The 54039-nt window shown below is 59.5% G+C and carries 59 protein-coding genes and 5 tRNA genes (1 of these 64 running past the window's edge); 50 read left to right on the top strand and 14 right to left on the bottom strand.

Going from position 1 to position 54039, the window contains the following annotated elements; genetic code table 11:
* The first annotated feature begins 6 nt into the window (after positions 1 to 6).
* The 23 genes from leuC to KVQ74_RS14255 all read left to right on the top strand — a co-directional run bounded on the left by leuC (position 7) and on the right by KVQ74_RS14255 (position 24932).
* Positions 7 to 1437 (top strand): 3-isopropylmalate dehydratase large subunit, encoded by a 1431-nt coding sequence (leuC, locus tag KVQ74_RS14145; protein WP_217831703.1) that lies wholly within the window; start codon positions 7 to 9, stop codon positions 1435 to 1437.
* A 2-nt stretch (positions 1438 to 1439) separates the two neighbouring features.
* Entirely contained in the window at positions 1440 to 2084 is a 645-nt protein-coding gene (leuD, locus tag KVQ74_RS14150) for a 3-isopropylmalate dehydratase small subunit (RefSeq protein ID WP_217831704.1), read from the top strand.
* A 103-nt stretch (positions 2085 to 2187) separates the two neighbouring features.
* Positions 2188 to 2955 carry a class I SAM-dependent methyltransferase gene (locus KVQ74_RS14155; protein ID WP_217831705.1) on the top strand — a complete coding sequence of 256 codons (768 nt, stop codon included), beginning with the start codon at positions 2188 to 2190 and terminating at the stop codon, positions 2953 to 2955.
* 57 nt (positions 2956 to 3012) lie between these two features.
* Positions 3013 to 4095 carry a 3-isopropylmalate dehydrogenase gene (gene leuB, locus KVQ74_RS14160; protein WP_217831706.1) on the top strand — a complete coding sequence of 361 codons (1083 nt, stop codon included), beginning with the start codon at positions 3013 to 3015 and terminating at the stop codon, positions 4093 to 4095.
* Positions 4096 to 4161: 66 nt separating this feature from the next.
* Positions 4162 to 5274 carry an aspartate-semialdehyde dehydrogenase gene (gene asd / locus KVQ74_RS14165; RefSeq protein WP_011333354.1) on the top strand — a complete coding sequence of 371 codons (1113 nt, stop codon included), beginning with the start codon at positions 4162 to 4164 and terminating at the stop codon, positions 5272 to 5274.
* Between the two features lie 159 nt (positions 5275 to 5433).
* The gene (locus tag KVQ74_RS14170) at positions 5434 to 6444 is read left to right on the top strand and encodes an aspartate-semialdehyde dehydrogenase (RefSeq protein WP_217831707.1); all 1011 of its coding nucleotides are present in this window, start codon (positions 5434 to 5436) and stop codon (positions 6442 to 6444) included.
* Positions 6445 to 6652: 208 nt separating this feature from the next.
* Complete coding sequence (locus KVQ74_RS14175) at positions 6653 to 9286, top strand: FimV/HubP family polar landmark protein (protein ID WP_217831708.1); 2634 nt, start codon at positions 6653 to 6655, stop codon at positions 9284 to 9286.
* 196 nt (positions 9287 to 9482) lie between these two features.
* A complete protein-coding gene (gene truA, locus KVQ74_RS14180) occupies positions 9483 to 10307 on the top strand; it encodes a tRNA pseudouridine(38-40) synthase TruA (protein ID WP_217831759.1) in 825 nt (274 codons plus the stop codon).
* Positions 10308 to 10370: 63 nt separating this feature from the next.
* A complete protein-coding gene (locus KVQ74_RS14185) occupies positions 10371 to 11003 on the top strand; it encodes a phosphoribosylanthranilate isomerase (protein WP_217831709.1) in 633 nt (210 codons plus the stop codon).
* Between the two features lie 200 nt (positions 11004 to 11203).
* The gene (gene accD / locus KVQ74_RS14190) at positions 11204 to 12124 is read left to right on the top strand and encodes an acetyl-CoA carboxylase, carboxyltransferase subunit beta (protein WP_217831710.1); all 921 of its coding nucleotides are present in this window, start codon (positions 11204 to 11206) and stop codon (positions 12122 to 12124) included.
* Positions 12121 to 13428 (top strand): bifunctional tetrahydrofolate synthase/dihydrofolate synthase, encoded by a 1308-nt coding sequence (gene folC, locus KVQ74_RS14195; RefSeq protein ID WP_217831711.1) that lies wholly within the window; start codon positions 12121 to 12123, stop codon positions 13426 to 13428. Before accD ends, folC begins: the two co-directional genes overlap by 4 nt.
* Positions 13412 to 14086 carry an SPOR domain-containing protein gene (locus KVQ74_RS14200; protein WP_217831712.1) on the top strand — a complete coding sequence of 225 codons (675 nt, stop codon included), beginning with the start codon at positions 13412 to 13414 and terminating at the stop codon, positions 14084 to 14086. Before folC ends, KVQ74_RS14200 begins: the two co-directional genes overlap by 17 nt.
* A 98-nt stretch (positions 14087 to 14184) precedes the next feature.
* A complete protein-coding gene (locus tag KVQ74_RS14205) occupies positions 14185 to 14745 on the top strand; it encodes a CvpA family protein (protein ID WP_186552365.1) in 561 nt (186 codons plus the stop codon).
* Positions 14746 to 14786: 41 nt separating this feature from the next.
* A complete protein-coding gene (gene purF / locus KVQ74_RS14210; RefSeq protein ID WP_217831713.1) occupies positions 14787 to 16292 on the top strand; it encodes an amidophosphoribosyltransferase in 1506 nt (501 codons plus the stop codon).
* An 81-nt stretch (positions 16293 to 16373) separates the two neighbouring features.
* Positions 16374 to 17585, top strand: a complete 1212-nt coding sequence (locus tag KVQ74_RS14215; RefSeq protein ID WP_217831714.1) for an O-succinylhomoserine sulfhydrylase — start codon at positions 16374 to 16376, stop codon at positions 17583 to 17585.
* On the top strand, positions 17582 to 18358 hold the full coding sequence (locus tag KVQ74_RS14220) for an SDR family oxidoreductase (protein WP_217831715.1): 777 nt from the start codon (positions 17582 to 17584) through the stop codon (positions 18356 to 18358). Before KVQ74_RS14215 ends, KVQ74_RS14220 begins: the two co-directional genes overlap by 4 nt.
* 252 nt (positions 18359 to 18610) lie before the next feature.
* Positions 18611 to 18686: transfer RNA gene (locus KVQ74_RS14225), tRNA-Val, on the top strand.
* Between the two features lie 54 nt (positions 18687 to 18740).
* Positions 18741 to 18817 (top strand) — tRNA-Asp (locus tag KVQ74_RS14230).
* A gap of 93 nt (positions 18818 to 18910) precedes the next feature.
* Positions 18911 to 18987, top strand: a tRNA-Asp gene (locus KVQ74_RS14235).
* 369 nt (positions 18988 to 19356) lie between these two features.
* Positions 19357 to 22188 carry a xanthine dehydrogenase family protein molybdopterin-binding subunit gene (locus KVQ74_RS14240; RefSeq protein ID WP_217831716.1) on the top strand — a complete coding sequence of 944 codons (2832 nt, stop codon included), beginning with the start codon at positions 19357 to 19359 and terminating at the stop codon, positions 22186 to 22188.
* Entirely contained in the window at positions 22181 to 22720 is a 540-nt protein-coding gene (locus tag KVQ74_RS14245; RefSeq protein ID WP_217831717.1) for a (2Fe-2S)-binding protein, read from the top strand. The genes KVQ74_RS14240 and KVQ74_RS14245 overlap by 8 nt, the downstream gene beginning before the upstream one ends.
* A 2-nt stretch (positions 22721 to 22722) precedes the next feature.
* Positions 22723 to 23958, top strand: a complete 1236-nt coding sequence (locus KVQ74_RS14250) for a c-type cytochrome (protein ID WP_217831718.1) — start codon at positions 22723 to 22725, stop codon at positions 23956 to 23958.
* Positions 23959 to 23960: 2 nt separating this feature from the next.
* On the top strand, positions 23961 to 24932 hold the full coding sequence (locus tag KVQ74_RS14255; protein WP_217831719.1) for an XdhC family protein: 972 nt from the start codon (positions 23961 to 23963) through the stop codon (positions 24930 to 24932).
* 56 nt (positions 24933 to 24988) lie between these two features.
* Here KVQ74_RS14255 and KVQ74_RS14260 read toward each other — a convergent pair whose 3' ends face one another.
* Positions 24989 to 26272, bottom strand: coding sequence for an NAD(P)/FAD-dependent oxidoreductase (locus KVQ74_RS14260; protein WP_217831720.1), 1284 nt, complete (start codon positions 26270 to 26272; stop codon positions 24989 to 24991).
* A 183-nt stretch (positions 26273 to 26455) separates the two neighbouring features.
* On the opposite strand from KVQ74_RS14260, the gene KVQ74_RS14265 reads away from it, so the two are divergent.
* From KVQ74_RS14265 to KVQ74_RS14275, 3 genes are all read left to right on the top strand, one after another.
* A tRNA-Val gene (locus tag KVQ74_RS14265) sits at positions 26456 to 26532 on the top strand.
* Between the two features lie 108 nt (positions 26533 to 26640).
* Positions 26641 to 26895 carry a hypothetical protein gene (locus KVQ74_RS14270; protein WP_217831721.1) on the top strand — a complete coding sequence of 85 codons (255 nt, stop codon included), beginning with the start codon at positions 26641 to 26643 and terminating at the stop codon, positions 26893 to 26895.
* A 116-nt stretch (positions 26896 to 27011) separates the two neighbouring features.
* Positions 27012 to 27467 (top strand): DUF2214 family protein, encoded by a 456-nt coding sequence (locus KVQ74_RS14275; RefSeq protein WP_217831722.1) that lies wholly within the window; start codon positions 27012 to 27014, stop codon positions 27465 to 27467.
* Between the two features lie 208 nt (positions 27468 to 27675).
* Here KVQ74_RS14275 and csrA read toward each other — a convergent pair whose 3' ends face one another.
* Complete coding sequence (gene csrA, locus KVQ74_RS14280) at positions 27676 to 27870, bottom strand: carbon storage regulator CsrA (protein ID WP_003179932.1); 195 nt, start codon at positions 27868 to 27870, stop codon at positions 27676 to 27678.
* Between the two features lie 249 nt (positions 27871 to 28119).
* Between csrA and KVQ74_RS14285 the strand changes: the two genes are divergently transcribed.
* Together KVQ74_RS14285 and KVQ74_RS14290 are read left to right on the top strand one after the other, a co-directional pair.
* Positions 28120 to 28488, top strand: coding sequence for an SPOR domain-containing protein (locus KVQ74_RS14285; protein ID WP_217831723.1), 369 nt, complete (start codon positions 28120 to 28122; stop codon positions 28486 to 28488).
* An 85-nt stretch (positions 28489 to 28573) separates the two neighbouring features.
* On the top strand, positions 28574 to 29485 hold the full coding sequence (locus KVQ74_RS14290; RefSeq protein WP_217831724.1) for a siderophore-interacting protein: 912 nt from the start codon (positions 28574 to 28576) through the stop codon (positions 29483 to 29485).
* A 53-nt stretch (positions 29486 to 29538) separates the two neighbouring features.
* Here KVQ74_RS14290 and KVQ74_RS14295 read toward each other — a convergent pair whose 3' ends face one another.
* The 3 genes from KVQ74_RS14295 to KVQ74_RS14305 form a co-directional block, all read right to left on the bottom strand.
* Complete coding sequence (locus KVQ74_RS14295; protein ID WP_217831725.1) at positions 29539 to 30228, bottom strand: endonuclease; 690 nt, start codon at positions 30226 to 30228, stop codon at positions 29539 to 29541.
* A gap of 4 nt (positions 30229 to 30232) precedes the next feature.
* Complete coding sequence (locus KVQ74_RS14300; RefSeq protein ID WP_404822680.1) at positions 30233 to 30502, bottom strand: DUF1654 domain-containing protein; 270 nt, start codon at positions 30500 to 30502, stop codon at positions 30233 to 30235.
* A gap of 201 nt (positions 30503 to 30703) precedes the next feature.
* Positions 30704 to 31792, bottom strand: coding sequence for an asparaginase (locus tag KVQ74_RS14305; RefSeq protein ID WP_217831727.1), 1089 nt, complete (start codon positions 31790 to 31792; stop codon positions 30704 to 30706).
* Between the two features lie 337 nt (positions 31793 to 32129).
* Between KVQ74_RS14305 and KVQ74_RS14310 the strand changes: the two genes are divergently transcribed.
* The 8 genes from KVQ74_RS14310 (at position 32130) to KVQ74_RS14345 (ending at position 39759) form a co-directional block, all read left to right on the top strand.
* Positions 32130 to 32582, top strand: coding sequence for a hypothetical protein (locus tag KVQ74_RS14310; RefSeq protein ID WP_217831728.1), 453 nt, complete (start codon positions 32130 to 32132; stop codon positions 32580 to 32582).
* Positions 32583 to 32780: 198 nt separating this feature from the next.
* Complete coding sequence (locus KVQ74_RS14315) at positions 32781 to 33737, top strand: sugar ABC transporter substrate-binding protein (protein ID WP_217831729.1); 957 nt, start codon at positions 32781 to 32783, stop codon at positions 33735 to 33737.
* Positions 33738 to 33793: 56 nt separating this feature from the next.
* A complete protein-coding gene (locus KVQ74_RS14320; protein WP_217831730.1) occupies positions 33794 to 35347 on the top strand; it encodes a sugar ABC transporter ATP-binding protein in 1554 nt (517 codons plus the stop codon).
* Positions 35344 to 36321 (top strand): ABC transporter permease, encoded by a 978-nt coding sequence (locus KVQ74_RS14325; protein WP_217831731.1) that lies wholly within the window; start codon positions 35344 to 35346, stop codon positions 36319 to 36321. Before KVQ74_RS14320 ends, KVQ74_RS14325 begins: the two co-directional genes overlap by 4 nt.
* Positions 36322 to 36324: 3 nt before the next feature.
* A complete protein-coding gene (locus KVQ74_RS14330) occupies positions 36325 to 37344 on the top strand; it encodes a LacI family DNA-binding transcriptional regulator (protein ID WP_217831732.1) in 1020 nt (339 codons plus the stop codon).
* Positions 37345 to 37368: 24 nt separating this feature from the next.
* Complete coding sequence (gene rbsK, locus KVQ74_RS14335) at positions 37369 to 38286, top strand: ribokinase (RefSeq protein WP_217831733.1); 918 nt, start codon at positions 37369 to 37371, stop codon at positions 38284 to 38286.
* Positions 38283 to 38687, top strand: coding sequence for a D-ribose pyranase (gene rbsD, locus KVQ74_RS14340; protein WP_217831734.1), 405 nt, complete (start codon positions 38283 to 38285; stop codon positions 38685 to 38687). The genes rbsK and rbsD overlap by 4 nt, the downstream gene beginning before the upstream one ends.
* Before the next feature lie 43 nt (positions 38688 to 38730).
* Positions 38731 to 39759: a nucleoside hydrolase gene (locus KVQ74_RS14345; protein WP_217831735.1), complete on the top strand. Its 1029-nt coding sequence runs from the start codon at positions 38731 to 38733 to the stop codon at positions 39757 to 39759.
* A gap of 35 nt (positions 39760 to 39794) precedes the next feature.
* Here KVQ74_RS14345 and KVQ74_RS14350 read toward each other — a convergent pair whose 3' ends face one another.
* Entirely contained in the window at positions 39795 to 40007 is a 213-nt protein-coding gene (locus KVQ74_RS14350) for a hypothetical protein (protein ID WP_217831736.1), read from the bottom strand.
* Between the two features lie 131 nt (positions 40008 to 40138).
* On the opposite strand from KVQ74_RS14350, the gene KVQ74_RS14355 reads away from it, so the two are divergent.
* Both KVQ74_RS14355 and KVQ74_RS14360 read left to right on the top strand, forming a co-directional pair.
* Positions 40139 to 40444 (top strand): hypothetical protein, encoded by a 306-nt coding sequence (locus KVQ74_RS14355; protein WP_217831737.1) that lies wholly within the window; start codon positions 40139 to 40141, stop codon positions 40442 to 40444.
* A 162-nt stretch (positions 40445 to 40606) separates the two neighbouring features.
* Positions 40607 to 40924, top strand: a complete 318-nt coding sequence (locus KVQ74_RS14360; protein WP_217831738.1) for an I78 family peptidase inhibitor — start codon at positions 40607 to 40609, stop codon at positions 40922 to 40924.
* A 70-nt stretch (positions 40925 to 40994) separates the two neighbouring features.
* Here KVQ74_RS14360 and KVQ74_RS14365 read toward each other — a convergent pair whose 3' ends face one another.
* Both KVQ74_RS14365 and KVQ74_RS14370 read right to left on the bottom strand, forming a co-directional pair.
* On the bottom strand, positions 40995 to 41207 hold the full coding sequence (locus tag KVQ74_RS14365) for a cold-shock protein (RefSeq protein WP_007956027.1): 213 nt from the start codon (positions 41205 to 41207) through the stop codon (positions 40995 to 40997).
* Positions 41208 to 41499: 292 nt separating this feature from the next.
* A complete protein-coding gene (locus KVQ74_RS14370; RefSeq protein WP_217831739.1) occupies positions 41500 to 41799 on the bottom strand; it encodes a hypothetical protein in 300 nt (99 codons plus the stop codon).
* Positions 41800 to 42179: 380 nt separating this feature from the next.
* On the opposite strand from KVQ74_RS14370, the gene thrS reads away from it, so the two are divergent.
* From thrS to KVQ74_RS14415, 9 genes are all read left to right on the top strand, one after another.
* Positions 42180 to 44102, top strand: a complete 1923-nt coding sequence (gene thrS, locus KVQ74_RS14375; protein WP_217831740.1) for a threonine--tRNA ligase — start codon at positions 42180 to 42182, stop codon at positions 44100 to 44102.
* Entirely contained in the window at positions 44102 to 44653 is a 552-nt protein-coding gene (infC, locus tag KVQ74_RS14380) for a translation initiation factor IF-3 (RefSeq protein WP_217831760.1), read from the top strand. Before thrS ends, infC begins: the two co-directional genes overlap by 1 nt.
* A gap of 60 nt (positions 44654 to 44713) precedes the next feature.
* Positions 44714 to 44908 (top strand): 50S ribosomal protein L35, encoded by a 195-nt coding sequence (gene rpmI / locus KVQ74_RS14385; RefSeq protein ID WP_002553160.1) that lies wholly within the window; start codon positions 44714 to 44716, stop codon positions 44906 to 44908.
* Between the two features lie 30 nt (positions 44909 to 44938).
* The gene (gene rplT / locus KVQ74_RS14390; protein ID WP_007905879.1) at positions 44939 to 45295 is read left to right on the top strand and encodes a 50S ribosomal protein L20; all 357 of its coding nucleotides are present in this window, start codon (positions 44939 to 44941) and stop codon (positions 45293 to 45295) included.
* A 109-nt stretch (positions 45296 to 45404) separates the two neighbouring features.
* Positions 45405 to 46421 (top strand): phenylalanine--tRNA ligase subunit alpha, encoded by a 1017-nt coding sequence (gene pheS / locus KVQ74_RS14395; RefSeq protein ID WP_077044525.1) that lies wholly within the window; start codon positions 45405 to 45407, stop codon positions 46419 to 46421.
* A gap of 26 nt (positions 46422 to 46447) precedes the next feature.
* Complete coding sequence (gene pheT / locus KVQ74_RS14400) at positions 46448 to 48826, top strand: phenylalanine--tRNA ligase subunit beta (protein WP_217831741.1); 2379 nt, start codon at positions 46448 to 46450, stop codon at positions 48824 to 48826.
* 3 nt (positions 48827 to 48829) lie between these two features.
* Positions 48830 to 49132 carry an integration host factor subunit alpha gene (gene ihfA / locus KVQ74_RS14405; RefSeq protein WP_002553164.1) on the top strand — a complete coding sequence of 101 codons (303 nt, stop codon included), beginning with the start codon at positions 48830 to 48832 and terminating at the stop codon, positions 49130 to 49132.
* Positions 49113 to 49469 carry a MerR family transcriptional regulator gene (locus tag KVQ74_RS14410; protein WP_003179985.1) on the top strand — a complete coding sequence of 119 codons (357 nt, stop codon included), beginning with the start codon at positions 49113 to 49115 and terminating at the stop codon, positions 49467 to 49469. Before ihfA ends, KVQ74_RS14410 begins: the two co-directional genes overlap by 20 nt.
* Before the next feature lie 90 nt (positions 49470 to 49559).
* Positions 49560 to 49636: transfer RNA gene (locus KVQ74_RS14415), tRNA-Pro, on the top strand.
* An 89-nt stretch (positions 49637 to 49725) separates the two neighbouring features.
* On the opposite strand, the gene KVQ74_RS14420 is transcribed toward KVQ74_RS14415, so the two are convergent.
* From KVQ74_RS14420 to KVQ74_RS14435, 4 genes are read right to left on the bottom strand one after another with little or no spacing between them, the layout of a single operon-like run.
* A complete protein-coding gene (locus KVQ74_RS14420; RefSeq protein WP_217831761.1) occupies positions 49726 to 50838 on the bottom strand; it encodes a tyrosine-type recombinase/integrase in 1113 nt (370 codons plus the stop codon).
* Entirely contained in the window at positions 50838 to 51050 is a 213-nt protein-coding gene (locus KVQ74_RS14425) for a hypothetical protein (RefSeq protein WP_197869543.1), read from the bottom strand. The genes KVQ74_RS14420 and KVQ74_RS14425 overlap by 1 nt, the downstream gene beginning before the upstream one ends.
* 35 nt (positions 51051 to 51085) lie before the next feature.
* A complete protein-coding gene (locus KVQ74_RS14430) occupies positions 51086 to 51241 on the bottom strand; it encodes a hypothetical protein (protein WP_217831742.1) in 156 nt (51 codons plus the stop codon).
* A gap of 59 nt (positions 51242 to 51300) precedes the next feature.
* Entirely contained in the window at positions 51301 to 51948 is a 648-nt protein-coding gene (locus tag KVQ74_RS14435) for a DUF1281 family ferredoxin-like fold protein (RefSeq protein ID WP_217831743.1), read from the bottom strand.
* A gap of 96 nt (positions 51949 to 52044) precedes the next feature.
* Between KVQ74_RS14435 and KVQ74_RS14440 the strand changes: the two genes are divergently transcribed.
* The gene (locus KVQ74_RS14440) at positions 52045 to 52239 is read left to right on the top strand and encodes a hypothetical protein (RefSeq protein WP_217831744.1); all 195 of its coding nucleotides are present in this window, start codon (positions 52045 to 52047) and stop codon (positions 52237 to 52239) included.
* 7 nt (positions 52240 to 52246) lie between these two features.
* On the opposite strand, the gene KVQ74_RS14445 is transcribed toward KVQ74_RS14440, so the two are convergent.
* Together KVQ74_RS14445 and KVQ74_RS14450 are read right to left on the bottom strand one after the other, a co-directional pair.
* Complete coding sequence (locus tag KVQ74_RS14445) at positions 52247 to 52564, bottom strand: hypothetical protein (protein ID WP_217831745.1); 318 nt, start codon at positions 52562 to 52564, stop codon at positions 52247 to 52249.
* Positions 52565 to 52762: 198 nt separating this feature from the next.
* A complete protein-coding gene (locus KVQ74_RS14450) occupies positions 52763 to 53086 on the bottom strand; it encodes a hypothetical protein (protein ID WP_217831746.1) in 324 nt (107 codons plus the stop codon).
* Positions 53087 to 53302: 216 nt separating this feature from the next.
* Here KVQ74_RS14450 and KVQ74_RS14455 point away from each other — a divergent pair, with 216 nt between their 5' ends.
* Both KVQ74_RS14455 and KVQ74_RS14460 read left to right on the top strand, forming a co-directional pair.
* Positions 53303 to 53734 (top strand): YbjN domain-containing protein, encoded by a 432-nt coding sequence (locus tag KVQ74_RS14455; RefSeq protein WP_217831747.1) that lies wholly within the window; start codon positions 53303 to 53305, stop codon positions 53732 to 53734.
* A gap of 9 nt (positions 53735 to 53743) precedes the next feature.
* A protein-coding gene (locus tag KVQ74_RS14460) for a hypothetical protein (RefSeq protein ID WP_217831748.1) crosses the window boundary here: on the top strand, positions 53744 to 54039 show its 5' portion. Its footprint extends 121 nt past the window's final position; only the first 296 of its 417 coding nucleotides appear in the window; it begins with the start codon at positions 53744 to 53746; its stop codon lies beyond the right edge, outside the window.

The raw sequence follows: 54039 nt of genomic DNA on the forward strand, positions 1-54039 counted from the left end.
CGTCTGATGGCCGGCAAAACGCTCTACGACAAGCTCTGGGATTCGCATTTGGTCAAACAGCGCGACGATGGCTCCGCGCTGATCTACATCGACCGTCACATCATCCATGAAGTGACCTCGCCGCAAGCCTTCGAAGGCCTGCGTCTGGCCGGGCGCAAGCCATGGCGCATCGATGCCAACATCGCGACCCCGGACCACAACGTACCGACCACCCCGGAGCGCAAGGGCGGCATCGAAGCCATTGCCGACCAGGTCTCGCGTTTGCAGGTTCAGACCCTCGATGACAACTGTGATGAGTACGGCATCGTCGAGTTCAAGATGAACGACGTCCGCCAGGGCATCGTCCACGTCATCAGCCCGGAGCAGGGCGCGACCTTGCCGGGCATGACCGTGGTCTGCGGCGACTCCCACACCTCGACCCACGGCGCCTTCGGTGCCCTGGCGCACGGTATCGGCACTTCCGAGGTCGAGCATGTGCTCGCCACCCAGTGCCTGGTCGCCAAGAAAATGAAGAACATGCTTGTGCGTGTCGAAGGCCAGTTGCCGTTCGGCGTGACCGCCAAGGACATCGTCCTCGCCGTAATCGGCAAGATCGGCACCGCCGGCGGTAACGGCCATGCCATCGAATTCGCTGGCAGCGCGATCCGCGACCTGTCCGTCGAAGGCCGCATGACCATCTGCAACATGTCCATCGAAGCCGGCGCCCGTGTGGGTCTTGTAGCGGCAGACGAAAAGACTGTGGAATACGTCAAGGGTCGTCCATTCGCCCCGAAAGGCGCGCAATGGGACGCAGCGGTCGAGTCCTGGAAAGACCTGGTGTCCGACGCCGACGCCAAATTCGACACCGTGATCGAGCTCGACGCCGCGCAGATCAAGCCGCAAGTCAGCTGGGGCACGTCGCCGGAAATGGTTCTGGCCGTTGACCAGAATGTGCCGGATCCGGCCAGGGAAATGGATCTGGTCAAGCGCGATTCGATCGTCCGCGCCTTGAAGTACATGGGGTTGAGCGCCAATCAGGCGATCACCGACATTCAGCTCGACCGCGTGTTCATCGGTTCCTGCACCAACTCGCGGATCGAAGACTTGCGCGCGGCGGCGGAGATTGCCAAGGGCCGCAAGGTCGCCTCGACCATCAAGCAGGCGATTGTGGTGCCGGGTTCGGGTCTGGTGAAGGCTCAGGCTGAAGCCGAAGGTCTGGACAAGATTTTCCTCGAGGCCGGTTTCGAATGGCGCGAGCCGGGCTGCTCGATGTGCCTGGCGATGAACCCGGACCGCCTGGAGTCCGGCGAGCATTGCGCCTCGACCTCCAACCGTAACTTCGAAGGCCGTCAGGGCGCCGGTGGCCGTACCCATCTCGTCAGCCCGGCCATGGCCGCCGCAGCGGCAGTGAACGGTCGTTTCATCGACGTTCGTGAATTGATTCAGGGAGCACAGTAACCATGAAGGCTTTCACTCAGCACACCGGTCTTGTGGCGCCGCTGGATCGTGCCAACGTCGACACCGATCAGATCATTCCGAAGCAGTTCCTGAAGTCGATCAAACGCACCGGCTTCGGCCCGAACCTGTTCGACGAATGGCGCTACCTCGATGTGGGGCAGCCGTATCAAGACAACTCCAAGCGTCCGCTGAACAAGGACTTCGTGCTCAACGCCGAGCGTTATCAAGGCGCCAGCGTATTGCTGGCCCGGGAGAACTTCGGTTGCGGCTCCAGCCGTGAACACGCACCGTGGGCGCTGGAAGAGTACGGTTTCCGCAGCATCATCGCGCCGAGCTACGCCGACATCTTCTTCAACAACAGCTTCAAGAACGGCTTGCTGCCGATCATCCTCACCGATGAAGAAGTCGACGAGTTGTTCAAGCAGGTCGAAGCCGAACCTGGCTATCAGTTGAAGGTTGATCTGCAGGCGCAGACCGTGACCCGTCCGGACGGCAAGTCCTACAGCTTCGAAATCGACGAGTTCCGCAAGCACTGCCTGCTCAACGGCCTGGACGATATCGGCCTGACCTTGCAGGACGGCGATGCGATTGCTTCGTTCGAAGCGGCGCATCGCAAGAGCCAGCCATGGTTGTTCCGCGACGCATAAGCAAGATTTGAGATTGATGTCGTCAAGGCCGGGTTCTTCGTGGGCGTGCTCGCGAAGAACCCGGCCAGGCACCCAAAGCTTTGCCCTCAAAAGGATGTCCCCCATGACCAGCACCGCCCAGCACAGTCAGGTTGTACAAAAGCAATTCGGTGAACAGGCCGCCGCCTACCTGAGCAGCGCCGTTCACGCTCAAGGCACCGAATTCGCGCTGCTACAGGCTGAGGTGGCGGGGCAGGGCGAGGCTCGGGTACTGGACTTGGGTTGCGGCGCCGGCCACGTGAGTTTTCATGTGGCGCCACTGGTGAAGGAAGTCGTGGCCTACGACCTGTCGCAGCAGATGCTCGACGTGGTTGCGGCGGCTGCCGTGGATCGCGGCCTGGGCAATGTGACCACGGTCAACGGTGCCGCCGAGCGCCTGCCGTTCGCCGATGGCGAATTCGACTTCGTATTCAGCCGTTATTCGGCGCACCATTGGAGCGACCTCGGCCTGGCCTTGCGCGAAGTGCGTCGGGTACTGAAGCCGGGCGGTGTGGCGGCGTTCGTTGACGTGATGTCGCCGGGCAGCCCGTTGTTCGACACCTATCTGCAAAGCGTTGAAGTGCTGCGCGATACCAGCCATGTGCGCGATTATTGCGCCGGCGAGTGGCTGCGTCAGGTCAGCGAGGCGGGTCTGCATACCCGCAGCACCAGCCGTCAGCGCCTGCGTCTGGAGTACAGCAGTTGGGTCGAGCGCATGCGTACCCCCGAGGTGATGCGCGCGGCAATCCGCCAGTTGCAGCAGTCGATGGGCAACGAAGTGCGCGAATATTTTGAGATTGAGGCCGATGGTTCGTTCAGTACAGATGTACTGGTTCTGATGGCCGAACGCTAAAAGCATTTTTCCGGGCGCGCCGGTCAGCGGCGCACCGACTGAAGACATGAGGAAAGCATGAGCAAGCAGATTCTGATTCTCCCAGGTGACGGTATTGGCCCGGAAATCATGGCCGAAGCGGTCAAGGTTCTGGAGCTGGCCAATGACAAGTACCGCCTGGGCTTCGAGCTGAGCCATGACGTGATCGGTGGCGCGGCCATCGACAAGCACGGCGTGCCGCTGGCCGACGAAACCCTCGACCGTGCCCGCGCCGCTGACGCGGTGCTGTTGGGCGCCGTCGGTGGCCCGAAATGGGACACTATCGAGCGTGACATCCGCCCTGAGCGCGGCCTGCTGAAAATCCGTGCGCAACTGGGCCTGTTCGGCAACCTGCGTCCGGCGATCCTGTACCCGCAACTGGCTGACGCCTCGAGCCTGAAGCCGGAAATCGTTGCCGGCCTGGACATCCTGATCGTCCGCGAGCTGACCGGCGGTATCTACTTCGGCGCGCCGCGCGGCACCCGCACCCTGGAAAACGGCGAGCGCCAGTCCTACGACACCCTGCCGTACAGCGAAAGCGAAATCCGCCGCATCGCCCGTGTCGGTTTCGACATGGCCCGCGTGCGTGGCAAGAAACTGTGCTCGGTGGACAAGGCCAACGTGCTGGCCTCCAGTCAGCTGTGGCGTGAAGTGGTCGAGCAGGTCGCCAAGGATTACCCGGACGTCGAGCTGAGCCACATGTACGTCGACAACGCCGCCATGCAACTGGTGCGTGCACCGAAGCAGTTCGACGTGATCGTCACCGACAACATGTTCGGCGACATCCTGTCCGACGAAGCGTCGATGCTCACCGGTTCCATCGGTATGCTGCCGTCGGCCTCGCTGGACGCCAACAACAAGGGCATGTACGAGCCTTGCCACGGTTCGGCGCCGGACATCGCCGGCAAAGGCATCGCCAACCCGCTGGCGACCATTCTGTCGGTGTCGATGATGCTGCGTTACAGCTTCAACCTGAACGATGCGGCCGATGCCATCGAGCAAGCCGTCAGCGTGGTTCTGGATCAGGGCCTGCGTACCGGTGACATCTATTCGGCCGGTTGCACTAAAGTCGGAACGCAGGAAATGGGCGACGCAGTAGTCGCCGCGCTGCGGAATCTGTAATCTCTGCGGCCCGCTGCGAAATTCAATACGAAGCAGCGGCCCACTTTTCAAGAAGGTGTAGTTGCGATGAAACGTGTAGGTCTGATCGGTTGGCGCGGCATGGTCGGTTCCGTGCTCATGCAGCGGATGCTGGAAGAGCAGGATTTCGATCTTATCGAGCCGGTGTTTTTCACCACTTCCAATGTCGGTGGCCAAGGCCCGTCCGTGGGCAAGGACATTGCTCCGCTCAAGGACGCTTACAGCATTGAAGAGCTGAAGACCCTCGACGTGATCCTGACCTGCCAGGGCGGCGACTACACCAGCGAAGTGTTCCCCAAGCTGCGCGAAGCCGGCTGGCAGGGTTACTGGATCGACGCGGCCTCGAGCCTGCGGATGAACGATGACGCGGTCATCATTCTCGATCCGGTGAACCGCAAGGTCATCGACCAACAGCTCGACGCGGGCACCAAGAACTATATCGGCGGCAACTGCACCGTCAGCCTGATGCTGATGGGCCTGGGTGGTCTGTTCGAGGCTGGCCTGGTCGAGTGGATGAGCGCCATGACCTATCAGGCGGCCTCCGGTGCCGGCGCGCAGAACATGCGTGAACTGATCAAGCAGATGGGCGCGACCCACGCCGCTGTCGCCGATCAACTGGCCGACCCTGCCAGCGCGATCCTCGACATCGACCGTCGTGTGGCCGAAGCCATGCGCAGCGACGCCTATCCAACCGAAAACTTCGGTGTGCCCCTGGCCGGCAGCCTGATCCCGTGGATCGACAAGGAACTGCCGAACGGTCAGAGCCGTGAAGAGTGGAAGGCCCAGGCCGAAACCAACAAGATCCTCGGTCGCTTCAAGAGCCCGATCCCGGTCGACGGCATCTGCGTGCGCATCGGCGCCATGCGCTGCCACAGCCAGGCGCTGACCATCAAGCTGAACAAAGACGTGCCGATCGCCGATATCGAAGGGCTGATCAGCCAACACAACCCTTGGGTCAAGCTGGTGCCGAACAACCGCGAAATCAGCATGCAGGAGCTGAGTCCGACCAAGGTCACCGGCACCCTGAATGTTCCGGTGGGCCGTCTGCGCAAGCTGAACATGGGCTCGCAATTCGTCGGCGCGTTCACTGTCGGCGACCAACTGCTGTGGGGCGCGGCCGAGCCGCTGCGCCGCATGCTGCGGATCCTGCTCGAGCGTTGATCGCCTGAAGCAATCAAAGAACCCGCGCCTTGAAAGAGGTGCGGGTTTTTTTATGTCCGCGAAGGAGCCGGTGCAGCCCGTGCAAAACCCGGCAGAAATTGCCTGCATCCCCCTCAGCCGGTAAAGTGCCGCTCCCCCCGTTTCGCCAGAGGCCGCACCATGACCCAGACCCTTGATATTGCCGTGATCGGCGCCACCGGTACGGTCGGCGAAACCCTCGTCCAGATTCTCGAAGAGCGCGACTTTCCGGTCGGCAATCTGCACCTGTTGGCCAGCAGCGAGTCCGCTGGCAGCTCGGTGATGTTTCGCAACAAGAGCGTGCGAGTACGTGAGGTCGACGAGTTCGACTTCAGCAAGGTCAAACTGGCGTTTTTCGCCGCCGGTCCGGCCGTCACCCTGAGTTACGCGGCTCGTGCCCATGCCGCCGGTTGCTCGCTGGTCGATCTGTCCGGTGCGTTGCCGGCGGATCAGGCGCCGCAAGTGGTGCCGGAAGCCAACGCTCAGGTGCTGGATGGACTGAACGTGCCATTCCAGGTCAGCAGCCCAAGCCCGTCGGCGACCACCCTGGCCGTGGTGCTGGCGCCGCTGCTCGAACTGATCGACCTGCAATACGTGCATGTCACGGCGAATCTGGCGGTTTCCGCCCAGGGGCGTGAGGGGGTGACCGAGCTGGCGCGCCAGACCGCCGAATTGCTGAATATGCGTCCGCTGGAGCCGAAATTCTTCGACCGGCAGATGGCCTTCAACCTGCTGGCCCAGGTCGGCACTCCGGATGCCCAGGGCCACACGCTGCTGGAAAAACGTCTGGTGCGCGAGTTGCGCCAGGTGCTGGCCCGACCTTTATTAAAGATTTCCGTGACTTGCATTCAAGCCCCGGTGTTTTTTGGCGATAGCTTTAGCGTGACCTTGCAGTCAGCGAACGCGGTCGACCTGGAAAAGGTCAACGCCGCCCTCGAGGACGCGCCGGGCATCGAGCTGGTCGAGGCTGGCGATTATCCGACAGCGGTCGGTGACGCGGTGGGGCAGGACGTGGTCTATGTCGGGCGGGTGCGCGGCGGTGTCGACGAACCGGCGGAACTTAATCTGTGGCTGACGTCAGATAACGTACGCAAAGGTGCGGCCCTCAACGCGGTGCAAGTGGCCGAGTTGTTGATAAAAGGCCTGCTGTAAAAGATACTTGGCAACAATTTGTCGACTGATTCTAGGCGGGCGCTATGCTTGCCCGGAACACTCGATAACGTAATACCCTCCGGGACTTTCCGGGGCATCAAAGAAATGATCGCGCGCGACATCTGTCGTCGTCGCGCGCAATGCCTTACGGCAGCGGTAATCAACATCTTCTCGCTGGCCGAGGAACGTTCAAACAAAGGATGAGGCTATGGTTCAAGTTCGCAAACTGGTGTTAGCAATAGCGGCCGCCTCGGCGCTGTCCTCCGGTATGGCGCATGCCCTCGGGCTCGGGGAGCTGACCCTGAAGTCGACCCTGAACCAGCCGCTGGTGGCGGAAATCGAGCTGCTCGACGTCAAGGACCTCACCGCTGCCGAAGTGGTGCCGAGCCTGGCCTCGCCGGAAGACTTCGCCAAGGCCGGCGTCGATCGCCAGGCCTTTCTCAATGACCTGACCTTTACCCCGGTGCTCAACGCCAGCGGTAAAAGCGTGCTGCGCGTGACATCGAGCAAGCCGCTGTCCGAACCGATGGTGAAATTCCTCGTGCAGGTCATGTGGCCCAATGGTCGCCTGCTGCGCGACTACAGCGTGCTGCTCGATCCGTCCAAGTTCTCGCCGCAGACCGCCGATGCCGCCGCCCAGCCTGCGCCGTCGCAAACCATTACCGCGCCGACCACCGGTGCCACCCATCCTGCCCAGCACACCACCACCCCGCGCGACACCCTCTGGGAAATCGCGGCGAAGGCGCGTACTGGCGGTTCGATTCAGCAAACCATGCTGGCGATCCAGGCGTTGAACCCGGATGCGTTCATCGACGGCAACATCAACCGTCTGAAGACCGGTCAGGTGCTGCGGATGCCGGACGCCGTGCAAAGCACCGCGTTGCCGCAGTCCAAAGCGATTGCCGAAGTGGCGGCGCAGAACGAAGCCTGGCGTTCCGGGCGCCGTTATGCGGCCAAACCGGGCACTGGGCAGCAACAACTGGACGCTACCAAGCGTGGCCGTGGCAACACCGGTGCCGCGCAAAACACCAAGGACAACCTGAGTCTGGTTTCCGCTGAAAGCGCCAAGGGCCGTGGCAAAGGCCCGGCCGGCGATGCCAAGGCGTTGAGTAATAAACTCGCGGTCACCCAGGAAAGCCTCGACACGACCCGTCGTGACAACGAGGAACTGAAAAGCCGCATGGCCGATCTGCAAAGCCAGCTGGACAAGCTGCAGCGTCTGATCGAGCTGAAAAACAATCAATTGGCGAAGATGCAGGCCGAGGGTTCGGGCACCGCCCCGGCCGCTGCTGCGCCAGCCGTGCCGACGGTTCCGGCGATCACTGCCGAACTGGCCGCCACTCCACCCGCCACGCCGGCTGAAACGGCCCCGGCAGTGCCGGCACCTGAGGCGGCTGCTCCGGCCCCGGTCGAGCCGGTGGTCGAGACAAAACCTGCCGCCGATGACGACAAAGCCTTCAACGAACTGCTGACCAACCCGATTCTGCTGGGTCTGGTTGGCGGTGGCGCGGTGGTGCTGTTGCTGCTGTTGTTGCTGCTGGCACGTCGCCGCAAGGCTCAGCAGGAAGCCGAGAAGCATCTGCGCATGGCTCGTGCCCTGGAGGAGCAATCCTTCTCGCCTGAGCTGGACCTGCCGGAAGACAGCTTCGATGGTCTGGAAGTGCCGGCGGCCAGCGTCAAGCTTGCACCTGCACCTGCACCTGCACCTGCACCTGCACCGGTGGTGGCTCCGGTAGTTGCCCCGGTGGTGATGGCCGAGCCGATCGCCGCGCCGCTGGTCGCACCGGCCGCCGAGCGTTCCGACGACGTGCTGGCCAAGGCGCAATCGCACATCGATGGTGGTCGTCTGAACCAGGCGGCGGCGTTGCTGGAGGAGGGCGTCAGCCTTGAGCCGCAGCGCAGCGATCTGCGTCTGAAGCTGATGGAAGTCTACGGTCGCCAGGGTGATCGCGACGCGTTCGTCGGTCAAGAGCGTCAACTGGTTGCCAATGGCGACAACTTCGCCAAGGTCGAAGAGCTGAAAACCCGCTTCCCGGCCATGGCGGTCGTCGCGGCGAGCGGTCTGGCGGCCGCTGCCATCGCGGCCGAACTGGACGCGGAGTACGTCAAGGAGCTGCTGCTCGACGAGCCTGAAGCGCCTGCGCCTCTGGACAACGAGCTGGACAGCGCCTTCGACCTGAGTCTCGACGATCTCGACAAGATCACTCCGGTGGAGCCGGCAGCGGTCGAGCCGCAAGCACCGGTCGAGCTGGACGAATTCCCGTCCGACGATGATCTGAGCTTCGAATCGGTGCTGCAACAGCAGACCGAGATCAAGGAAAACCTCGACGACCTGTCGGAGTTCGACCTGGATCTGGACCTCGGCGCCGAACCGTCGCCAGCCTTGACAGCCGAAGACGACTTCCTGCTGGATCTGGACGAAGGCGTGAAGGATCTGCCACCGGTCGAGGCGCCAGTCGTGGCCGAAGTGCCGCTGGATGACCTGGAACTGCCAGCCGATTTCGATCTGTCCCTGGCGGACGAAATGGACGCCACCCCGGCCGAACCGGACGCGTTCGCGGCGGAGCTGGATGACGTCAACGCCGAGCTGGATCGCCTGTCGAGCAGCATTGCCGAGCCAAGCTTCACTGAAGCCGACGCTGCGCTGGGTGGTGATCTGAACGACGAGGACTTCGACTTCCTGTCCGGTACTGACGAGGCCGCCACCAAGCTCGATCTGGCCCAGGCCTACATCGACATGGGCGACAACGATGGCGCGCGCGACATCCTCAACGAAGTGCTGACCGAGGGTGACGACAAGCAGCGCGGCGAAGCCAAGGAAATGCTTTCGCACCTGGCTTGAGTCTGCGTTCGGCAGTAAACAAAACGGCAGCCCCTCGAGGCTGCCGTTTTTTGTTGGGGGCGGGTTTGCGCACAAAGAGGCCGGGACGTCCGGCGGAGAACTTTCTAGCATCCACAGGCCGCGGCCTTATAATGCCCGCCTTTGTACATCAGCAGGCTGTCCCACCTTGGCAAACATAGATAACCCCGCCGCCGAAATGGCGCCCGAAGGCTTTTTCCGCGTCGCGCTGGGCGTTGAATACAAGGGTTCGCGCTACAGCGGCTGGCAGCGTCAGTCCACGGGTGTGGCCACGGTGCAGGAAACCCTGGAAAAAGCCTTGTCGAAAGTCGCCAACACGCCGATTTCGATCCAGTGCGCCGGGCGTACCGATGCCGGCGTGCATGCCTGCGGGCAGGTGGTGCATTTCGATACCCAGGTCGAGCGTTCGCTGAAGGCCTGGGTCATGGGCGCCAATATCAATCTGCCCCACGACATCAGCGTCAGCTGGGCCAAAGTGATGCCGGCGCATTTTCACGCGCGTTTCAAGGCGATCGCGCGGCGCTATCGCTATGTGATCTACAACGATCAGATCCGCCCGGCGCATCTCAATGAAGAAATCACCTGGAATCACCGTCCGCTGGATGTCGAGCGCATGGCCGAGGCCGCGCAGTATCTGGTGGGCACCCATGATTTCAGCGCGTTCCGTGCCGGTCAGTGCCAGGCCAAATCGCCGATCAAGCAACTGCATCACCTGCGCGTGACCCGTCACGGCAAAATGATCGTGCTCGACATCCGTGCCAGTGCGTTCCTGCATCATATGGTGCGCAATATTGCCGGGGTGCTGATGACCATCGGTGCCGGTGAGCGCCCGGTGGAGTGGATGAAAGAGGTGCTTGAAAGCCGCGAGCGGCGCTCCGGCGGGGTCACGGCCCATCCTTTCGGTCTGTATCTTGTGCAGGTCGAGTATCACGACGAGTTCCCGTTGCCCGAGCGTTTCATCGGGCCACATTTCCTTACCGGATTCTCGGAACTTGACGGCTGACGCCCTCCAATCCATTTGTTACCATCCGGGACTTTCTCGGATTTGCCTTGGGGTTTTATCGACATGTCAGCCGTTCGCAGCAAGATTTGCGGGATTACCCGCATAGAAGATGCGTTGGCCGCCGTCGAAGCCGGAGCCGACGCCATCGGTTTCGTGTTTTACGCCAAGAGCCCACGAGCCGTGACCGTGCAGCAGGCGCGAGCGATCATCAAGGCATTGCCGCCGTTTGTGACCACGGTCGGGCTGTTCGTCAACGCCAGTCGCTGCGAGCTGGGGGAAATCCTCGATGCCGTGCCGCTGGATCTGCTGCAATTTCACGGCGACGAAACCGCCGCTGAGTGCGAAGGCTGGCATCGGCCGTACATCAAGGCCCTGCGGGTCAAGGCGGGCGATGACATCGCCGCCGCCTGCAATGCCTACCCGAGCGCCAGTGGCGTATTGCTCGACACCTATGTCGAAGGCGTGCCCGGCGGAACCGGTGAGGCATTCGACTGGTCATTGATTCCGCAAGGCTTGAGCAAGCCGCTGATCCTGGCCGGCGGCCTCACGCCGGACAACGTGGCCGAGGCGGTCGCCCGTGTGCGGCCTTACGCGGTGGACGTCAGCGGCGGGGTAGAGGCGAGCAAGGGCATCAAGGATCACGCAAAGATTCAAGCGTTCATCAACGCCGTGCGCGGTAACGCGTCGTCGATGTGACGGCTGGCAGACTGCCGCCGTCCATAACAGCACTTGCACAAAGCAGGCATGGCTGAGGGTTTTTGGGGTTGCACGCAGGTCATGTCTCGCGCTGACCGTGGCGTTCCATCGATCATCGCCACACACATGAATTTAGCTGAAGGGCATACGCGGGGCCGCGAACCAGAGCGTTCGGGCCGCCGGTACTGGAGAAAGAAAGCATGAGCAACTGGTTGGTAGACAAACTGATCCCTTCGATCATGCGTTCGGAGGTCAAGAAGAGCTCGGTGCCTGAAGGTCTGTGGCACAAATGCCCGTCCTGCGAGGCTGTGCTGTATCGTCCGGAGCTGGAAAAGACCCTGGACGTTTGCCCCAAGTGCAGCCACCACATGCGCATCGGCGCACGTGCGCGGATTGACATTTTCCTTGATGCCGAAGGTCGCGCCGAGCTGGGTGCCGATCTGGAGCCGGTTGACCGTCTGAAATTCCGCGACGGCAAGAAGTACAAGGATCGCCTGACCGCTGCACAGAAGCAGACCGGCGAAAAAGACGCGCTGATCTCCATGAGCGGCACCCTGCTGGGCATGCCGGTGGTGGTTTCGGCGTTCGAGTTCAGCTTCATGGGCGGTTCCATGGGCGCCATCGTCGGTGAGCGCTTCGTGCGCGCCGCCAACTACGCGCTGGAAAAACGCTGCCCGATGATCTGCTTCGCTGCCTCCGGTGGTGCGCGCATGCAGGAAGCGCTGATCTCGCTGATGCAGATGGCCAAGACCTCGGCGGTGCTGGCGCGTCTGCGCGAAGAAGGCATTCCGTTCATTTCGGTACTGACCGACCCGGTCTACGGTGGCGTTTCCGCCAGTCTGGCGATGCTCGGCGACGTGATCGTCGGCGAGCCGAAAGCCCTGATCGGTTTCGCCGGTCCGCGCGTGATCGAGCAGACCGTGCGTGAAAAACTGCCGGAAGGCTTCCAGCGCAGCGAGTTCCTGCTGGAGCACGGTGCAATCGACCTGATCATCGACCGTCGCGAACTGCGTCCGCGCCTGGGCAACCTGCTGGCACAAATGACCGGTCAGCCGACACCGAAGTTCGTTGCCGCTCCGGTTGAGCCGATTGTCGTTCCGCCGGTGCCTGCCAACGTATGACCGAGCGCACCCTTGGCGAGTGGCTCGCCTACCTTGAGCAGTTGCATCCCTCGGCCATCGACATGGGGCTGGAGCGTTCGCAACAGGTAGCGTCCCGCATGGGGCTGGGCCAGCCGGCGCCAAGGGTGATTACGGTCACCGGCACCAACGGCAAGGGTTCGACCTGCGCTTTCGTGGCTTCGTTGCTGCGGGCGCAGGGCCTGAGCGTTGGTGTCTACAATTCTCCGCATCTGCTGCGTTACAACGAGCGGGTGCAGCTCAATGGCGTCGAAGCGACCGATGCCCAGCTGTGTGAAGCCTTCGCAGCGGTCGAGGCCGGGCGCGGCGACACCTCCCTGACTTACTTCGAAATGGGCACCCTGGCGGCGTTCTGGCTGTTTCAACAGTCCGCGCTCGATGCCGTGGTGCTGGAAGTCGGCCTGGGCGGGCGTCTGGATACGGTCAACGTGGTTGACGCCGATATCGCATTGGTCACCAGCATTGGCGTCGATCATGCCGATTACCTGGGCGATACCCGTGAGTCCGTGGCGTTCGAGAAAGCCGGGATTTTCCGCCAGGGCAAGCCTGCGCTGTGCGGCGATCTGAATCCTCCGCAACCGTTGCTCGACAAGGCGCGCGAACTCGCCTGCCCGTTCTTCCTGCGTGGACGTGATTTCGACCTGGGGATTACCGACCAGCATTGGCAATGGCGTGGTACGGATGCTGACGGCCACGTAGTCGAATTGCGCGATTTGCCGCTGCTCGACCTGCCAATGGAAAACGCCGCACTGGCGTTGCAGGCTTATCTGCTGCTCGGGTTGCCTTGGGAGGCGGGGCAGATTGCTGCGGCTCTGCAAGCCACTCGCGTGGTCGGTCGCCTCGATCGGCGTTCGTTCGAGTGGAACGGCAAGCGCCTGAGCCTGCTGCTCGATGTCGGTCATAACCCCCATGCGGCGGAGTATCTGGCCCGGCGTCTGGCGGCCAGACCTCCGGTCGGCAAGCGTCTGGCGGTATTCGGCCTGCTGGCGGACAAGGATCTGCCAGGCGTCGTTGGCGAACTGAATGCCAGCGTCCAGCACTGGGCCGTGGCGCCGCTGGATTCGCCGCGCGCTCGTCCGGTGGCCGAATTGCATGAAGCATTGCAGAACCTTGGGGCTTCGGTGACGTCTTACGACAGCGTCGCGGCCGCCCTGGAAGGGCAGTGCGCGGTGGCGACCAGTGACGACGAGATTCTGTTGTTCGGATCATTTTATTGTGTCGCCGAGGCCCTCGAATGGCTGGCCCGGCACTCCACGGAGGAAGCGGCAAATGGCTTTGCTGGATAAAGCGTACAAGCAGCGCATGGTCGGTGCCCTGGTGCTGGTGGCGCTGGCGGTGATTTTTCTGCCGATGCTGTTTACCCGTGAAGACGAACAGCGTCAGGTGACGGTCGAAGCGCCGGCAGCTCCGCAGGCGCCGGCTGTTGCGCAGATCCAGATGGAAACGGTGGCTGTGCCGGAACCGCAAGTGTTGCCGCAAGAGCCTATGCCGACTGATGACGAGGTTGCGGAGCAGGTTGCGCCGTCCAAGCCGATTGCCGCTGCGCCGGCTCCGGCACCTGCGGCGCCTGTTGCGGCCGCAAAACCGGTGGCTCCGGCACCGGCGCCCGCCGCCAAACCTGCGCCGATCCCGGCGCCGGCTCAGCCGATTGCTGCGGCTCCCGCCAAGCCTGATACCACCCAGAGTCGGGTTGACGCCAATGGCCTGTCGGTGAGCTGGTCGGTGCAGCTTGCCAGTCTGTCGAGTCGCGCCAGCGCCGAGAGTCTGCAAAAAAGCCTGCGCAGCCAGGGCTACAACGCCTATATCCGTTCCGCCGAGGGCAAGAATCGGGTGTTTGTCGGGCCGCTGATCGAGCGCGCCGAAGCCGATCGTCTGCGCGATCTTTTGAGCCGTCAGCAGAATCTCAAGGGTTTTGTCGTGCGCTTCCAGCCTGAGCGCGGCTAAAAACTATCGCCCGGATTGAAATGCACTGACAATCGCAGCTTACCGACGGCCCTGCGCTCTGCTAAAATGCGCCGCCTTATCCGTCTGTAGGCTGCACTGTGCCATTTACCTGGGTTGACTGGGCGATCGTTGCAATCGTCGCCATCTCCGCTTTGATCAGTTTGAGCCGCGGCTTCGTCAAAGAAGCGTTATCGCTGGTGACCTGGATCATCGCAGGAGCGGTTGCCTGGATGTTTGGTGGCTCACTGTCCGAGTACCTCGCCGGATACATCGAAACGCCATCGGCTCGCGTGATCGCGGGCTGTGCCATCATGTTTGTCGCCACACTGATCGTGGGCGCAATGATCAATTATCTTATCGGCGAACTGGTTCGCGTCACCGGATTATCCGGCACCGACCGGTTCCTGGGCATGGCCTTCGGCGCTGCGCGTGGCGTGTTGCTGGTGGTCGTGGCAGTCGGGCTGTTGAGCCTGGGGCCGGTACAGCAGGACGGGTGGTGGAAAGAATCCCAGCTCGTGCCAAAGTTTCTATTGGTCGCAGACTGGTCCAAAAACCTGATACTGGGTTGGAGCAGTCAGTGGCTTGCCAGCGGAATCAGCGTACCCGCTGATATTCCGTTCAAGGAGCAACTCTTGCCGTCGGCCAAAACGCCTCAGTGAGTGTTGTTCAGTTCAGATCCATTAAGTAGGGGTTGCGTCGCATGTGTGGCATCGTCGGTATCGTCGGTAAGTCGAACGTCAATCAGGCGCTGTATGACGCGCTAACCGTGCTCCAGCACCGCGGCCAGGACGCTGCCGGTATCGTGACCAGCCATGATGGCCGGTTGTTCCTGCGCAAGGACAATGGCCTGGTGCGTGACGTGTTTCAACAACGTCACATGCAGCGCCTGGTCGGCCACATGGGTATCGGCCACGTCCGTTACCCGACTGCCGGCAGCTCGACTTCGGCCGAGGCCCAGCCGTTCTACGTCAACTCGCCGTACGGCATCACCCTGGCGCACAACGGCAACCTGACCAACGTCGAGCAGTTGGCCAAAGAGATCTACGAATCCGATCTGCGTCACGTCAACACCAGTTCCGATTCGGAAGTGCTGCTCAACGTGTTCGCTCACGAGCTGGCCCAGCGCGGCAAGCTGCAGCCGACCGAAGAAGACGTGTTCGCTGCCGTGACCGACGTACACAACCGTTGCGTTGGCGGTTATGCGGTGGTGGCGATGGTGACCGGTTACGGCATCGTCGGTTTCCGTGACCCGCACGGCATCCGTCCGATCGTGTTCGGCCAGCGTCACACCGACGAAGGCGTCGAGTACATGATCGCTTCCGAAAGCGTCTCCCTGGACGTACTCGGCTTCACCCTGATCCGCGACCTGGCACCGGGCGAAGCGGTCTACATCACCGAAGACGGCAAGCTGCACACCCGTCAGTGCGCGACCAACCCGTCCCTGACCCCATGCATCTTCGAACACGTCTATCTGGCGCGTCCGGACTCGATCATCGATGGCGTGTCGGTCTACAAGGCCCGTCTGCGCATGGGTGAGAAACTGGCCGAGAAGATCCTGCGCGAGCGTCCAGAGCACGATATCGACGTGGTCATCCCGATCCCGGACACCAGCCGCACCGCCGCGCTGGAGCTGGCTAACCACCTCGGTGTGAAATTCCGCGAAGGTTTCGTCAAGAATCGTTACATCGGTCGTACCTTCATCATGCCGGGCCAGGCCGCGCGCAAGAAATCGGTACGCCAGAAGCTCAACGCCATCGAGCTGGAGTTCCGTGGCAAGAACGTGATGCTGGTGGACGACTCCATCGTGCGTGGCACCACGTGCAAGCAGATCATCCAGATGGCCCGCGAAGCCGGCGCGAAAAACGTCTACTTCTGCTCCGCAGCCCCGGCTGTGCGCTTCCCGAACGTGTACGGCATCGACATGCCGAGCGCCCACGAGCTGATCGCGCACAACCGTTCGACCCAGGACGTGGCTGATCTGATCGGCGCGGACTGGCTGATCTATCAGGATCTGCCTGACTTGATCGAAGCGGTCGGCGGCGGCAAGATCAAGATCGAGCAGTTCGATTGCGCGGTGTTTGACGGCAAGTACGTCACCGGTGATGTCGACGAGGCCTACCTGAACAAGATCGAGCAGGCGCGTAACGATGCCTCCAAGGTCAAGACGCAGGCGGTCAGCGCGATCATCGACCTGTACAACAACTGAGTGACTACCGGCCCTGAGGGGCCGGTTTTGTATCTGGCAAAAAGACTTTCAATTTTCGAGAACAGGGCAAGGAGTGACAGCATGAGTCAGGAATGGGATGCCGGTCGGCTGGACAGCGACCTCGAAGGCGTAGCGTTCGATACCCTGGCCGTACGTGCCGGTCAGCACCGTACGCCGGAAGGCGAGCACGGTGATCCGATGTTTTTCACTTCCAGCTACGTGTTCCGTACCGCCGCCGACGCTGCCGCGCGGTTTGCCGGTGAAGTGCCGGGCAACGTCTATTCGCGTTACACCAACCCGACCGTGCGTGCATTCGAAGAACGCATCGCCGCGCTGGAAAGCGCTGAACAAGCTGTCGCCACCGCGACTGGCATGGCCGCGATCATGGCGGTGGTGATGAGCCTGTGCAGCGCCGGCGATCATGTGCTGGTGTCGCGCAGCGTATTCGGCTCGACCATCAGTCTGTTCGAGAAGTACTTCAAGCGTTTCGGCGTGGAAGTCGACTACGTGCCGCTGGCGGACCTGTCGGCCTGGGATGTGGCGATCAAGTCCAATACCAAACTGCTTTTCGTCGAGTCGCCATCCAATCCGCTGGCCGAGCTGGTGGACATCACCGCACTGGCGGAAATCGCTCACGGCAAAGGCGCGATGCTGGTGGTCGACAACTGCTTCTGCACCCCGGCGTTGCAGCAACCGCTGAAACTCGGCGCGGACATCGTTGTGCATTCGGCGACCAAGTTCATCGACGGCCAGGGCCGTTGCATGGGTGGTGTGGTTGCCGGTCGCAGCGAGCAGATGAAAGAAGTCGTCGGCTTCCTGCGTACCGCCGGGCCGACTTTGAGCCCGTTCAATGCCTGGATTTTCCTCAAAGGCCTGGAAACCCTGAACCTGCGGATGAAGGCGCACTGTGCCAACGCCCAGCAACTGGCCGAATGGCTGGAGCAGCAGGACGGCATCGAGAAGGTGCATTACGCGGGTCTCAAGAGCCATCCGCAGCACGAACTGGCCCAGCGCCAGCAGAAGGGCTTCGGCGCCGTGGTGAGTTTCGAAGTCAAGGGCGGCAAAGAGGGCGCCTGGCGCTTTATCGATGCGACCCGACTGATTTCGATCACCGCCAACCTCGGTGACAGCAAAACCACCATCACGCACCCGAGCACCACCTCCCACGGTCGCCTGGCGCCGCAGGAGCGGGAAGCGGCGGGTATCCGTGACAGCCTGATCCGCATTGCGGTCGGTCTGGAAGACGTGGCAGACCTGCAAGCGGACCTGTCGCGCGGTCTGGCGGCGTTGTGATCGAGTTGTCTTCTCCCAATGCGAGCACCCATGGCCGCGTTGCGCTGGTCACGGGGGCCGCTCGCGGTATCGGTCTGGGGATCGCAGCCTGGCTGATCAGTGAAGGCTGGCAGGTGGTGCTGAGTGACCTGGATCGTGCGCGTGGCTCGAAAGTGGCGAAGCTACTGGGCGAAAACGCCTGGTTTGTCGCGATGGACGTGGCTGACGAGAATCAGGTGAAAGTGGGCGTGGCCGAAGTGCTGGGGCAGTTTGGTCGTCTGGATGCCTTGGTGTGCAACGCGGCGGTGGCCGATCCGCACAACATCACGCTGGAGAGCCTTGATCTGGCTTACTGGAATCGAGTGCTGGCGGTGAATCTCACCGGGCCGATGCTGTTGGCCAAGCATTGTGCGCCTTATCTGCGGGCGCACAGCGGGGCGATCGTCAATCTGGCGTCGACCCGCGCGGCGCAGTCTGAACCCGATACCGAGGCTTATGCGGCGAGCAAGGGTGGCCTGTTGGCGCTGACCCATGCATTGGCGATCAGCCTGGGGCCGGAGATTCGCGTCAATGCCGTCAGTCCGGGCTGGATCGATGCGCGGGATCCTTCGGCGCGTCGCGCTGAACCGCTGACCGAGATCGATCATGCCCAGCATCCCGCGGGCAGGGTAGGGACGGTCGAAGATGTGGCGGCGATGGTCGCCTGGTTGCTGTCGAAGAATGCCGGTTTCGTCACGGGCCAGGAGTTCGTGGTGGACGGCGGCATGACCAAGAAGATGATTTACAGCGAGTAGATCGCGCTTTAACCCGGGCGTCGGTGGCGGATGTGCCGATGTCTTCGCGAGCAGGCCCGCTCCCGTATTTGGAATGCATTCCTCTTGCGGGAGCGGGCCTGCCCGCGAAAGTGGTCTGGTTGCGCAGGGGAGGGCGGTTGGCGCTGATTCCCGGCGCAGCGACATGATTTTGTCTTTTTCAGAAAAACTTCAATCCTGCTATTGACTTAGGTTCGCTACCTGCGTAAATTTCGCGGCCTCGGAGATGCAAACGGGTGATTAGCTCAGCTGGGAGAGCGTCTGCCTTACAAGCAGAATGTCGGCGGTTCGATCCCGTCATCACCCACCACTCCCGAGAGTCTTGCGAAAGCAAGATGGAAGGCTGAAATGCCTCCACCGACGCGCAGCGGTAGTTCAGTCGGTTAGAATACCGGCCTGTCACGCCGGGGGTCGCGGGTTCGAGTCCCGTCCGCTGCGCCATATTTTACGAGTCAGGCGATGTCTGGTTCGCGATTGCAAAGCACCGAAGCTTTCAATCAAACGAGTTACTTGAGCGCAAGCTCAAAGCGATACGCAGCGGTAGTTCAGTCGGTTAGAATACCGGCCTGTCACGCCGGGGGTCGCGGGTTCGAGTCCCGTCCGCTGCGCCATATCTGCTTCGAGGACCACTGAACGCCTTGAAGCGCCGAAACCAGCAGCTGGCTGATTCGGATCGATAGCAAAGACCCTGGTCGAAAGACCGGGGTTTTTTGTGTCTGAAATTTGACCTTTCCTCCTTTGCCCCCTCCCAAGCTCCGGCTCCCTCATCAGCACAAATCCCACAGTATTTTTTTGATTCTTTAGTCAGATTTTTGTTTCCAGTTGTTTTCCGCAGGCGCAGAAACCTATAAAGTTAACCTTTCGGTCAGCTTTGCACTGTCATCACAGCCCTTTGTTTCGCCAGAAAGGGCTTCTGCAAGACTCGAGATTCCCAGTACATAACCAGAAGGGTGGATCCATAACCACCCAGAGGATGATCCATGTCCAACCGTGAAATATCCCGGCGCTCGTTCCTTCAGGGCGGGCTGGTGGCGGGGGTGAGCGTCACGCTCACGCCGCTCAGCAGCCAGGCGCTGGCTGCCTTGATGGAAAACAGCGTGACCGTGCCGTCCGAGCAATGGCTCGGCAATAACGGCAAGGCACGCCAGCGTAACGATGCCTTGTCCAAGGTCTGCGGCAGCAAAGTGTTTGCTCGCGATATCCGTTCCAGGGACATGCCGGGCTGGCCTCAGCAGCAAGGCCATGCCATGTTGCTGAAAACCATCAAGGCCGACCGCGTCTACGACGGCTATGACCTGTCGTGGCTCGGCGCTGATTTGCAGCCTGATCGCATCGTCACCGCTGCCGATCTGGACCAGGACGGCATCGTATTCCCGGAAGAGCACGCCCCGGACCCGTTGCTGCCGCCAGGCAAGGTGCCGATGTTCATCGGTCATCCGGTGGCGATCCTGATCTGGAACGATTTCGAGCGCTTCCGCCAGGCCAAGAACAAACTCAAATTCAATGACAAAGCGATTCGTTACGGCGCCCAGGTGCCGTTCTACGAAGGCGATCCCTATGGCAGTTTCCGTTACGTGCGCGTCGGCGGTGCGACTTCGGCGGACGAAGATGAGTTCGCCAGCCTCAAGGACTCGATCCTGTTCCCGATGCTCAAGAACCGTCGCCCGGTATGGAATTCCCAGCCGAACCTGCACGGCAACCTGACCGAGCGCGGCCTGTTCTACGCCGACCGCATGAAAAAAGAGATCGACACGCCGCCGGACAACTGGCTGGTGTTCGACGAGCGCTACAAGACCCCATCGATCGAACCGGCCGCCATGGAGCCGGACAACGGCAACGGCTGGTACGACCCGGCGACCAAGACCCTGCATTTCGTCGTCGCCACCCAATGCCCGCTGGAAACCGCGACCGAGACCGCGAAAATGATCGCGCCGTCGCGCTATGGCCTGGCCAATCTGAACATGCACCCTGGCTACACCGTGGGGTACGGTTCGAAAGACCACAACATTTTCGTTTACTACGCAGCCCTTGCCGCGTTGTACGGCGCCGGTGTGCCGGTGCGTCTGGCGAACGACCGCTACGAGCAGTTCCAGAGCGGTATCAAGCGTCACCCGTTCGACATCCGTTATCAATTGGCGGTGGACAAGACCGATCACAGCTTCAAGATTTTCCGCGCGCAAATGAGCGTCGACGGCGGTGGCCGGATCAACTACAGCCCGTCAGTGGCGGCGGTTGGCGCCACGGCGGCGCAGTCGATCTACTACATGCCGCAAAACGATCTGCAGGTCACCGCGTACCACTCCCGCGCGGTTGAAGCGGGTTCGATGCGCGGCTACGGCACCCTGCAAAGCATGGCTTCGACCGAAATGATGGTCGACGAAATCGCCGGTCGCCTCGGTGTCGATGCGATCGACCTGCGTCGCAAGAATGCGTTGCGCTCGGGGATGAAAAACACCCAGGGCGCGATTCCGGCCGGTGCGTTGCGCCTGCACGAGATTCTCGACAAGGCGTCGCTGCACGAAGTCTGGAAAAACCGTGACGCGATCAAGAAGCAGCGCGAAGCGGCGGATCCGGATAACTGGTACGGCGTCGGTTTCGCCATCTGCCAGAAAGACTTCGGCACCGGCTCCGAAGCGCCGATGGCCAGCATCGAGTTCAGCGCCGACGGGCGTATTTCCCTGCGTCATATCGGCATCGAGATCGGCACCGGCATGTCCACTTCGCAAGCGCTGGTCGTCGCCGATTTCCTCGGCAGTCCGGCCCACGATGTGAAGACTGGCGAAACCGAATGGAAGGAAATGCAGCTGGTCACCGCCGGCAACCCTTACATCATGAGCCAGGCCGAGCAGGACAACTTCCTGCGCAATCCACGCTGGGTTGGCAAACTGGCGTCGGCCTCGTCGGCGACCAACTCGGCCTACTACTTCAGCCACGCCACCCGTGAAGCGGCGCGTGTGCTGTTCAACCACGGTTTGTGGCCGGCAGCGCTGGAAATCTGGCGACAAGGCCCGTACGGCGGCCAGGCCAACCCTTATGTGGTGCGGCGTGAAGACGCGCATTGGGTCGACGGCAAGCTGACTGCCAACGGCATGCAGCCACTGAGCTTCGAAGAGCTGGCCAAGCGTGCCCATGAACGCGGTCTGGTGACCGGTGCCACGGTACACGGCTTCAACCGCTGGAGCTGGGCCGAGGCCGAGTACAGCATCGACGGCGTGCGCGAACGTCTGCCGCTGGATGGTCTGGCCGTGAAGTACGGCGATGGCGCTCCAAATGCGAAAAAGGCGCAGATGAACAGCGCCGGTTTCCACTTGCTGGATCGGCAGAACGTCGCCTATCCGGTGGTTCAACTGAACAATGCCGCCGTGACGTACTACAGCCCGGTCGCGACGCTGGTGGAACTGAAGGTCAACAAAGGTTCGGCAGAAGTGGAAGTGCTCAACCATCACTCGTGGCTGGAGTGCGGCCGGGTGCTGGTCGAAGAACTGGTCAAGGGCCAGCTCGAAGGCGGAATCGCCATGGGGATCGGTCACGCGCTGATGGAAGAGATGCCGTTGTACGAGGGCGGGCCGGGGGAGGGTGACTGGAACTTCAACCGTTATCGCCTGCCGATGGCGCGTCACGTTGCGGTGTGGAAACAGACGGCGGAGATCCTGCCGCCCCTGTCGCCAAGCGACCCGTCCAAAGGCATCGCCGAGGTGGTGATGATTCCGGTGGTCGGCGCCATCGGCAACGCCGTGGCTCACGCCATCGGTAAACGTGTTCGCGATCTGCCAATCACTGCTGCGCGCATCAAGGAGGCCCTCAATGGCTAACCGTCCGCTTCAACTGACTCTCAACGGTCAATCCGTCGGCCCGGTGGACATCCCTGATGACCTGCCGATGATCGATTATCTGCATGAATACAAGAACCTCACCGGTTCGCGCCTCGGCTGCGGCCAGGGTATCTGCCACGCCTGCGTAGTGATCGTCGACAACCCGGACGGCACCAGCGAAGAAGTGCGCACCTGTATCACCGGTGCACATTATTTCGAGGGCAAGAAAGTGCGCACCATCGAAGGCCACGCCAAGCGTGACGAGCAGGGCCAGGTCACCGAACTGAACCCGATCCAGCAGCGTTTCGTCGACGAATTCGCTTTCCAGTGCAGCTATTGCGCGCCAGGTTTCGTCAATGCCGCCACCGTGCTGGTGGAGAAACTGCAACGCCAGCCGATCGTCAAAAGCCAGCTGGAGCAGGTCATCGAGGACAGCCTCGGCCATCACGTCTGCCGTTGCACCGGGTACGTGCGTTACTACAACGCCACCCGCAACGTGCTGACCGATCTCGGCCTGGTCAAGGAGGGTTAAGCATGAAGCGTTTATTGACCCGCCTGACCCTGGCGGTCGGGCTGGCTGCGCCGGTGTTTCTGGCGCACGCGGATGATGCGGTCAAGCGCGGCGAGTACCTCGCCCGCGCCGCCGACTGCATGGCCTGCCACACCGCGCCGGGTGGCGCGCCCTATGCCGGCGGGCTGCCGATCGTGTCACCGTTCGGCACGATCTACGGCACCAACATCACCCCGAGCAAGGAGCACGGGATCGGCCTTTATACCGATGAAGAGTTCTTCGCCGCGCTGACCAAGGGCAAGCGTCGTGATGGCGCCAATCTGTACCCGGCAATGCCTTACACCTCGTATCACTTGATGCCGCGAGAGGACTCGGACGCGATTCACGCGTATCTGAAAACCGTCGAGCCTATCGAGCGCGCTGCGCCGGTAACCAGCCTGAGCTTTCCGTTCAACGTGCGCCTGGGCCTGACGGGTTGGAACATGCTCTACGGCAAAGACGTGAAGCTGGAGTCCGCCGAGGGCAAAAGCGAAGCCTGGAAGCGCGGCCAATACATGGTCGACGTGCTCGGCCATTGCGGCGAATGCCACACCCCGCGCGGTTTGCCGGGAGCGATGCAGCAAGACAAACGCATGACCGGCGGCATCCTCAACGGCTATCTGGCGCCGAGCCTGCTGGCGACAGACCTGACGGCACGGGGCTGGAATCATCAGGATCTGAGCACGTTCCTCAAGCACGGGATGAGCGCCCAGGGCACGATGTTCAACGAGATGTTTCCGGTGTTCCACAACAGCACTCAGGGCCTGAACGATCCTGACCTGGCGGCGATGGCCACCTTCCTGCTCGGCGACAAGCCGCCAGCGGCAAAAGAGTTGACCGAAGTGTCTCTGGACAAGCTCAGTGCCAGTGCCCAGCGTGGTCGTCAGGAATATTTGAACGTCTGCGCCGGGTGTCACGCGGCCGGTGGTGAGGGCAAGCCGCACATCGCCGTCGCCATGCGCGGCAACACCACGCTGCGCCTGGAAGATCCGCGCAACTTGCTGCGGGTCATCGAGGATGGCATCGGCGAGCAGAAATTCGCCGGGTTCGAACACATGCAACCGATGCCGGGCTTCGCCGACAAGCTGAGTGCCGAGCAACTGACCGATCTGCTGAATTACCTGCGTCAGGGTTGGGGTGGTCAGGCGGGCGAACTGGCGGTTGGCGATGTGCAGAAGCTCCAGGCTGACGCACCGTCCGTCGAGCATAAGGCGCACTGACCATGCAGCATCTCGATCTGCAAGTGGTGCGCCGAGCGCTGGAGTGGTCGACCGCCGGACAGCGCATCTGGCTCTGTACCGTGCTGACGACCTACGGCTCGGCGCCGCGCGCGCCGGGTTCGCTGCTGGCGGTGAACGATGGCGGGCAGTGGATCGGGTCGCTGTCCGGCGGCTGTGTCGAGGAAGACTTTCTCGAGCGCGTCGCGGAAGGTGCGTTTTTCGATCCGGTCAACGTCGTGCGTTACGGGGAAGGCGACGATCCGCGTTCGCGGGTCAGCCTGCCCTGTGGCGGTATTCTCGATGTGCTGGTAGAGAAATTTGACGCCGGCTGCGAGGTGCAGGCGCATCTGCGTGAACTCGAATCGGCGCTGCTGGGGCAGCGTCGGTTGATCCGCGAGGTCGATCTGGCGACAGGTGCGCGCGGTCTGTTTGCCGATCGCGAGCAAGGTGCGCGGATCGAGCGCGAGATTGATCGGGTAAGGATTCGTGTCGGCGCGGCCCAGCGATTGTTGCTGGCGGGGTATTCCAGCGTGGCGCAGGCATGTGCCGATTTTGCGGTCGGTCTCGGGTTCGAGGTGATTCTCTGTGATCCCCGCGATGAGGTGCTGGAAGGTGTGGTGCTTGATGGCGTGGAGATTCGTCGGCAATTGCCGTCGGTGTTCATTGCCGATGGCGGCTGTCACCGTGATACGGCGGTGGTGGCGTTGACTCACGATCCGCGTATCGACGACCTGGCGATGATGGAGGCGGTGCGCACTGAGGCTTTTTATATTGGTGTGATGGGTTCGCTGCAGACGTCGCAGAAGCGCTTCGAGCGGTTGCGCCGGATTGGCGGGCTGGGGGAGAGCGAGCTGGCGCGGATTCACGCACCGATCGGCCTGAACCTCGGCAGCAAGACCCCGGCGGAAATTGCTCTGGCGGTGCTGGCGGATATCTTGCGGATCCGTAGCGGGATTGCTCGGGAGCAGCTCTGATTCCCGGGCAAAAAAAAGGGCCGCTGTCCTAGCGGCCCTTTTCTATTTGCGGCTCATCAAACGCCCAGTTTGTCCCGCAGCCCGTAATACCATGCGCCCAGCGCGGCAAACGGTGTGCGCAGCATTTGCCCGCCAGGGAAGGGGTAATGCGGCAGATCGGCAAACGCATCAAAACGCTCGGCCTGACCGCGCAGGGCTTCGGCCAATACCTTGCCGGCCAGATGCGTGTAGGTGACGCCGTGGCCGCTGCAACCCTGGGAGTAATAGATGTTGTCGCCCAGGCGTCCGACCTGCGGCAAGCGCGACAGAGTCAGCAGGAAATTTCCGGTCCAGGCGTAGTCAATCTTCACATCCTTGAGTTGCGGGAACGCCTTGAGCATTTTCGGGCGGATGATCGCCTCGATGTTCGCCGGATCCCGCGCGCCATAGACCACGCCGCCGCCGAAGATCAGACGTTTGTCACCTGTAAGGCGGTAGTAGTCGAGCAGGTAATTGCAGTCTTCAACGCAGTAATCCTGCGGGAGCAGGGTTTTCGCCAGTTCATCACCGAGGGGCTCGGTCGTGATGACCTGCGTACCGCACGGCATTGATTTGGCCGCCAGTTCCGGCACCAGATTGCCGAGATAGGCGTTGCCGGCCACGATGATGAACTTGGCCCTGACCTTGCCTTGCGGTGTATGCACCACCGGATTGGCGCCGCGCTCGATGCGCATGGCTGGCGATTGTTCGTAGATCGTGCCGCCCAGGGATTCCACGGCGGCGGCTTCACCCAGCGCCAGGTTCAATGGATGAATATGGCCGCCGCTCATGTCGAGCATGCCGCCCACGTATTGATCACAGGCCACCACTTCGCGGATGCGGCGCTGGTCGAGCAGCTCCAGTTGTGTGTGACCGAAGCGCTCCCACAGGCGCTTCTGTGATTCCAGGTGACCCATCTGCCTGGCCGAGAGGGCGGCGAACACGCCGCCGTCCTTCAGGTCGCACTGGATGTTGTATTTGCTGACCCGCTCACGAATGATCCGGCCGCCTTCGAACGCCATCTGCCCAAGCAATTGCGCCTGTTTCGGGCCGACCGTGCGCTCGATCACATCAATATCACGGCTGTAGCTGTTGACGATTTGCCCGCCATTGCGACCCGAGGCGCCGAAACCGACCTTGGCCGCCTCCAGTACAGTCACGCGAAAACCGTTCTCCAGCAGAAACAGGGCCGAGGAAAGCCCCGTATAACCAGCGCCAATCACACAGACATCCGTCTCCACATCATCCTGCAAGGCCGGACGTGGCGGTACGGCATTGGCCGATGCCGCGTAATAAGACTCTGGGTAAGGGGTGTTCGCCATCCTGCAGCCTCTGTTTAATATATTTTACGAGTGCGTCGATCCTACCCGAGTTGAAAATCCTCCGCCAGCCACCGGAAAATCTTCTTTGCCGGGGCGAAATTAAATATTTTGCATATTCATAGGGTTAGGTGAAAAAAAGGTGTTGACACCCCTCCGGAATTCCGTAGAATGCCGCCTCACAGCAGGCACGTAGCTCAGTTGGTTAGAGCACCACCTTGACATGGTGGGGGTCGTTGGTTCGAGTCCAATCGCGCCTACCAAACAAAATCCGCTCTGCTGGGCGGTCTAGAGGGGTCACCGGAAACGGTGACCCCTTTTTGCTTTCTGCGATTTGCAAAACTTTTGCAGAACCCATCTTGAGCGTTTCTGTGTCGGACTGGATTTTTCGGTTGTGGCTCAATTGCCGTCTATCAGCAATTTTTGTTATCAGCCATGAAAATAGTGTGGATATTGAAAGGCTTACGATTCTATTTAACCAACCGGTTATCGAAAATAGCTTGTTACAAGTACGTTGGTTCAGTAATATCCGTCCCGCGTTCACCACCACGGTTTATGCATTTTTAAATCCCAAGCTTCCATCAGCTGCTTGGGATTTTTTTTGCCTGCGATTTGCCTTCCTCTGATATCCCTTCCTGTCCTTTCGACAAGTATTGCGCTCGACGCTCTGTCGGGCAGAGTCACGCTTTATCGACTACTACTGTCTGGCCGATTTCCTACTCTGCCTGGCGGGAGTTCATCAATGCTAGTTCATTGGTTTCTTGCAGCGATTCATCTATTGGCGTTTGCCTTGGGCTTCTGGGCCGTGTTGACTCGTGGAACGGCATTCAGTCGTCTGGCGGCCGGGGCGGGTGAAGTTCGACGGGTATTGCTGGCGGACAATCTGTGGGGGATTTCGGCGCTGGTGCTGCTCGTCACCGGCGGCATGCGCGCCTTTGGTGGTTACGAGAAGGGTTCTGATTATTACCTGCACCAACCGCTGTTCCATCTGAAGATGACGCTGTTTGTGCTGATCCTGCTGTTGGAGCTCGCACCGATGGTCACGCTGATCAAATGGCGTATTGCCCAGGCGCGGGGCGCGACCCTCGATATCGGACGTGCAAAGGTATTTGCCCGCATCAGTCATGTCGAAGCGTTGTTGTTGATTCTGATGGTTGTGGCGGCCACCGGCATGGCGCGTGGCGTGACGTTCGGCTAGACGGACGGATTCCCTGCTCTTCTTCGGAAACGTCCGACAGCCAACCATTGAAATGATGGTTAGTATCGGTTGCGAAAAAAGGAGGCACGCGCAGGAGGGAGAGGCGTTGCGGGTTTCGTGGCCCATGAGGCAGGGGCGGTACGACGCTTGAATCTTTAGCCAGCCATTACACGAAGGCAAACGAACTGGCTACTGACTGCGATAGGGCTCAGGGAGTCTGCGGCTTGTCCGGGGCGGTCAGGCCAGCCTGAATGCGTTGGTAGATCTCTTCGCGGTGTACGGCAACGTTCTTCGGAGCGTTGATGCCGATGCGAACCTGTTGGCCGCTGACGCCGAGAATGGTGATCGTTATGTCGTCACCAATGTTTATGCTTTCACCGACTTTGCGGGTGAGTATCAGCATGGTCTTCTCCTTGATTGCTTGTGGGGCACCTGATGCAGGCAGTGCAGAGGTCGGTGGTACGTATAGATTAGTGCGAAGTCTCACATTTTGGGTGCATCTTTCTGACGCGCAGATGCGGCATTAATTCCCAGCGCGTAACTATACAGGTGCTGTAATCATCAATCTCGTTGTTTTGTGCCCATTTTGTTGGACTCGGAAAGCATTCGCGAATGTTAAGATCGCCGCTTTCGGAATTCAGAGGGACGCGTTGTGCGCAAATTGGTCTGGGTAGTCGCGGCTCTGGTCCTGGCAGGATGTGGTGAAGGCAAGAGTGTGGATGCGCAAAAGCCGAAGTCGGAGGCCGTTGCGGCGTCTGCCGTAGCCTCGGCACCACAGTGGGATCTTGAGGTGCGTGGTGAAACCACTCAGGCGGTCAGCGACCTGAGCGGCTGGTTGATCGAGCACGCTTTTGTGCCCAGCGTGATCAAGGACAGCAGTGGCAATACCCGGATTCTGGTTGGCCCGTTCAACTCGAAAGCCGATGCCGAAGCGCGTCAGGTTGAGTTGAATGCTGCCCTGGTTCGGGCGAAAAAGCAGAACATCGAATCGCTGGTGATCGAGCGCACAGCCGCTCAGTAAGGGATCCATTCGGCGGGGAAGGCTAAAGGGCGTCTGGTGTGGCTCGTTTCAATGGAGTTACCGACGAATCCAGAAGGAGCTCCCGATGGCCTCCGCCACACCCTACAAATTGTTCGATGTAGTGCTGCGTCAAAAGCAACAGTTAAGCCCTCATCTGATGCGGGTAACGCTTTCCGGTCCGCCAGTGAGCGAGATGGCAACCTGGGCGCCGGATCAGCGGGTCAAACTGTTTTTCCCTGCCCAGAATGGGTCGCCTTCAAGACTGGCTCAAAGTGAAGGCTGGTATAACCGTTTCCGTTCAATGCTGGCGGATCGGCGTCCGGCAATGCGCACCTATACCATCCGTCATTTGCGTGCAGAGCAGGGCGAGGTGGACATCGATTTTGTCTTGCACGGTGAGACCGGTCCCGCCTCGCGATGGGCGTTGCATGCGCAGCCGGGAGAGTCGATGCAGATTCTGGCGCCCGACAGCCGTTTCTCGGGCAAAGAAGCAGGTGGCTACGAGTGGAAGCCTCCACAGAACCTGAAGCAGGTTTTGCTGGTGGCCGATTCGACTGCGTTGCCGGCCGCGATGGGAATCCTGGACGAACTGGCGGCACTTGCCGAGCCGCCACAGACCCAGGCGTTTTTCGAGGTGGAGAGTACGCAGGACATGCTGCCGGTCCCGGATTGGCCGGGTCTGTGCGTGGAGTGGCTGATTCGGGAACAGGCGGGGGCGGCAGTGGCTGGCACGCTGATGGTGGAGGCGGTGCGTCAGGCCGTATTGCCAGTGGATGCATCGTCAGTCGGCCAAGCGATCGAGTTGGCGGATGTCGACATAGACAAGGACATTCTCTGGGAGGTTGCCGACCTGGCTGCCGAGGGATTCTATGGCTGGGTCGCCGGCGAGTCCGCTGCGGTGATGAGTCTGCGCAAACATCTGATCAAGGAGCGTGGCATTCCTCGTGACTCGCTCAATCTGATGGGCTACTGGCGTTACAACAAGCCCGGCAGCTAGCCACAAAAAAGGCCTCGAACTTAATGTTCGAGGCCTTTTTTGTGCGCGGTAGGTCAACCGCAGGCTTTCATATTCACCGGTCCGACGAACTCATTGCCGCGACCCATCACGCACGCCACGCTTTGATTACGCTGGCGTTCCCAGTCCTGGACCGGGTAAGTCTTGTCCCATGCTTCGTAGAGTTGCCGGTCTTGCTTCGACAGGCGCAAGCCATATTGCTTGCTCATGTAGAAATAGGTGCGGGCGATCATGCCGCGAATCGAAGGGCGGGGCATGACCTTCTTCGCCTTGAAGTCGACCTGAGTCAGGCATGAGCCGTACTGGCCTTTCTGCACAGGCAGCCAGCCGTAGCTGAAATTGCTGCGGTCGCCGTTGACCTCGCCGATGCTCGGCACGAGGTTGTGCAAGTCGGCTTCGGCTTTCTGATAGGACGGATCGTAGCGCGTGCAATTCTTGCGACCGCCGTCCTGCCAGCACTGACGCTGATGGCCAAACTCCCAGGCCGGGACAATATGTTCCCATTCGATTCGTGATGCGCGTTTGGCGTTTTTGCGGGGCACATAACCGCAAGCGGCCAGATCTACCTTGTTGCCTGTGTATTTGCAGCCGCAATAAAACTCGGTGGACTGTGGTGCGTACAGCTTCCAGGCGACCTTCTTGGCTTCGTTGAATGTGCGCGGCGCAGCAGCCTGGGCACCGATGGAAATGAACAGCAACAGCAAAGCAAAACAGCGGACACTCATTGAATCAATCTTCCTTAGGCACAACCCAGAAAATCTGCACACCACCATCGTCGCGATAAGCGAGCGTGACGTTGTCGTTCTCGTCAATCTCCTCAAGCAAGCGCTCCCACTCATCCACGGGTTCATCCGCGAGGCGGAAAATCAGGGCGGCTTTGGCTTTTTGTGCGGAGGGGGAATTGATGATTTTTTGAACACGCATGCCCATGCGTTCGTAAGCGTCAGGAGCATCAGGGGAGGTGGCCACGAGGTTATCCTTATTAAGCTGTACGTGCATACAGTATTTAACTGTGGGCATTTTCGCAACTGCTTAAAATTAAAGAGAATCCTCTGACAGCGCTTTTCCGGTTTTGATGTGGTGCAGGTTAAATTTTTCTGCAGGAAAGATCAGAATCAACTGTAGGCATCTCCTCACCACTCGCCGCAATGGCGAGTGGTGAGGAGATGCCCGATCAAGAGCGGATCGGGCGGAGGCGAATCAGTATTCCCAGAACATCCGCTGCAGTTCTTTGCTGTCGTTGGTTTTGGTCAGGGCGACCATGGCCAGGATGCGGGCTTTTTGCGGGTTCAGATCATGGGCGACGACCCAATCGTACTTGTCGTCAGGCTGTTCGGCGTTGCGCAGAACAAAACCGCCGGCATTGACATGAGACGAGCGAATGATCTGCACGCCGTCCTTGCGCAGGGCTTGCAGGGTCGGAACTACGCGAGAGGAAACCGAGCCATTGCCGGTGCCGGCGTGAATGATCGCTTTGGCGCCAGACTGCGCCAGTGCCTTGTAGGCAGTGTCACTGACATTGCCGTAGGAATAGGCGATTTCCACATCAGGAAGGCTCTTGATGTTCTTGATGTCGAACTCCGAGTCCATGGTGTGGCGCTTGGCTGGCAGGCGGAACCAGTAAGACTTGCCCTCTACCACCATGCCCAGGGGGCCCCAGGCACTTTTGAACGCTTCGGTTTTGATGTTGATCATCTTGCTGACATCGCGACCGGACTGGATTTCGTCGTTCATGGTCACCAGTACGCCTTTGCCGTGGGCTTCCTTGCTGCTGGCCACCGCGACCGCGTTGTACAGATTGAGCATGCCATCTGCGGACATGGCAGTGCCTGGGCGCATGGAGCCGACAACAATGATCGGCTTGTCGGTTTTTTCCACCAGGTTCAGAAAATAGGCAGTCTCTTCGAGGGTATCGGTGCCGTGGGTGATCACGATGCCATCGACATCCTTGCTGTCCGCCAGCTCGGCAACGCGGCGGCCCAGTTGCAGCAGGTTGTCATTGGTGATGCTTTCCGAGGCGATCTGCATGACTTGTTCGCCACGCACATTGGCCAGCTTGCTCAGTTCGGGAATGCCGGCGATCAGTTGATCAACACCCACTTTGGCCGCTTGGTAAGTGGCGCTGTTGGCAGCGCTGGCGCCAGCGCCGGCGATGGTGCCGCCTGTCGCGAGAATGACGACGTTGGCGAGTTTGGTCTGGGTTTCGACTTCTTTTGCCTGAGCGGCAGAGGGCAGGAGCAGCAGGAGGGCCATGGCGCCCGGAAGCAAAGTACTGAATGCAGATTTCATTATTTTCTCTTCTAGTAGTGAGACGGTGCTGATGCAGGTTCATCTAGATGCACCCCCGACCGATCTGAATGCCTGGGGTATCGGGAGGGGAGCAGGATCTGTACCAGACGTACTGTGCTTGAGGGAAATGTTTAACCTTATGATTTAAATCAAGATTTGTTCATGGCAAGGTCATCTGCAAAGGGCCGCGCATCCGGGTATCCGAACGCGGGGCATTTTCCTGGTCGGATCTCCGAAAAGGACTACACGACATTGATTGGCGATTCCCACAGCTTTCTAAAGAAATCGAGGTTCTGGTCGATTTGTATGAAAAGGAATACACATCTCAGGGGCTTTTATGTCGATGACAATTGGTTTTTCGGATCCGGGCAAGGTCACCATCGGTGGTCGATCTGTCGATACGATCAATGCGCTGAAAAAGGCCGATCAGGAAGCGGCGGAGAAGGCGAAGGATAAGGATGAAGGTGCTCCCGCTCAGGTCAGAACCGGTGGCGCCGCTCCGGAGGAAAAGGCAGATGAAAGCGGTGGGGCAGGCGGCCAGAGTCTCACGGTAAAAATGCTGCTCAAGCGCATGAAGGAGTTGCAGAAACAGCTGCAGGAACAACAACAGCAACTGGCGGCTGCGCAGGCTGCGAAGTATCCGACGGAAGAGGCCAAGACGACGGCCGTCACGGCTGTTCAGGGACAGATCGCTCAGACCAATGCGGCGCTTGCCGTTGTGGCCGGCAGCCTGGCCAAGGAACTTGCCAAAGAAGCGGGTAGCGGTTCGGTGATCAACACCACGGCATGATGAAAGGGCGGTTCTGCAAGGAATCGCCCTACGAAAAAAGCAGATTTTCAATCGTTGACAAATGTCGGCGGGATTCGCATAGTTCGGTCTACGCAAACGTTTGCGCGGCTTTCGTGGTGGTCTATCCATTGACGCAAGTGGTGCAGCTTATGCCAGTGCAAGCGTTGCTCACAATAATCATAAGATCGGAGTGAACCCATGAAGCTGCCATTCGCTGGACGTCTTCTCGCTGTCGCTATGCTGGCTGCCGCGTCCGCCGCACTGCCTGTCTCTTCGGCTTTCGCCGAATCCCCTGAAAAACCCAAAGTCGCACTGGTCATGAAGTCCCTGGCCAACGAATTCTTCCTGACCATGGAAGACGGCGCGAAGGCCTATCAGAAAGAACACTCCGCTGATTTCGACCTGATCTCCAACGGCATCAAGGACGAGACCGACACCGCGAACCAGATTCGTATCGTCGAGCAAATGATCGTGTCCAAGGTCGACGCTCTGGTGATCGCGCCGGCCGACTCCAAGGCCATGGTGCCGGTCATCAAGAAAGCGGTGGATGCCGGTATCACCGTGATCAACATCGACAATCAGCTTGATCCGCAAGTCGTCAAAAGCAAAAACATCAACGTTCCGTTCGTAGGCCCGGACAACCGCAAGGGTGCGCGTCTGGTCGGCGAATACCTGGCCAAGCAACTGAAGGCCGGGGATGAAGTTGGCATCATTGAAGGGGTCTCCACCACGACCAATGCCCAGGCCCGTACGGCCGGTTTCAAGGACGCGATGGAGGCGGCGCAAATCAAGGTCGTGTCGCTGCAGTCCGGTGACTGGGAAATCAACAAAGGCAATCAGGTTGCCTCCTCGATGCTGAGCGAATACCCGGAAATCAAGGCTTTGCTGGCCGGTAACGACAGCATGGCCGTCGGTGCCGTTTCCGCTGTGCGTGCCGCTGGCAAGGCCGGCCAGGTGAAGGTGGTCGGTTACGACAACATCAACGCCATCAAGCCAATGCTCAAGGACGGTCGTGTGCTGGCCACCGCAGACCAGTTCGCCGCCAAGCAGGCGGTGTTCGGCATCCAGACCGCGCTGAAAATCATCAAGGGCGAGAAAGTCGACAGCGGTGCCAACGGCGTGATCGAAACGCCGGTTGAACTGGTTACCCAATAAGTCTTCTGGCAACACAATGGCGCTCGCCCGTCCGGGCGGGCGCATGGAGAGTTTTTATGTCAGTTTCCGCCCCGAACGCTGTCCTCTCGGTCAGCGGTATCGGCAAGACTTATGCGCAGCCAGTGCTTGCAGGCATCGATCTGACGCTGATGCGCGGTGAAGTGCTGGCGCTGACCGGTGAGAATGGCGCGGGTAAAAGCACCCTGTCGAAAATCATCGGCGGCCTGGTGACGCCCACCACGGGCCAGATGCAATTCCAGGGCAAGGACTATCGCCCGGGCAGTCGCACCCAGGCCGAAGAGCTCGGCGTGCGCATGGTCATGCAGGAACTCAATCTGTTGCCGACCCTGTCGGTGGCGGAAAACCTGTTTCTCGACAATTTGCCAAGCAATGGCGGCTGGATCAGTCGCAAGCAACTGCGCAAGGCTGCCATCGAGGCGATGGCTCAGGTCGGGCTGGATGCCATCGACCCGGATACCCTGGTCGGCGAGTTGGGCATCGGTCATCAGCAAATGGTCGAAATCGCCCGCAACCTGATCGGCGATTGCCATGTGCTGATCCTCGACGAACCCACCGCGATGCTCACGGCTCGCGAAGTGGAAATGCTGTTCGAGCAGATCACCCGGTTGCAGGCGCGTGGCGTGGCGATCATCTACATCTCCCACCGTCTCGAAGAGCTGGCGCGAGTCGCCCAGCGGATTGCCGTGCTGCGTGACGGCAATCTGGTTTGCGTCGAGCCGATGGCCAATTACAACAGCGAACAACTGGTGACCCTGATGGTCGGGCGCGAGTTGGGCGAGCACATCGACATGGGGCCGCGCAAGATCGGTGCTCCGGCCCTGACGGTCAACGGGTTGAGCCGTTCCGATAAAGTGCGAGACGTCTCTTTCGAAGTCCGTGCCGGTGAAATATTCGGTATTTCCGGACTGATCGGCGCGGGGCGCACCGAGCTGCTGCGCTTGATCTTCGGTGCGGATGTCGCCGACGGCGGCACGGTGGCGCTCGGCTCGCCGGCTCGGGTGGTGAGCATTCGCTCGCCGGTCGATGCGGTGCGCAACGGTATTGCGTTGATTACCGAAGACCGCAAGGGTGAAGGCCTGCTGCTCAGTCAGTCGATCAGCGCCAACATCGCCTTGGGCAACATGCCGGAAATTTCCAGCGGTGGTTTCGTCAACAGCGGCGACGAGATTGCGCTCGCGCAGCGGCAGATTGATGCCATGCGCATCCGCAGTTCGAGTCCGACTCAACTGGTTTCCGAGCTGTCGGGCGGTAACCAGCAGAAGGTCGTGATCGGTCGCTGGCTGGAGCGTGATTGTTCGGTGCTGCTGTTCGATGAGCCGACCCGTGGTATCGATGTCGGTGCCAAATTCGATATCTATGCCTTGCTGGGCGAACTGACCCGGCAGGGGAAAGCCCTGGTGGTGGTCTCCAGCGACTTGCGCGAGCTGATGCTGATCTGCGACCGGATCGGAGTGCTGTCGGCGGGAAGGCTGATCGACACCTTCGAGCGTGACACCTGGACCCAGGATGATTTGCTTGCCGCCGCGTTCGCCGGCTACCAAAAACGTGATGCGTTGCTCAACGAAGCAGCGCCTAGGGATCTCCCATGAAAACTGCAACTTCCGCCGGCAAACGTAGTGGCAACTTTTACGGCATGGGCACCTATCTGGGCCTGGCCGGAGCCTTGCTGGCGATGGTCGCGCTGTTCTCGGTGATGAGCAGCCATTTTCTGTCCTATAACACCTTCAGTACCCTGGCCAACCAGATTCCCGATCTGATGGTGCTGGCCGTGGGCATGACCTTCGTGCTGATCATCGGTGGTATCGACCTGTCGGTTGGCTCGGTGCTGGCGCTCGCCGCTTCGACGGTCAGCGTGGCGATTCTCGGCTGGGGCTGGAGCGTGCTGCCAGCGGCATTGCTGGGGATGGCAGTGGCTGCCCTGGCAGGTACTGTCACCGGTTCGATCACGGTTGCCTGGCGTATTCCGTCGTTCATCGTGTCCCTCGGTGTGCTGGAAATGGCGCGCGGTCTGGCGTATCAGATGACGGGGTCGCGTACCGCCTATATCGGTGATTCGTTCGCCTGGTTGTCGAACCCGATCGCCTTCGGCATTTCGCCGTCGTTCATCATCGCCTTGCTGGTGATTTTCATCGCTCAAGCGGTATTGACCCGGACGGTGTTCGGTCGCTATCTGATCGGTATCGGCACCAACGAAGAAGCGGTACGCCTGGCGGGGATCAATCCCAAGCCCTACAAAATTCTGGTCTTCAGCCTGATGGGCTTGCTGGCGGGGATTGCGGCGCTGTTTCAGATTTCCCGTCTGGAAGCCGCCGATCCGAATGCCGGCTCCGGTCTGGAGCTGCAAGTGATTGCGGCAGTGGTGATCGGTGGCACCAGCCTGATGGGCGGGCGTGGGTCGGTAATCAGTACCTTCTTCGGGGTGCTGATCATCTCCGTGCTGGCGGCCGGTCTGGCGCAGATTGGCGCGACCGAGCCAACCAAGCGCATCATCACGGGAGCGGTGATTGTCATCGCGGTGGTGCTGGATACGTATCGTAGTCAACGCGCAAGCCGACGGGGCTGAGACATGGCAACGATCAAAGATGTGGCGGCGCTCGCGGGGATTTCCTACACGACCGTGTCCCATGTGGTGAACAAGACCCGACCGGTCAGCGCGCAAGTGCGGCTCAAGGTGGAGGCGGCAATCAAGAGTCTCGACTACGTGCCGAGTGCCGTCGCCCGGTCATTGAAGGCCAAGACCACCGCGACCATCGGGCTGCTGGTGCCCAATAGCCTCAACCCGTACTTCGCCGAGTTGGCGCGGGGTATCGAGGATTACTGCGAGCGTAATGGCTATTGCGTGATCCTCTGCAATTCCGATGACAACCCGGAAAAGCAGCGCAGCTATCTGCGAGTGCTGCTGGAGAAGCGTATCGACGGCTTGATCGTCGCATCGGCGGGTGGCGACAGTGGTCTGGCGGAAGGCCTGGCCGGTGTGAAAACGCCAATGGTGATCGTCGACCGTGGGCTGGAAGGTGTCGATGCGGATCTGGTGCGCATCGATCACGAATACGGTGCTTATCTTGCTACCCGGCATCTGCTGGAGCTGGGGCATCGCGATATCGCCACCATTGGTGGTCCGGCCAGTACCAGCGTGGCGCAAATGCGTCTGGCCGGGTTTCGCCGGGCACTGAAGGAGGCAGGCGTCGAAGTGCCAGCGGCGCGGATGCTGGAAAGCGACTTTACCAGTACCGGTGGCTACAACGCGGCGTCGCTGTTGCTTGAGAACAATCCGCCAAGCGCGATTTTTGCCGGTAACGACATGATCGGCATCGGTGTGCTGCGTGCGGCCGCCGAGCGCAATGTGCGCGTTCCTGCCGAGCTGTCGGTGATCGGCTTCGACGATATCCAGATGAGCCGTTATGTGTACCCGGCGCTGACCACCGTGGGCCAGTCGATCCTGCAACTGGGCGAGATGGCTGCGGAAGTCTTGCTGAAAAGGATTGCCACGCCGGCCTTGACCACCGATCAGCGGATCGTCACCCCGAGCATTGTCTTGCGAGAGTCGACCGCGCCACTGGCGGGTGTGTTTACCGAGTACCGCTGAAACCGAATTTATGAGTAGCGATGTATGCCAGCAAATGTAGTGGTAATAGGCAGCCTGAACATGGATCTGGTGACCCGTGCGCCTCGTCTGCCAAACGGTGGGGAAACGCTGATCGGTCACTCGTTCGCCACGGTGTCCGGTGGCAAGGGCGCCAATCAGGCTGTCGCTGCGGCGCGTCTTGGTGCGCAAGTGGCGATGGTGGGTTGTGTCGGCAACGATGCATACGGCGTGCAGTTGCGCGACGCACTGCTGGCCGAGGGCATCGATTGTCAGGCGGTCACCACTGTCGAGGACTCCAGTGGCGTGGCGCTGATCGTGGTCGACGACAACAGTCAGAACGCGATCGTGATCGTTGCCGGGGCCAACGGCGCAATGACGCCGGCGGTCATCGATCGCTTCGATGCGGTACTGCAGGCAGCGGACGTGATCATCTGCCAGCTCGAAATCCCTGATGCCACCGTGGGGTATGCGCTCAAGCGCGGCCGTGAACTGGGCAAGATCATGATCCTCAATCCGGCGCCCGCCAGTCGCCCGCTGCCTGCGGATTGGTACTCGTCGATCGATTATCTGATTCCCAATGAAAGCGAAGCGGCCGCGTTGAGCGGTTTGCCGGTGGATTCGCTGGCGACGGCAGAGTGCGCTGCCAGCCATCTGATTGCCATGGGTGCCGGCAAGGTGATCATCACCCTGGGGGCACAGGGCTCGCTGTTCGCCAATGGCACCGGTTTCGAACATTGTCAGGCACCGACCGTGAAGGCTGTCGATACCACGGCGGCCGGAGACACCTTCGTGGGTGGTTTTGCTGCGGCGCTGGCCTCCGGGAAGGCCGAGTCCGAAGCCATTCGTTTCGGACAGGTCGCTGCGGCATTGTCCGTCACCCGGGCCGGTGCCCAGCCGTCCATTCCTGTTTTGTCCGACGTACAGGGTTTCAAATCCGCATGAAAAAGACTCCTTTGCTCAACGTCGCGCTGTCGCGGCTTATCGCATCCCTCGGGCATGGCGACATGGTGGTGATCGGCGACGCCGGCCTGCCGGTGCCTCCAGGTGTCGAATTGATCGACCTGGCACTCACTCACGGAATTCCGGATTTCGTCAGTACCCTCAAGGTTGTGCTCAGCGAGATGCAGGTGGAAAGCCATGCGCTGGCCAAGGAAATCCTCGATAAGCAACCGACAGCACTGACAGCGCTGGATGCGTTGAACGATGAGGGGGCAATCGGGCGGCGTGATCTGCTCAGTCATGAGCAATTCAAGGTTCTCAGCCGGCAGGCGCGAGCGATAGTTCGTACAGGCGAATGTCAGCCGTACTGCAACATCGTTCTGGTAGCCGGGGTAACGTTTTAACGGGGGCATCGACCCTATTTTTCACCAGCACAAGGAATGCGCCATGCACCGCTATGCTCAGAAAATGCACCAACTGATCCGGAGTCTGCTGCTTTTGTCATTGATAACCGCAACTGGCGCCCAGGCGGCAGAGAAGATCGACCTGATCATCGATACCGACCCGGGCGCCGATGATGTAGTTGCACTGCTGTTTGCTCTCGCTTCGCCTGAAGAGTTGAATATTCGGGCGTTGACCACCGTGGCCGGTAATGTGCGCCTCGACAAGACGTCGCGCAACGCGCGTCTGGCGCGCGAGTGGGCAGGGCGCGAGGACGTGCCGGTCTACGCTGGCGCTCCAAAACCGCTGATGCGCACGCCGATCTACGCCGAGAACATCCATGGCAAGGAAGGCCTGTCGGGTGTCACGGTGCATGAGCCGAAAAAAGGCCTGGCACAGGGCAATGCGGTCAACTACCTGATCGATACGCTCAAGAGCGCCAAGCCGCACAGCATCACCATCGCCATGCTCGGGCCGCAGACCAACCTGGCGCTGGCGCTGATCCAGGAGCCGGAAATCGTCCAGGGCATCAAGGAAGTAGTGGTCATGGGCGGGGCGCACTTCAATGGGGGCAACATCACTCCGGTGGCTGAGTTCAACCTGTATGCCGACCCTCAGGCGGCCGAAGTGGTGCTCAAGAGTGGCGTCAAGATGACGTATCTGCCGCTGGACGTGACCCACAAGATCCTCACCAGCGATGCGCGCCTGAAGCAGATCGCGGCGCTTAACAACAATGCGAGCAAGATTGTCGGCGACATCCTCAATGAGTACATCAAAGGGGACATGGAGCACTACGGCATTCCGGGCGGCCCGGTACATGACGCCACGGTCGTGGCCTATCTGCTCAAGCCTGAGCTGTTCACCGGTCGTTCGGTGAATGTGGTGGTGGATAGCCGCGAAGGTCCGACTTTCGGTCAAACCATTGTCGACTGGTATGACGGCCTCAAGGCGCCGAAGAATGCCTTTTGGGTGGAAAACGGCGATGCCCAGGGATTCTTCGATCTGCTGACCGAGCGCCTGAAACGCTTGAAGTAAGCTACAAACCCGCAGGTTTCAGCCTGCGGGTTCTCTCACTCCCGCTCGATATCCGAGGCGCCGGTGTAGTCGCCCGGATACTTCTCGAACACCTGCGCGATGAATGATTGCGCGCCTTGTGTGCCGAGCGTCCTGACCAGCAGATCAATGCTGATCAACGCCAATTCTTCCGGGCTGCCCGGGCTGTATGAGCTATGTCCCTGTGGCCAGACAGCCTTGATATCGGCGGTAATGCTTACGGTGCTCATGATGGGGCTCGAGGATCGGAAATTCGGAATCCTGAGTTAACCACTTTGTCGGTCATTTGACACTGCGACTTAGGCATGAATGCAACGCTATGCGACACTTGGTCTTTTCCGGCTTGATCCAGGACTGACTTGTGCAGATTGATTTGAACTCTCCCGATGGCCTGACGCTTGAAAGCGTGCGTCAACTGCTGGCGTCGGCCAGTGACGACATGCACACCCAGTTACGTGTGACGAAGGCGGGGATTGCCTATATTTCTTCCGGTGTCACGGGTGGCCAGGACATTGACGGTCTGCTGTTTCGCCTGGAAACCTGGGCCAAGGGCTCGGGGTATGTGGGAAATGTCGCGGCCAGCGATGAAGTCTGGGTCATGCAGATTTTCAATGCGCTCAAGGAAAACTGGCCCAATCCGCTGTATGACTACATCGATGTCTACTGAGCATTAATATTCAGTGACGATTCTGTGGTGAGGCATCGGACGTAGCTCAGGCAAACTCGGCGTTTTTCCGATCGTGGGGCAGGGGGCTGCGCCTGTCGTGAAACCAAACGCCGGATTGGCGGTCGCACGATCTCAGCTTAACTATTGAAAGAAGGAGGCTTCATGCCTTGGAAGCTCGCGTCACTGGGTACTGTTATGGCTATGGCCATGTTGGCTGGCTGCAATACAACATCCAGCGAACCGGCCAGCGCTCCTGTGGCGACCGAATCCGGTCATAGCCGCTGTGAGGCTCAGGCAGCAGAGTTCACCATCGGTAAAAAGGCGTCACCGGAGCTGCTGGAGCAGGCACGTTCCCGTGCCGGTGCGCAAAACGCCCGATTCCTCAAGCCCAACGACATGATTACCCTGGAATACCGCTCTGATCGGCTGAATCTGAACACCGATAACAATCTGGTCGTCACCCGCGTCAACTGCGGCTGATCTGCAAAGCGTTTGATCAGGCATAAAAAACCCCGTCACATGGACGGGGTTTTTTTAGTGCGCCGGGAGATTACTCTGGGCGAACTTGTGCAGCTTGCATACCCTTTTGGCCTTTCTCAGCCACGAAGGAAACGGTCTGGCCTTCTTTCAGGCTTTTGAAACCGTCAGTTTCGATAGCTTTGAAGTGTACGAACAGGTCGTCACCGCCACCTTGAGGAGTGATGAAGCCGAAGCCTTTTTCATCGTTGAACCATTTAACGGTGCCGGTTTGGCGATTAGACATGGTGTATCTCCAAGAAACATATATTTTCAGTAGTACTGTGCTGCTCAGGCCAACTGGGCACACCGGGGTATCATAGTCGAAATGTTCGCTTTGGTAGCCCCCCGGCGGCACTGTTTGCTTTCATATTGCAGTCATCTCAGTGGCTGAAATGGCTGAAAGCCCCGGTTTCAAAGGCTTTCAGCCGAGAAAGGAGGGCGTAAAAAAAGCTATAAAAGCTGCGTAAATTATCGGTTTAACAAGCTTTTTCGCGCTTTTCTGACCGCTGGCAGCTCGAAAACCCTATCGCTTGACCTTATTTCTGAACCCGGCAAACCGAGATTTCTTTCAATGCGCGCTGGCCCAGTTCGCCGCTGGGTGGTGTGTTCTTGTCCATCAGTTGGGCGATTTCCTGGGTCGTGAATTTTTTCTCCAGAACGTCGGCGCCGCAGGTGCAATGTTGCTTGGCCACGGTCGGGTTGACGCTTTGGCTGGCGGCTTTTGTGCAATCGTTCATGTACTGCTCTTTTACGCCGGCAGGCCACGCAGCGTGCGCGCTCAGTGGCAGCAGCATGGCCAGCGGGGCCGCGAAAGCGAAAAGTCGGATAAGGCGCATATCTGGAGACTCCTTGGTTGGGTGGTTCGTGGCAATTCTCAGCCCATTTGAGGTTAGACGTACATCTCAAGTTCACCGGATGCCGTGAATAGTGCGCAAATCGAGTCAGGCGCGACTCGTTCGCTTTAATGGCCGGCCATCTGTGCTAGCATGCCTGCCTCGGGCGTTTGCAGGCTCCGGTGACCTTCAGTTCCGGTAGCGGCAGCGTTCGAATACTCTGTTTGAATCCCAGTCACTCTGGTTCGGTTCCCGGTTGGCCGCAAGGCTCCTGCCGCTGTAAGGCAGGCGTTCGTCATTGAATGGCCTGGACCGGATCTTGTACTGGCTCATCCCAACCCACGTGACCTTTGGTAGGGGTCACCACTAGGAGAGGAGGCGCCATGCCAACTATTACTCTTCCCGACGGCAGTCAACGTTCATTCGATCACCCGGTTTCCGTAGCCGAGGTCGCCGCATCCATCGGCGCGGGACTGGCGAAGGCCACCGTGGCCGGCAAGGTCAATGGCCAACTGGTCGACGCCTGCGACATCATCGACAGCGACGCGACGCTGCAAATCATCACGCCAAAGGATGAAGAGGGGCTGGAGATCATTCGCCACTCTTGCGCTCACCTGGTTGGCCACGCGGTCAAGCAGCTGTACCCGACGGCCAAAATGGTCATCGGTCCGGTCATCGACGAAGGTTTCTATTACGACATCGCCTATGAGCGTCCTTTCACTCCGGACGACATGGCCGCCATCGAACAGCGCATGCAGCAGCTGATCGACAAGGATTACGATGTCATCAAGAAGGTCACTCCGCGCGCCGAAGTGATTGAAGTGTTCAAGGCCCGTGGCGAAGACTACAAGCTGCGCCTGGTCGAGGACATGCCGAACGAACAGGCCATGGGCCTGTACTATCACGAAGAATACGTCGACATGTGCCGCGGTCCGCACGTGCCGAACACGCGTTTCCTGAAATCCTTCAAGCTGACCAAGCTGTCCGGTGCTTACTGGCGCGGCGATGCCAAGAACGAGCAACTGCAGCGCGTTTATGGCACGGCCTGGGCTGACAAGAAGCAATTGGCTGCCTACATCCAGCGCATCGAAGAAGCGGAAAAGCGCGATCACCGCAAGATCGGCAAGCGTCTGGGCCTGTTCCATACCCAGGAAGAAGCGCCGGGCATGGTGTTCTGGCACCCGAACGGCTGGACGTTGTATCAGGTACTCGAGCAGTACATGCGCAAGGTTCAGCGTGACAACGGCTACCTTGAGATCAAGACGCCGCAAGTCGTTGACCGTAGCCTGTGGGAAAAGTCCGGGCACTGGGCCAACTACGCCGACAACATGTTCACCACCGAGTCGGAAAGCCGCGACTACGCCATCAAGCCGATGAACTGCCCGTGCCACGTGCAGGTGTTCAATCAGGGTCTGAAGAGCTACCGCGAGTTGCCGATGCGTCTGGCCGAGTTCGGTGCCTGCCACCGTAACGAGCCGTCGGGTGCTCTGCACGGGATCATGCGCGTGCGCGCGTTCACTCAGGACGATGCCCATATCTTCTGCACCGAAGAGCAGATGCAGGCCGAATCCGCTGCGTTTATCAAGCTGACGCTGGATGTCTACGCCGATTTCGGCTTCAAGGACATCGAGATGAAGCTGTCCACTCGTCCGGAAAAACGCGTGGGTTCCGACGAACTCTGGGATCGCGCCGAGGCTGCACTGGCCGCCGCCCTTGATAGCGCGGGCCTTCCGTACGATCTGCAGCCGGGCGAGGGTGCTTTCTACGGTCCGAAGATCGAGTTCTCGCTGAAAGATTGCCTCGGTCGTGTGTGGCAGTGTGGTACCCTGCAGCTCGATTTCAACCTGCCTATCCGTCTCGGCGCCGAATACGTCTCCGAAGACAACAGCCGCAAGCATCCTGTGATGTTGCACCGGGCGATCCTCGGTTCCTTCGAGCGTTTCGTCGGGATTCTGATCGAGCACTACGAAGGTGCATTCCCTGCTTGGCTGGCGCCAACCCAGGCAGTGGTCATGAATATCACTGATAAACAGGCAGATTTTGTCGCTCAGGTCGAAAAAACTCTCAACGAAAGCGGGTTTCGTGCCAAGTCTGACTTGAGAAATGAAAAGATCGGCTTTAAAATCCGCGAGCATACCTTGCTCAAGGTTCCCTATCTTTTGGTTATCGGAGATAAGGAAGTCGAGACGCAGACTGTCGCTGTGCGTACTCGTGAAGGTGCTGACCTGGGCTCGATGCCCGTCTCCCAGTTCACTGAGTTCCTCGCGCAAGCGGTTTCCCGGCGTGGTCGCCAAGATTCGGAGTAATTATTATTAAGCGTGAAATGAGACAAGATAAACGAACTGCACCGAAAGCCCCGATCAACGAGAATATCTCGGCACGCGAGGTTCGGTTAATTGGCGCTGACGGCGAGCAGATTGGCATCGTCTCGATTGATGAAGCGCTTCGTATTGCTGAAGAAGCCAAGCTTGATCTGGTAGAAATTTCCGCCGACGCAGTCCCACCGGTTTGCCGAGTGATGGACTACGGCAAATCGATCTTCGAAAAGAAGAAGCAGATTGCAGCGGCGAAGAAAAACCAGAAGCAGATTCAGGTAAAAGAAATCAAGTTTCGTCCAGGGACGGAGGAAGGGGATTACCAGGTAAAACTACGCAACCTGGTACGTTTCCTGAGTGACGGGGACAGGGCCAAGGTATCCTTGCGATTCCGCGGCCGTGAGATGGCCCACCAGGAGCTGGGGATGGAACTCCTCAAGCGGGTTGAAGCTGACCTGCAAGAGTACGGTTCGGTCGAACAGCATCCTAAGATGGAAGGACGCCAGCTGATCATGGTCATCGCCCCGAAAAAGAAGAAGTAATCAACAGGGCACGGCAGGCCTTCTGATTATGTTTATCAACTGAATGCGGAGTATCCGAACATGCCAAAGATGAAAACCAAAAGTGGTGCTGCTAAGCGGTTTCTGAAAACTGCTAACGGTATCAAGCACAAGCACGCTTTCAAGAGCCACATCCTGACCAAAATGTCGACCAAGCGTAAGCGTCAACTGCGCGGTAGCAGCTTGCTGCATCCGTCTGACGTGGCAAAAGTCGAGCGCATGCTGCGCCTTCGTTAATTTTTGGATCAAGAATAGAGGAAGTAACTCATGGCTCGTGTAAAGCGTGGCGTCATTGCCCGTAAGCGTCACAAAAAAATTCTGAAACTTGCTAAAGGCTACTACGGCGCGCGTTCCCGCGTATTCCGTGTTGCCAAGCAAGCGGTAATCAAGGCAGGCCAATACGCCTACCGTGACCGTCGTCAGAAAAAACGTCAGTTCCGCGCTCTGTGGATCGCTCGTATCAACGCTGGTGCTCGTATCAACGGTCTGTCCTACAGCCGTTTCATCGCCGGCCTGAAAAAAGCGTCCATCGAGATCGACCGTAAGGTTCTGGCTGATCTGGCAGTGAACGAAAAAGCGGCGTTTGCTGCGATTGTCGAGAAAGCTAAAGCCACCTTGGCTTAAGTACCCCCGACAGTCACCCGGCCTCACCTGTGTGGGGTCTGGTGTTAAACGTCATAAATAGGGGAAGAGCCTTCAAGCTCTTCCCCTATTTTGTATCTGGAGTCTGTACATGGAAAACCTGGATGCGCTGGTCTCTCAAGCACTAGAGGCTGTGCAAAGCGCTGAAGATATCAATGCCCTGGAGCAAATCCGGGTTCACTACCTTGGTAAAAAGGGCGAATTGACTCAGGTGATGAAGACCCTGGGGAATTTGCCGGCAGAGGAGCGTCCGCAGGTCGGCGCCCTGATCAACGTTGCCAAGGAACGTGTCACAGAAGTTCTCAATGCGCGCAAGGCGTTGTTCGAGGAGGCCGATCTTGCGGCCAAACTCGCCGCCGAGTCCATTGACGTGACCCTGCCTGGCCGTGGCCAGACTTCCGGCGGTCTGCATCCGGTTACCCGGACTCTGGAACGTGTTGAACAGTTCTTCACCCGTATTGGCTACGGCATCGCCGAAGGCCCGGAAGTCGAAGACGACTATCACAACTTCGAGGCGCTCAACATCCCAGGCCACCACCCGGCCCGGTCGATGCATGACACCTTCTATTTCAATGCCAACATGCTGCTGCGCACCCATACCTCGCCGGTACAGGTCCGCACCATGGAATCGAAACAGCCGCCGATCCGCATTGTCTGCCCTGGCCGTGTGTACCGCAGCGACTCCGATATCACCCACTCGCCGATGTTCCATCAGGTCGAAGGCCTGTTGGTTGATCGCGACATCAATTTTGCCGATCTGAAAGGCACCATCGAAGAGTTCCTGCGGGTGTTCTTCGAGAAAGAGCTGGCGGTGCGTTTCCGTCCTTCGTACTTCCCGTTCACCGAACCGTCCGCTGAAGTCGACATGGAATGCGTGATGTGCAGCGGCAAAGGCTGCCGTGTATGCAAGCAGACCGGCTGGCTGGAAGTGATGGGTTGCGGCATGGTCCACCCGAACGTGCTGCGCATGTCCGGTATCGATCCGGAAGAGTTTTCGGGCTTCGCCTTCGGCATGGGCGTTGAGCGTCTGGCCATGCTGCGTTACGGCGTGAACGACTTGCGTCTGTTCTTCGACAACGACTTGCGGTTCCTCGCGCAATTTCGCTAGTCGTAACGAATTTTTAGGAGAGCAGGATGAAATTCAGTGAACAATGGCTGCGTGGCTGGGTTAGCCCGCAGGTAGATCGCGACGAGCTGGTTGCCCGTCTGTCGATGGCCGGTCTTGAGGTCGATAGCGTAACGCCGGCCGCCGGTGAATTCAGTGGCGTGGTCGTGGGCGAGGTGCTGAGCACCGAGCAGCATCCGGACGCCGACAAGCTGCGTGTGTGTCAGGTCAGCAACGGCACGGAAACCTTCCAGGTGGTGTGCGGTGCGCCTAACGTGCGCCCGGGCCTGAAGATTCCGTTCGCCATGATCGGCGCCGAGCTGCCGGGCGACTTCAAGATCAAGAAAGCCAAGCTGCGGGGCGTCGAGTCCAACGGCATGCTGTGTTCGCAAGTCGAACTGCAGGTCGGTGAAGGCAACGACGGCTTGATGGAACTGCCGGCCGATGCGCCGGTAGGCGAGGATTTCCGCGTTTATCTGAGCCTGGATGACGCGAGCATCGAGGTGGACCTGACCCCGAACCGGGGCGACTGCCTGTCTCTGGCCGGTCTGGCCCGTGAAGTCGGCGCGCTGTACGCCGCTCCGGTCACCCGTCCTGTGGTGCTTGCGGTTCCTGCGGTGCATGACGAAGTGCGTTCCGTAGAAGTGCTGGCCCCGGCTGCATGCCCGCGTTATCTGGGTCGTGTCATCCGCAACGTCGATCTCTCCAAGCCGACGCCGCTTTGGATGGTCGAGCGCCTGCGCCGTGCCGAAGTGCGCAGCATCGACGCTGCCGTCGACATCACCAACTACGTGATGCTTGAACTTGGGCAGCCGCTGCACGCCTTCGATCTGGCGGAAATCAATGGCGGCATCCGTGTGCGCATGGCGGAAGAGGGCGAGAAGCTGGTATTGCTCGATGGCCAGGAAGTCAGCCTGCGTAGCGATACGCTGGTGATCGCCGACCACACTCGCGCGCTGGCGATTGCCGGTGTGATGGGCGGCGAGCACAGCGGTGTGTCCGCGACCACTCGTGATGTGTTCCTGGAGAGCGCATTTTTCGATCAGATCGCGGTAGCCGGCAAGGCCCGCTCTTATGGCCTGCACACCGATGCTTCGCACCGTTACGAGCGCGGCGTGGACTGGCAACTGGCCCGTGAAGCCATGGAGCGCGCCACTGGCCTGCTGCTGGAAATCACCGGCGGTGAAGCCGGCCCGATCATCGAGACGGTGAGCGAGCAGCATCTGCCGTCGATCGCACCGATTACGCTGCGTGCACAGCGCATCACTCAGATGTTGGGCATGGAAATGGATTCGGCCGACGTCGAGCGTCTGCTCGGTGCCTTGGGTCTGAATATTTCCGCTGATGGAGCAGGGCAGTGGCGCGTTGAAGTGCCAAGCCATCGCTTCGATATCAGCCTGGAAGTCGATCTGATCGAAGAGCTGGCCCGTCTGTACGGTTACAACCGTCTGCCGGTTCGTTATCCGCAAGCCCGTCTGGCACCGCAAGCCAAGGCAGAAGCCCGCAGCGATCTGCCGGAGCTGCGTCGCCTGCTGGTGGCACGCGGTTATCAGGAAGCGATCACTTACAGCTTCATCGATCCGAAGCAGTTCGAACTGTTCAGTCCTGGTGTCGAGCCACTGTTGCTGGCCAACCCGATCTCCAACGACATGGCCGCCATGCGTTCGTCGCTGTGGCCAGGTCTGGTCAAGGTGTTGCAGCACAACCTGAATCGTCAGCAGGACCGTGTCCGCCTGTTCGAGAGCGGCCTGCGCTTTGTTGGCCAGCTTGAAGGCCTGAAGCAAGAGCCGATGCTCGCCGGTGTCGTATGCGGCAGCCGCTTGCCGGAAGGCTGGGCACAAGGTCGCGATACTGTGGATTTCTTCGACGTCAAGGCGGACGTAGAGGCGGTATTGGGCTTCGCCGGTGCACTGGATTCGTTCACTTTCGTGCCGGGCAAACACCCTGCGCTGCACCCGGGTCAGACTGCGCGCATCGAGCGGGAAGGGCGTGAAGTCGGCTTCATCGGTGCCATCCACCCTGAGCTGTCGAAAGCCTTGGGTCTGGACCGTCCAGTGTTCGTTTTCGAGCTGGTTCTGGCTGAAGTGGCGCTCGGTAAAATGCCGAAATTCCATGAGTTGTCGCGCTTTCCTGAAGTGCGTCGTGACCTTGCACTGATCGCGCATAAAGACGTCGCAGCCTCGGCTGTGCTGGACGTAATCCGTGAAAATGCAGGCGAATGGCTCACGGATCTCAGGCTGTTTGACGTGTATCAGGGTAAAGGTATTGATCCTGATAGAAAAAGCCTTGCCGTCGGCTTGACCTGGCAGCATCCATCGCGCACTCTTAATGACGATGAGGTGAATTCGACGACGCAAAATATCCTCACCTCGCTCGAACAAAGGTTGAACGCCACGTTAAGGAAGTGACGTATGGGGGCTTTGACGAAAGCTGAGATGGCGGAACGTCTGTATGAAGAGCTGGGCCTGAACAAGCGGGAAGCCAAGGAATTGGTCGAACTGTTTTTCGAGGAAATCAGGCACGCTCTTGAAGACAACGAGCAGGTCAAATTGTCCGGTTTCGGCAATTTCGACCTTCGGGACAAACGCCAGCGGCCTGGCCGCAACCCGAAAACGGGGGAAGAAATCCCGATCACGGCTCGCCGTGTGGTCACCTTTCGTCCAGGGCAGAAGTTGAAGGCCCGAGTTGAGGCTTATGCTGGAACCAAGTCATAACGACGAACTGCCCGTCATCCCGGGCAAACGCTACTTCACCATCGGTGAAGTGAGCGAGCTGTGTGCGGTAAAACCACATGTGCTGCGCTACTGGGAGCAGGAGTTTCCTCAGCTCAACCCCGTCAAACGCCGCGGGAACCGCCGGTATTATCAGCGCCAGGACGTGCTGATGATCCGGCAGATCCGCGCGCTCCTTTACGATCAGGGTTTCACCATCGGTGGCGCGCGTCTGCGCTTGTCCGGTGACGAGGCCAAAGATGACACCACCCAGTACAAACAAATGATCCGCCAGATGATTGCGGAGCTTGAGGATGTGCTGGTGGTTCTCAAGAAATAAAAAGCAGCCTTTAAATACTTCCAGTTTTCAAAAGCTTGCGATATATTCTTGAGCGTTCTTCGAGGTTGAAGAACAGGTTTCACGCCTAGTCGGGGCGTAGCGCAGTCCGGTAGCGCACTAGCATGGGGTGCTAGGGGTCGAGTGTTCGAATCACTCCGTCCCGACCATTATTCCTGAGTAAAATCAGACACTTAGGCCGATCAGCCAGATCGGCTTTTTTGTGCCTGCGCAAAACCCGCGCAAAACTGGCGCAAAACTACCCGGTGATTTCGCTGATATTCAGGTCCGGAATTGCCTCGGACCAGACGATTTCCGCATGGTCCCGCTGGTAGTTTTTGGTCATGCTCTCGCTGGCGTGCCCGGCGATCTTCTGCCCATCCTTCCCTGCTTTCTGATACAGGTGGAGCGATAGCGCCCGCACTTCGTGGAAGCCCGGCATTTCCTCCTCCTTCCATCCTTTGTAACAACCCGCCGCTTCTCGAGCTTCTTTGAAGGCCCGCGTCAAATACCGCTCTTCGACCTGCGTCCAGTGATCCTTCGTCTCTGCCTGTTTCTGTTTCTTGCGATCAGGCCGGCGGTGGATCAGGTACGGAGAGACGATGTCATCCCGGCACCGGCTGATCACAGCCTGGAGCTCATTGGTCACTTTGAACCGTATCCATGCCGCATCACTGGCCTTGGCCGTCTTCTGCTGTACCACATACAGAAACCCTTCCCGAACCCCGTCGAATCGCATGTTGAGGATGTCGGTGCGGCGCTGCGCTGTGATCAGCGCCAAGTCGATTGCGTTCTGCAGCCACTCCGGCGACTTCTCCCTGATGGCTTTCAACCCCTCGATGGTGTGCCGTTTGCGCTGCTTCTTCTCGATCCGGTTAATCGTGCTGGCGGCCGGGTTGTCCGGGCATAGGCCCTTCGCCGCCGCGTGGTTGAAGATATCGATCAGCAAGGCCCGGCACTGGTTGGCCGTCCGTGGTGTGAGGGCGTCCAGCATTTCCGCGATCATGCGGATTGTGATCTGGTCGGCCGCTTTGCCTTCGAACTTCTTTCGGAAACGGCGGAAGTGGACGGCGTATAGCCCGAGCGTGCCCTTGGCCAGTTCGCGCGGCGGCAGTACATCGCGCTCGTATATGTCCAGGAAGCCGACGAACGATTCGGATGTGCTGCCCATTACGGCGCCGATCAGGTCAGCGCCGCGCATGAACTCCAAGTTCAACTGCTTCGCAGCATCGATCGCTTTAATTCGATCAGAGCCGAACTGGAACCACTTACCGTCGGTAGGCCGGCGGTAGCGATAGGTCGAGCGCCGCGAATCGAAGTACAGGTTCTGCGGGAGGCTCTTGTTCGCCTTGTTGCGCGGCCGTGGGACCATCATGCAGCTCCTTTCAATACCATTGCGACCAGGTCGTTCCCTGCCGACTTGCTGAACGCCGTCCAGTCAACGTACCAGAGTTTTCCGATCTGCTCGCCGGGCACCTGGCCGTTCCGGATGTAGTTGCGGATCGCTTGTGGGCACGGAGGCGTGCCGTTCTCGCCCCAGCGACGGCGCTGGAACTCACTGATCTTGATCAGTTCTTTTTTCATGGGGGAGTCTCCACGCCGCCGGCGGCGGCAGAAGGTTATTGAAGGGGCACGCTGTCCAGCCCAGGGGCGACAGTTCGTGCCTGTTGTTCGTTTCGGAAGGACATGTACTGGATAATCCCGCCGCAATCAGCGGTAACCCACCAGAGCCCGAAGAGTTTGTGCGGGCCCTTGATGATCTTCGTGATGGTCATGGCGCACTTCCTTGCCCGGGTGGGCGGTGCCGCGCGGGGCGGCAGAAGGTGGTGATGGGTTATTCGTCGTCTTCGTTTTCTTCCCAGCCTTTGAGTTCTCGCGCCCAGGCAGTCCACTGCTGGCGCTGTTCTTCGCGCATTTCATCCCAGCGCCCGGCCACCTCCGATGAAACGGCCTCCCCAGCCTTGAGCCTCACGGTCCCGCAATTGCTGCCGAGGTCTTCGTCCGCATAACGAACAGTGATTTCGTCATCAGGGTGGAGCCTCGAAAGCTCCATCAGGACCGGGAGAGGGCACGACCAGGCGGTATCGAATGAAAGCTCGCCTGCATCCAGGTCGATCGCCTGGTCGTAAGCATTCCACTTTGTGCCCCAGACATCGCGGGCGAAGTCGAGCGAGTGGAAGTGCCCGGACGATCGCTTGTTGCGCAGCATTTGGATGAACTGCTCGAAGCACTCTTCGCTTAGCTGCAGCACGTTGGCTTCTGCGCGGTTACGCCGCTCAAGTCCTGCAATCAGGGGATTATCGTGAAGAGGTTGAGCGGTGATAGTTACTGCCGCAGTCTCGGCTTGTCCGCTGATCCCGCCCCAAGGGAACACCCCGCGAAAAGGAAGGATGGTGCTGAAGTCGATTTTGCCGCTTTCGTTGATCAGCACCTTTAGGACGTGGGCAGGAGCGCTCACCTTGTTGGTCACATGGTTTGGCATGGCAATAGAATTCCTCGCCCGCCGTACACCGGCAGGCTGTTGAGTTGAAAAAAGGTCTACGGTTATGGCTTCAATGCCAAAGTTTTGGGGTGAGCAATGCGTGAAACACTGGAAGTCGAGTTCGAAGGGAAGACGCACAAAGTTTCGTATTCCGTAGATAAACGGATGGTCACGGTATGGGCTGCAACCTTGTCAAAATCCACGCAGGTTGGCGGGTCTCCACCTGAAACAATTGCCCGAATAATCGCGAAAGAGTTGCTGGCGGAAGCAAAGCAGCAGGGCTTGTTGTAGGGTTGGCTCACCGCTGGACGAGTTCGGCGGGGACCTTCACAGCGCCGCCGCGTTTGGCGAAGACCACGGCCCGGAACACGGCGATTGGTCGGGTTTCGCCGGTTACCCGGTTGAACGGATCGTTCGTCGCGTCGGCCAGCCACGGGTGCCGGTGACCGACATCGACCCAGACGCCGTACTTCTCGATCAGCTGCTCGGCGTCGGGCGGGGCGAAGAGATCCATCTGGCCGGCGACGGGCTGCTGGTCACCCTCGATCGCGTTGATTACCCAGTTCAGCGCCGGGCCGGCCAGTTCATCGGTGCGGACGCTGACCATGCGGCTCATGGCTGTCGCCGCCGGAAGTCGGTGCAGCGCACGATCACCGTCTGCCCGTCGCGGGAGAGCGGCGGCATCGCGCTGAAGGGAAGGTGGCTGCAATTTTGGTGGGCATGGGCACAGGTCGCGCACATGCCGCCTTTGGGTTGGTGGTTCATCACCGAGGCCCTCTGTAGCAGTAGACGTAGGCGAACCAGGCGAGGGCGATCATGGCGTCACCTCGCGGCGAGCCCACCAGCAGACCGGGCCGTCGTCAGTATCGTGAATGGCGAGGCAGAACCAGCCTTCGCCGTCCGGGCGGTCCGGCTCCCAGTAGCTGCAATCCGGATCGTGGGATTCGAAGTAGCGGTCGGCAATTGCCGGGTCTGCGAACTCCAGGCTTACCATGCCAACTTGAAGGCTTTGCTCGGCGATCCAGGCCTTGCACTTGTCGCCGTCACCTTCGTCGAAGTCGGGCATGTCGGGGTGCTGGAACATCCCGTGTTCATCGCGCACGACCGGGGCTGGCTGAATCAGTTTTATCGTTTCCATGGGCGAGCTCGTCCTTGCCGCTATAACGGCTGACTTTGAAGGGGGAGGGAGTTAAGGCTTGGTGGAGTACAGGTGTACTCCTGTCAAGTCGGTGAAGTTAAGTGCGGTGTCGTGCGGTGCCAGTTGTCACGGTGGTAAACAATCACACATGTACCTTTGAGGCTAGCAAGTTGATATGATCATGATCTATGGACCGTATTGTGGATCTGGAGATATATGAACGATCGTGTTGAGTTAAAAAAGCCTGTGGCGGAAGTCTATGTGGCAGCGTTGAATGAGCTCGGTTATTCAGCATCTATTGATGATGAAGGAGATGTCGAGTTTAAAAGTGATGGTGTCGACTTGAAATTCTGCGCGGTGATAGATGAGGATCACCATAAATTTGTGTCTATCAGCTGTCTGTTTTTTTACAAGCTTTCCTCTAAGGATGAAAAGACCAATGTTTATATCGCGTGTAATATTGCAAATCTAGAGACAAAAGTCGCGAAGACTTATCTCAATCGGTCCGGTCGAAGCGTGTCTACTTCCTATGAGTGCTTCGTAGATGAGCTAACAAAAGAAAATATTATGGCAGCGGTAAGATCCGGTGTGGTTACTACCACGGCGGCCATGAAAAATTTTGTGGAAGCGCTTCAAAGTAATTCATAGGGATTAGTCATGGAAGAGCAGGGCTCGCAGCCAAGCGGAAGCTATGGCGGAAAAACTGTTGGTGCATTTAGTGGCGGAATTTACATTTATTTGTGTAATTTATTGCCCGCAGAAGGGCAGCTTAGGGAGTTGGCCGTATATGCAGCTCCATGTGTTGCGGTATGGGGTAAACAGTGGGGGGGGATTGCACTCTATGAAGTTAAGTTGGCAATAATTCAAAAGATTCAACATGTCAAGCTTAATAGGTTGAAGGCTAAGATCGATAGTATGCCGGATGTTCCTGGTGTTCAAGAGTTAAAAAAAGA

Origin of the sequence: Pseudomonas botevensis, from assembly GCF_019145475.1 — a bacterium.
Lineage (GTDB): Bacteria > Pseudomonadota > Gammaproteobacteria > Pseudomonadales > Pseudomonadaceae > Aquipseudomonas > Aquipseudomonas botevensis.

What these genes read in the sequence shown, in the direction of transcription:
- leuC (WP_217831703.1), top strand. Translation starts at nt 7, where the DNA reads ATGGCCGGCAAAACGCTCTACGACAAGCTCTGGGATTCGCATTTGGTC.
- leuD (WP_217831704.1), top strand. Translation starts at nt 1,440, where the DNA reads ATGAAGGCTTTCACTCAGCACACCGGTCTTGTGGCGCCGCTGGATCGT.
- KVQ74_RS14155 (WP_217831705.1), top strand. Translation starts at nt 2,188, where the DNA reads ATGACCAGCACCGCCCAGCACAGTCAGGTTGTACAAAAGCAATTCGGT.
- leuB (WP_217831706.1), top strand. Translation starts at nt 3,013, where the DNA reads ATGAGCAAGCAGATTCTGATTCTCCCAGGTGACGGTATTGGCCCGGAA.
- asd (WP_011333354.1), top strand. Translation starts at nt 4,162, where the DNA reads ATGAAACGTGTAGGTCTGATCGGTTGGCGCGGCATGGTCGGTTCCGTG.
- KVQ74_RS14170 (WP_217831707.1), top strand. Translation starts at nt 5,434, where the DNA reads ATGACCCAGACCCTTGATATTGCCGTGATCGGCGCCACCGGTACGGTC.
- KVQ74_RS14175 (WP_217831708.1), top strand. Translation starts at nt 6,653, where the DNA reads ATGGTTCAAGTTCGCAAACTGGTGTTAGCAATAGCGGCCGCCTCGGCG.
- truA (WP_217831759.1), top strand. Translation starts at nt 9,483, where the DNA reads ATGGCGCCCGAAGGCTTTTTCCGCGTCGCGCTGGGCGTTGAATACAAG.
- KVQ74_RS14185 (WP_217831709.1), top strand. Translation starts at nt 10,371, where the DNA reads ATGTCAGCCGTTCGCAGCAAGATTTGCGGGATTACCCGCATAGAAGAT.
- accD (WP_217831710.1), top strand. Translation starts at nt 11,204, where the DNA reads ATGAGCAACTGGTTGGTAGACAAACTGATCCCTTCGATCATGCGTTCG.
- folC (WP_217831711.1), top strand. Translation starts at nt 12,121, where the DNA reads ATGACCGAGCGCACCCTTGGCGAGTGGCTCGCCTACCTTGAGCAGTTG.
- KVQ74_RS14200 (WP_217831712.1), top strand. Translation starts at nt 13,412, where the DNA reads ATGGCTTTGCTGGATAAAGCGTACAAGCAGCGCATGGTCGGTGCCCTG.
- purF (WP_217831713.1), top strand. Translation starts at nt 14,787, where the DNA reads ATGTGTGGCATCGTCGGTATCGTCGGTAAGTCGAACGTCAATCAGGCG.
- KVQ74_RS14215 (WP_217831714.1), top strand. Translation starts at nt 16,374, where the DNA reads ATGAGTCAGGAATGGGATGCCGGTCGGCTGGACAGCGACCTCGAAGGC.
- KVQ74_RS14240 (WP_217831716.1), top strand. Translation starts at nt 19,357, where the DNA reads ATGTCCAACCGTGAAATATCCCGGCGCTCGTTCCTTCAGGGCGGGCTG.
- KVQ74_RS14245 (WP_217831717.1), top strand. Translation starts at nt 22,181, where the DNA reads ATGGCTAACCGTCCGCTTCAACTGACTCTCAACGGTCAATCCGTCGGC.
- KVQ74_RS14250 (WP_217831718.1), top strand. Translation starts at nt 22,723, where the DNA reads ATGAAGCGTTTATTGACCCGCCTGACCCTGGCGGTCGGGCTGGCTGCG.
- KVQ74_RS14255 (WP_217831719.1), top strand. Translation starts at nt 23,961, where the DNA reads ATGCAGCATCTCGATCTGCAAGTGGTGCGCCGAGCGCTGGAGTGGTCG.
- KVQ74_RS14260 (WP_217831720.1), bottom strand. Translation starts at nt 26,272, where the DNA reads ATGGCGAACACCCCTTACCCAGAGTCTTATTACGCGGCATCGGCCAAT.
- KVQ74_RS14275 (WP_217831722.1), top strand. Translation starts at nt 27,012, where the DNA reads ATGCTAGTTCATTGGTTTCTTGCAGCGATTCATCTATTGGCGTTTGCC.
- csrA (WP_003179932.1), bottom strand. Translation starts at nt 27,870, where the DNA reads ATGCTGATACTCACCCGCAAAGTCGGTGAAAGCATAAACATTGGTGAC.
- KVQ74_RS14290 (WP_217831724.1), top strand. Translation starts at nt 28,574, where the DNA reads ATGGCCTCCGCCACACCCTACAAATTGTTCGATGTAGTGCTGCGTCAA.
- KVQ74_RS14295 (WP_217831725.1), bottom strand. Translation starts at nt 30,228, where the DNA reads ATGAGTGTCCGCTGTTTTGCTTTGCTGTTGCTGTTCATTTCCATCGGT.
- KVQ74_RS14300 (WP_404822680.1), bottom strand. Translation starts at nt 30,502, where the DNA reads ATGCACGTACAGCTTAATAAGGATAACCTCGTGGCCACCTCCCCTGAT.
- KVQ74_RS14305 (WP_217831727.1), bottom strand. Translation starts at nt 31,792, where the DNA reads ATGAAATCTGCATTCAGTACTTTGCTTCCGGGCGCCATGGCCCTCCTG.
- KVQ74_RS14310 (WP_217831728.1), top strand. Translation starts at nt 32,130, where the DNA reads ATGTCGATGACAATTGGTTTTTCGGATCCGGGCAAGGTCACCATCGGT.
- KVQ74_RS14315 (WP_217831729.1), top strand. Translation starts at nt 32,781, where the DNA reads ATGAAGCTGCCATTCGCTGGACGTCTTCTCGCTGTCGCTATGCTGGCT.
- KVQ74_RS14320 (WP_217831730.1), top strand. Translation starts at nt 33,794, where the DNA reads ATGTCAGTTTCCGCCCCGAACGCTGTCCTCTCGGTCAGCGGTATCGGC.
- KVQ74_RS14325 (WP_217831731.1), top strand. Translation starts at nt 35,344, where the DNA reads ATGAAAACTGCAACTTCCGCCGGCAAACGTAGTGGCAACTTTTACGGC.
- KVQ74_RS14330 (WP_217831732.1), top strand. Translation starts at nt 36,325, where the DNA reads ATGGCAACGATCAAAGATGTGGCGGCGCTCGCGGGGATTTCCTACACG.
- rbsK (WP_217831733.1), top strand. Translation starts at nt 37,369, where the DNA reads ATGCCAGCAAATGTAGTGGTAATAGGCAGCCTGAACATGGATCTGGTG.
- rbsD (WP_217831734.1), top strand. Translation starts at nt 38,283, where the DNA reads ATGAAAAAGACTCCTTTGCTCAACGTCGCGCTGTCGCGGCTTATCGCA.
- KVQ74_RS14345 (WP_217831735.1), top strand. Translation starts at nt 38,731, where the DNA reads ATGCACCGCTATGCTCAGAAAATGCACCAACTGATCCGGAGTCTGCTG.
- KVQ74_RS14350 (WP_217831736.1), bottom strand. Translation starts at nt 40,007, where the DNA reads ATGAGCACCGTAAGCATTACCGCCGATATCAAGGCTGTCTGGCCACAG.
- KVQ74_RS14360 (WP_217831738.1), top strand. Translation starts at nt 40,607, where the DNA reads ATGCCTTGGAAGCTCGCGTCACTGGGTACTGTTATGGCTATGGCCATG.
- KVQ74_RS14365 (WP_007956027.1), bottom strand. Translation starts at nt 41,207, where the DNA reads ATGTCTAATCGCCAAACCGGCACCGTTAAATGGTTCAACGATGAAAAA.
- KVQ74_RS14370 (WP_217831739.1), bottom strand. Translation starts at nt 41,799, where the DNA reads ATGCGCCTTATCCGACTTTTCGCTTTCGCGGCCCCGCTGGCCATGCTG.
- thrS (WP_217831740.1), top strand. Translation starts at nt 42,180, where the DNA reads ATGCCAACTATTACTCTTCCCGACGGCAGTCAACGTTCATTCGATCAC.
- rpmI (WP_002553160.1), top strand. Translation starts at nt 44,714, where the DNA reads ATGCCAAAGATGAAAACCAAAAGTGGTGCTGCTAAGCGGTTTCTGAAA.
- rplT (WP_007905879.1), top strand. Translation starts at nt 44,939, where the DNA reads ATGGCTCGTGTAAAGCGTGGCGTCATTGCCCGTAAGCGTCACAAAAAA.
- pheS (WP_077044525.1), top strand. Translation starts at nt 45,405, where the DNA reads ATGGAAAACCTGGATGCGCTGGTCTCTCAAGCACTAGAGGCTGTGCAA.
- pheT (WP_217831741.1), top strand. Translation starts at nt 46,448, where the DNA reads ATGAAATTCAGTGAACAATGGCTGCGTGGCTGGGTTAGCCCGCAGGTA.
- ihfA (WP_002553164.1), top strand. Translation starts at nt 48,830, where the DNA reads ATGGGGGCTTTGACGAAAGCTGAGATGGCGGAACGTCTGTATGAAGAG.
- KVQ74_RS14410 (WP_003179985.1), top strand. Translation starts at nt 49,113, where the DNA reads ATGCTGGAACCAAGTCATAACGACGAACTGCCCGTCATCCCGGGCAAA.
- KVQ74_RS14420 (WP_217831761.1), bottom strand. Translation starts at nt 50,838, where the DNA reads ATGGTCCCACGGCCGCGCAACAAGGCGAACAAGAGCCTCCCGCAGAAC.
- KVQ74_RS14425 (WP_197869543.1), bottom strand. Translation starts at nt 51,050, where the DNA reads ATGAAAAAAGAACTGATCAAGATCAGTGAGTTCCAGCGCCGTCGCTGG.
- KVQ74_RS14430 (WP_217831742.1), bottom strand. Translation starts at nt 51,241, where the DNA reads ATGACCATCACGAAGATCATCAAGGGCCCGCACAAACTCTTCGGGCTC.
- KVQ74_RS14435 (WP_217831743.1), bottom strand. Translation starts at nt 51,948, where the DNA reads ATGCCAAACCATGTGACCAACAAGGTGAGCGCTCCTGCCCACGTCCTA.
- KVQ74_RS14440 (WP_217831744.1), top strand. Translation starts at nt 52,045, where the DNA reads ATGCGTGAAACACTGGAAGTCGAGTTCGAAGGGAAGACGCACAAAGTT.
- KVQ74_RS14445 (WP_217831745.1), bottom strand. Translation starts at nt 52,564, where the DNA reads ATGAGCCGCATGGTCAGCGTCCGCACCGATGAACTGGCCGGCCCGGCG.
- KVQ74_RS14450 (WP_217831746.1), bottom strand. Translation starts at nt 53,086, where the DNA reads ATGGAAACGATAAAACTGATTCAGCCAGCCCCGGTCGTGCGCGATGAA.
- KVQ74_RS14455 (WP_217831747.1), top strand. Translation starts at nt 53,303, where the DNA reads ATGAACGATCGTGTTGAGTTAAAAAAGCCTGTGGCGGAAGTCTATGTG.